Source organism: Sphingomonas sp. DC5200-1 (assembly GCF_049897245.1).
In the GTDB taxonomy this organism is placed as follows: Bacteria; Pseudomonadota; Alphaproteobacteria; order Sphingomonadales; family Sphingomonadaceae; genus Sphingomonas; species Sphingomonas aquatilis.
In genome coordinates this window covers 57672-114011 of sequence record NZ_JAFCVW010000008.1, presented here as the reverse complement: position 1 = coordinate 114011, position 56340 = coordinate 57672, and the positions used below count along the sequence as shown (strand labels likewise).

The window sequence follows — 56340 nt, the reverse complement described above, 5'->3', positions numbered from 1 at the left end:
GTTGCTGTATCGGCATGCGGCGATGATCGACGGCGAGGACGAGGGCACGATGTCGCTGGGTGCGGCCGAGCTGCTGGTCGAATCGGCGATCGAGGAGTGCGAGCGCTTCTACCCGGTGTTCCAGTTCGTCCTGTGGGGCGGCAAGACCCCGCGCGAGGCGCTGGCCGCCGCGCTGATCGAGACGCAGGGCGAGGCCTGAGGCGGTGAAGCTGCTGATGATCGGCGCCGGCAATATGGGCGGCGCGATGCTGCGCCGCTGGCTCGCGGCCGGCATGGACGCGCGCGACGCCACCGTCGTCAGCCCCAGCGGCCGTGCGATGCCCGAGGGCGTCCGCGTCGTGCCCGCGGTGCCGGCGGCGGAGGAGGGGGCGTATGACGTCATCCTGCTGGGGCTGAAGCCGCAACAGCTGCGCAGCCTGTCGGGCGGTGCGATCACGGGCCATGCGCCGCGGCTGCTCGTGTCGATCCTCGCCGGGGTCGAAGAAGCGACGCTCGCGCCGCTGTGCCGCGCCGGGGCGGTGGTGCGCGCGATGCCGAACCTGCCCGTCGCGATCGGCAAGGGCGTGGTGGCGCTCCATTCCTCCACCGCGGACGCCAGCGTGCGCGACGAGGTGACCGCGTGGATGCGGCCGCTGGGCCATGTCGAATGGATCGCGGACGAAGCGCGGTTCGACGACGTGACCGCGCTGGCCGGCTGCGGGCCGGGCTTCGTGTTCCGCTTCGCCGATGCGCTCGCGCAGGCGGGGGCGGCGCTGGGGGTGCCGGCGGATCAGGCTGCGCGGCTGGCGCTCGCGACGCTGGAGGGCGCCGCGGTCATGGCGGCCGACGCCGATGCTCCGCCCGCGACGCTCGCCGATCGCGTGGCGAGTCCCGGCGGATCGACGCGCCAGGGACTGAACGTGCTCGACCGTGCCGACGGGCTGGTCGCGCTGTTGACCGATACGCTGGCCGCCTCGGCGCGCCGGAACCGCGAGATGGCGGCCGAAACGCGCTGAGCCGTCGACGGGCGAGCCCGGGGCGACGGCCTGTGGGTTAGAGCCCCAGCTTCTGTACGTTGGCGCGCTCGGCTTCGGGGATCATGCCCTCCAGCACTGCCCAATAGCCCGACACCGCTTCCTGGCCGGCAGCCTGATAGGCCTGCGCCATCTTGATCCGCACCGCCTCGAACAGGTCGCTTTCGAGCTGCGCGCCCTCCGTGGTCAGCCGCAGCAGCCGCTGGCGGCGGTCGCGTTCGCCGGGCCGGGCGGTGACGAGCTTGCGGTCGCTCAGCTCGTTGAGTACGCGACCCAGCGATTGCTTGGTGATCGCCAGCATCGCCAGCAGCTCGCTGACCGTCAGATCGGGCTTGCGGGCGATGAAATACAAGGCACGGTGGTGCGCGCGGCCCAATCCCTGGGCGGCAAGCCCCTGGTCGATGGAGCGCGTGAGATGGCTATGGCCGAAATACAGCAGTTCCATGCCACGACGGAGTTCGGGTTCACGCAGGAATTGCGCGGATGCGGAGGACACTGGGGCAGCCATATTGACCGGTTTAGCCACCGTCCCTACGCGTCTGCAACCCCTGATGTCTGAGAGAAATCAAATGAATGCGCCTTCGACGGCCGGGTCGGCCGCTTTTCGCTTCGATCCCAGCACCACGCCGGTGGACGCCAACGAGCGCGCGGCGCGGCTGGTCGATCCGGGGTTCGGCCGCGTGTTTACCGACCATATGGCGGTGATCCGCTACACCGAGGGGCAGGGCTGGCACGACGCCGTCATCACCGCGCGCGCGCCGGTGACGGTCGATCCCTCCACCGCGGTGCTGCATTATGCGCAGGAGATTTTCGAAGGGCTGAAGGCCTATCGCCTGGATGACGGCGGCATGGCTCTGTTCCGTCCCGACGCGAACGCGCGCCGCTTCAACAACAGCGCGCGCCGCCTCGCCATGCCCGAACTGCCCGAAGAGCTGTTCCTCGAATCGTGCCGCCAATTGGTCCGTACCGAGCGCGACTGGTTCCCCCAGATCGACGGCGGCGCGCTGTACCTGCGCCCCTTCATGTATGCGAGCGAGGCGTTCCTGGGCGTGAAGCCGTCCGCCGAATATCTCTACATGGTCATCGCATCCTCGGTCGGCGCCTATTGGAAGGGCGGGGCGCGCGCGGTGTCGATCTGGGTCAGCCAGAATTACACGCGCGCCGCGCCCGGCGGCACCGGCGAGGCGAAGTGCGGCGGCAATTACGCCGCCAGCCTCGCCGCGCAGTCGGAAGCGATCGCGCAAGGGTGCGACCAGGTCGTGTTCCTCGACGCGGTCGAGCGCCGCTGGGTCGAGGAACTGGGCGGCATGAACGTCTTCTTCGTGTTCGACGACGGATCGATGGTGACGCCGCCGCTGACCGGCACGATCCTGCCCGGCATCACCCGCGATTCCATCATCCGCATCGCCCGCGACCAGGGTCTGACGGTGCGCGAAGAGCCCTATGGCATCGACCAGTGGCGCGCCGACGCCGCGAGCGGCCGCCTGACCGAAGCCTTTGCCTGCGGCACCGCCGCCGTCGTCACCCCGATCGGCCAGGTGGTGGAGGCGACCGGCCGCTTCACCATCGGTAGCGGCGGCACCGGCCAGCTGACGCAGCGCATGCTCGACGCGCTGTCGGCGATCCAGCGCGGCCGCGCCGCCGACCCGCACGGCTGGCTCGAACGACTGGATTGAGGACGCGCGGCCGGGTTTTCGTGGTTCCCATGCGAAAACCCGGCGCGTTGGGGCTTTTCACACGCCGCCCGCCGGCTATAAGGCGCGCCTCCCGGTGGGGCGTCGCCAAGCGGTAAGGCAACGGTTTTTGGTACCGTCATACGCAGGTTCGAATCCTGCCGCCCCAGCCATCTGCCTGAAATCCCAGCCAATTGGCTGCTAAGTGTTTGAAGACGCTGGCTGACTATCAGGGTCGGCCGTTGGCACCTGCACAATTGTGCATCGGATTGTACCAATGCGCTGGCCGGGAAGGCCGCGGTTTTGGTCTTAAACATGTTTACCGGCGCGGCGCGACAACACCTGCCGAGCGGATGGGCCGGCGAGCACCCCGATCTTGCCGACACGGCCCATCAACTCTGGGCGGACGAGATCAGCGCTTTCCGCGCGGGTTGGAGCAGGATCACGGCGGCGGCCTGAGTGGCATGGGTCGGCATCGGCCGCCCCGTATCCTAGAGGGTCAGCGATCGCCCATCACGTCGGTCCAGCTCAGATCGAACCGCGCCAGATATTTGCGCAGGCGATCGGCGTCGTTGGTCGAGGTGCGCTGACGGCGGGATGCGGCGAACAGGGTGCGGCCGGCTTCGGATAAGGAGCGGCTCTCGCGACAGGTGTCCACCACATGGGCCAACTGGACCCGATCGAACGGGTCCAGCGCGTCCAACTGCTTAGGCGACAGTAGTCCGGCGAGTGTATCAGGTGCGTCCACCCCGCCCGTCCAAAGGCGCTTGAGCCGCGCGATCTCGCCAGTGACGCAGTCGACGTTGATCCGTCCCGATGGACTGAAGGTCGCCATGCGGGTGACGCTGGCGGCGAGGTCGCGGAAGTTGCCCGGCCAGCGCGCCTCGGCACTGGTCGCGAAGCCGAGATAACGGTCGCGCGCTTCCTTGTTGAAGGTGATGCGGTCGCCCTCGCGCTCGGCGTGGCGGTCGAGTTCATAGTCGAGGTTGGGTGCGATATCCTCGCGGCGCTCGGCAAGGCCGGGCAGCGCGAAGGTCCAGAGGTTCAGCCGCGCATACAGGTCTTCGCGGAACGTCCCCGCCGCCACGCAGGCGGCAAGGTCGCGGTTGGTGCCGGCAATCAGTTGGAAGTCGCTTTCGATTTCGCGGTCGGCGCCCACGGGCAGGAAGCGCTTGTCCTCGATCGCGCGCAGGATCATCGCCTGTTCGTCGAGGCCGAGTTCGCCGATCTCGTCGAGAAACAGAACGCCGGTGTCCGCCGTGCGCAGCAGCCCGGCGCGGTCCGCGGCGGCGCCGGTGAAGGCGCCCTTGCGGTGGCCGAACAGGGCCGACATCGCGCTGTCACCCTTCAGCGTCGCGCAGTTCACCTCGACCAGCGGCCCCTTCACCTGTCGCTTGATCCGCTTCAGTTCGTAGATGCGCCGGGCGAGTTGGCTCTTGCCCGCGCCGGTCGGACCCATCAGCAGCAAGGGTGCGCGGCTGCGGACGGCGACCTGCTCGATCTCGTCGATCATCGCGTTGAAGGCGGCGTTGCTTGTGTCGATGCCCGATTTCAGGAAGCTGGTGCTCTCGGCGCTGTCGGCAGCGAAGCGCGTTGCGATGCTGTCGTAGCGCGACAGGTCGAGGTCGATGATGTTCCACGTCCCCGCCGCGCCGCCAGACCCACGGGCAGGCTGTGTCTGAAGCAGGCGACCCGGCAGATAATGTGCCTCGGTCAGCAGGAACAGGCAGATCTGTGCGACGTGCGTGCCGGTCGTGATGTGGACGAGATAGTCTTCCGCATCGGGATCGAACGGATAGGCCCGCGCGAAGTCGAGCAGCTTTCCATAGACCTCCTCGAAGTCCCATGGGTCGGCGAAGTCCATCACCTGCATCTCGACCCGCGTTTCCGGCGACACGGAGGCGATGTCGAGCGCCACGAATGCGGCAAGGCGCGCATGCTGGGTCCCGTGGATCAGGACGAGCCGATCGATCCGCAGGTCTTCGTGCATGGTGAGGCCGACTGTCGGCCGCCATCGGCTCCACCGCCCGGTGTCGAATTTGCCAGCGTCGAGTGTCGAGCCGAGAAAACCGATAGCGACCGTGGGCTTCATGGCGATACAATAGGATAAACTACGATCTATGTCGATCGTAACCGCGTCAGGTGCAGGTCAATCCGCTTAGCATCGGACTTTTGAGAAAAGCACGAGTTGTGAGGTGGATAGGCCAAATCTTCGACGGTCTGGCGGCATTTGGCACGCTCCTCGCAATGCCATGTTCGTCGGATCGCATGGCATTGAACGGTTCGACACGCGGCAGAGGCGGCCGGAATAGGCCGGCCGCCTCACAGGTAAGTCCGAGGAGTTAGACCATGACCGCCACCGCTTACGAATACACCGACGTCCCCGGCGGCGTGCCGATCAAGGCGTGGACGCGGGGCGTTCCCGTCGAGGACGGCGCGCGGGCGCAATTGGCGCGGGCGGCGCAGATGCCGTTCATCTTCAAGCATGTCGCCGCCATGCCCGACGTCCATATCGGCATCGGCGCGACGGTGGGTTCGGTGATCCCAACCAAAGGCGCGGTCATTCCGGCGGCGGTCGGGGTCGATATCGGATGCGGCATGATGGCGGCGCGCACCTCGCTGATGGCGAGCGATCTGCCCGACCATCTGGAGGGTGTCCGCTCGGCGATCGAGCAGGCGGTGCCGCATGGCCGCAGCGTCGGCCGGGGCAAGCGCGACAATGGGAGTTGGGGCTCGCCGCCGCCCGCGATCGTCTCGGCCTGGGCGACGCTCGTCCAGCGCTTCGACCGGATCTGCGAGAAGCACCCGCGGCTCAAGAACACGAACAACCTCGTGCATCTGGGGACGCTGGGCACCGGCAACCACTTTATTGAGCTGTGCCTCGACGAAGAGGCGCGGGTGTGGGTGATGCTGCACTCCGGTTCGCGCGGCGTCGGCAACGCGATCGGCACCTTCTTCATCGAACTGGCCAAGCAGGACATGCGCAAATGGCACCTGAACCTGCCCGATGAGGACCTCGCCTATTTCCCGGAGGGGACCGACCATTTCGACGATTATGTCGAGGCGGTCGGCTGGGCGCAGGATTATGCGGCGCTCAACCGGCGGATGATGATGACCAACGTCATCGCCGCGCTGCGCAAGGTCATCGCCAAGCCGTTCGAGGCGGAGTTGGAGGCGGTCAATTGCCACCACAATTACGTCACGCGCGAAAACCACTTCGGCGAGAACGTGCTGGTGACCCGCAAGGGCGCGGTGCGCGCGGCGAAGGGGGTGATGGGGATCATCCCCGGATCGATGGGCGCCAAGTCGTTCATCGTCCGTGGGCTCGGCAACCCGGATTCGTTCGATAGCTGCAGCCACGGTGCGGGCCGGGTGATGAGCCGAACGGCCGCCAAGAAGCTGGTGACGCTGGACGAGCATATCGCCGATACGGCGGGCGTCGAATGCCGCAAGGACGAGGGCGTGATCGACGAGACGCCCAAGGCTTATAAGCCGATCGAAGCCGTGATGGCCGCCCAGGCCGATCTGGTGGAGATCGTCCACACGTTGAAACAGGTGGTGTGCGTCAAAGGGTGAAGCGGGAGATAGCGACAGGCCGGGCGCCTGTTGCCCCGCTTCACCGGCCGCCAAGGCGGCCGTGAACGACGCACACCATTGGTCAGAGTGAATATCATGATCGAGATTGATGGAGCGGAAGGAGAGGGCGGGGGACAGGTTGTACGCAATGCGTGCGCGCTGTCGCTTGTTACCGGCGAGCCGGTCCGCATCACCAACGTCCGCGCCAAGCGATCGAAGCCGGGACTGATGCGTCAGCATGTCACCGCGATCGAGGCGGCCTGCGCGATCGGCAGCGCGACGTGCGAGGGGCTGGTCGTCGGGGCGTCCGACCTGACCTTCCGTCCCGGCCGGGTAAAGGCTGGCGATTATCGCTTTTCGGTCGGAACGGCGGGATCGACGGGGCTGGTGTTGCAGACGGTGCTAATGCCGCTGCTGCTCGCCGACGCCCCGTCGCGGCTGGTGCTGGAGGGCGGGACCCACAACATGCTGGCCCCGCCGTTCGAGTTCATCGAGCGCTGCTTCCTGCCGATCGTCCGGCGGATGGGCGGGCAGGTCGAGGCGCGGCTGGTCCGGCATGGTTTCTATCCGCGTGGCGGTGGGCGGATCGAGGTGGATATCGCCCCCGGCCCGCTCCGGCCGGTCGAGTGCATGGCGCGGGGCGAGGCGTTCGGCGTGTCGGCCTGCGCCTTGTTCGCCGGGTTGCCCATGTCGATTGCCGAGCGCGAGATCGCCGTTGTCCGCAAGGCGTTCGGCTGGTCGGAGCGCGAATGCTTCATGCGGGAATTGCCGGTCGATCAGGGGCCGGGCAACATCCTGCTACTGGAGGCGAAGTTCGAACATGTCACCGAGATTGTCAGTGGTTTCGCGCAATTGGGCGTGACGGCGGAGCGGGTCGCGAAGACGGCGGTCGGGCGGATGCGCGGCTATCTGGCGTGTGACGCCTTTGCCGGGCCGTATCTCGCCGACCAGTTGCTGTTGCCGATGGCTCTGGGGGGCGGCGGCGTGTTCACGACCGTCAAGCCGAGCGAGCATGCCCGCACGGCAGCGGCGGTGATCGAGCGCTTCACCGGGCGGCGTACCCGGTTCGAGCAGCAGGCGGGAGGGGCGCATGCCGTGACGATCGCCTGACGGATTGCGAGCGTAACGACTTTCTGCTATCAACCCTGCCAGCCCGTACCAACCGGCGGGCCATACGGAGACATGCTGTGTTCGACCTTGCCGCCTATTGCGGTGCACGGGTCGGCGGTCTCCGGCCTTTCGCGTAAACGTCCCACGACGTTGGCGGCGGGCCGGCATCCGCCCCCGCCGCACCTCACCCATTCGACAGGAATGATGTCGACGCGCGCCCTTGCGCCGTCGGCCTGAGAGACGCGTGGATACGATATGGACGAATTGATTATCGTCCGGGGCTTGATGCTCCGGACGGCGGGCGCGCTGCCGGCCACGGCACCGCTCGCCAAAGCGCTGCTGGAATGGGCGGAGCCGCATCGGCCCTGGCTGCTGCCCGACGTAGAAGGCGAATGGAACTGGGAGGGCTTACTCGCCGGTCTGGCTGCTGCGCGTGGGGAACCGGTGCGGGCGGAGGCGCTCGAACTCGCGGGTACGCTGGCGCGGTTGCTGGGATTGTCGCCGCTCGATGCGGCGCTGCTGCGCCTGATGGTCGCATGCGACCGACTGCCGCGCGTCGGTGCCTTGGCGCGATTGCTCAGCCGTCACGGGCATGACCTGCCGCAACTCCTCGGCGAGATGGCCGGGGCGGGTGCGGAGGACGCGGACCGCGCGGCGCGGCGGGGTGCGGTCACGCGGCTGGGCTTGGCCTGCTTCACGGCAACCCGTGAGGGTGAGGCGGATGTCGAGATCCGCTGGACCTTGCAACGTCTGCTCGACCGGGCTCCGGCGAGCGAAGAGGCGATGCTCGATACGCTGGTCGGTCGGCGGCAGGCGGCCACGCTGGGGCTCGACGCCTATGCGCATGTCGAACCGATCGACTTCCTCGTCCGCCTGCTTCGCGGTGCGCTGGGCGAGGCGGCGGCGGGGGTCAACATCCTGATCTACGGCCCGCCCGGCACCGGCAAGACCGAACTCGCGCGTACGCTGGCGGCGGCGGCAGGCGCGGTGTTGCACGGTGTGGGTGAGGCGGACGAAGATGGCGAGGAACCCCGCCGTTGGGACCGCGTCGCGGCGCTGGCCTTGGCACAACGTCTGCTCGGTGGGCGGGGGTCTGCGGTGCTGCTGTTCGACGAAATGGAGGATTTGATCGGCGATGCCAGCCCGTCTGCGGGCGGCGACTGGTTCAGTCGGCGCGAGGGCAGCAAGGTCTTCGTCAACCGACTGCTGGAGGCCAACCCGGTGCCGGTGATCTGGACGACCAACGCGATCGGCAATGTCGATGCGGCGATCCTGCGGCGGATGAGCTTCGTGCTGCGGCTCGACCTGCCGTCGCGTGCGGCGGCAGCGGCGATGCTTGACCGGGTGGCGCGGGAGGAGCGGGTGTCGCCCGGCCCTGCCTTCGCCACGTTGCTCGACGCCGCACCAGAGGCAGCGACGGTTCTGCGGATGGCGGCGCGTGCGGGTAAACTGGCCGGTGAACAAGATGGCGGCACCGTCGCAGCCGAGGCGCTGGTGCGGGCGCTACGCGGTGGTACGCTGCCACCGCCCGGCCCGGCGGCGTTCGACCTCGACCTGTTTGAAACCGATCGGCCGGTCGATCCCCTATTCGCGGCCATGGCGGATGGCGGGGCAAGCGACGTGTCGCTGCTACTGACGGGCCCGCCGGGCACCGGCAAGACCGCCTTCGCGCATCATCTGGCACGGGCGCTCGACCGGCCGCTGCTGGTCAAGCGTGCATCCGACCTGCTGTCCAAATGGGTCGGCGAGACCGAGGCGCAGATCGCCGACGCCTTTGCCGAGGCGCGGCGGCGGGAGGCCGTGCTGTTGTTCGACGAGGCGGACTCGCTGCTGTTCGACCGCAGTACGGCGCGGACCAGCTGGGAGGTGGGGCAGGTCAACGAACTGCTGACGTGGCTCGACCTGCATCCGTTGCCGGTCGTCGCGGCGACGAACCATGAGGCCGGGCTGGACCCGGCGACGCTGCGGCGGTTCGTCTTCAAGCTGCGGCTGAAACCGCTCGGGGCAGAGCGCGCCGCCGCGGCCTTCCAGCGCTTTTTCGGAGAGCCCGCCCCGGCCTGTCTACGCACCGTGGAAGGACTCACACCCGGCGACTTCGCGGTCGTCGCACGGCAATTGCGGTTTTGGCCCGCCGCCGATGCGGCGGACCTCGTAACGCGATTGAGGGCCGAGGTGGTAGCGCGGCCCGGCATGTCGGTCAGGCTGGGCTTTTGACGGGCTTACGCGCGGCCGTCGCTGGCGGCCGCGCGTCGACCCGCGCGGTGCCTTTTCACGCGACGGGTAGGTGGCCATCCTGATCAACCCGCTTCGGCGTCAGGGTTCAGCCGTCCAGGCGATCGGACGCTTGCCTGAAGAAAAGGCCTGTGCGGCATACTGCTCTGTGGGAAAACGGTTCGGCTGCCTTGGGCGAAGGGCTGACCGTTGTCGTTCCGCCTGGGTAGCTCACGCTAGAGTTCAGCCTGTCCGTGTCCCGTCGGTAAGCGGGGTGAGCCGACGTTAGGCCATGCGGCCTGGCATCCGGCCTCAGCCGACTGCGGGCGGGGGAGACGTTCTCTCACACTCGCATCAGGCGGCGCTCCATGGCGTCTTGGTGGGATCGGCGGTGCGCCCGTCCTGTATCGCGCCTGGCGTTCGGGAGAAGCGTGGGGCCGGCGCGGTGTGGGGAATGCCGTGCTGATCGACGAACGTGCCGCGTGCCTGGAGATGGGGGTCGGAGAGTGCCTCTTGCGTGGTGAGGACGGGGTAGACGCAGGCGTCGGTGCCGCGAAACAGCGCCGTCCAGTGCGCGCAGGGCTGGCTGACGAAGGCGGCTTCGAGCAGCCGTGTGGTTTCGGGCCATGCCGCCTCGCGCTGCAGGTCCGACGGGCGGTCGCAGGCGATGCTTAGCGTCGTGAGCAGCTGCGCCCAGAACTGCGGCTCGATCGCGCCGACGGCGATCTGGCGACCGTCGGCGCACATGTAGGTGCGGTAATAGGGGGCGGCGCCGGCGAGGGGGTTTCGGTCGCGGTGCAGCGAGATGCGTCCCGATGGCGTCAGGCCGGTGAACATGGTCATGAGATTGCTGACGCCGTCGACGATCGCGGCGTCGACGACCTGCCCGCGGCCGGAGCGTTCGCGCTCCCACAGGGCGGCCATGATGCCGAACGCGAGGAACATCGAGCCGCCGCCGAAGTCGCCGACGAGGTTGAGCGGCGGGGGCGACCGTTCGCCGGCATGGCCCATCGCGGCGAGCGCGCCGGTCATGGCGATGTAATTGATGTCATGGCCGGCGGTTTGGGCGAGCGGGCCATCCTGTCCCCATCCCGTCATCCGGCCGTAGACGAGCCGGTCGTTGCGCCCGCACAGGACGTCGGGGCCGAGGCCGAGGCGCTCCATGACGCCGGGGCGGAAGCCTTCGATCAGCACATCGGCCGTGTCGCAGAGGGCGATCGCCCGATCGCGCCCTTCGTCGCTGCGGATGTCGAGCGTCATGACCGTGCGGCCGCGATCCATGATCGGGTTGGGCCAGCCGTTGCCGCCGGGGCGATCGATCCGCACGACGTCCGCGCCCTGATCGGACAGCAGCATCGCGCAATGCGGGCCGGGCCCGATGCTGACGAACTCCACCACGCGAAGGCCGACGAGCGGCCCGGATGCTTCGGCCATGGCTAATCCTCCGGAGCGATGCGGACGCGCAGGGCCGCGTCGGCGTCCGTCAGGAGCAGCTGGCAGGAGAGGCGGGAGTCCGCACGGCGATGATCGCTGCTGTCGAGCAGATCGTCCTCATCCGGACTGACCGGTGGCAGGGCGCCGTCACCGTCTTCGACATACACATGGCAGGTGGCGCAGGAACAGCATCCGCCGCACATCGCGAGAAGCTCGTCGATGCCGGCGTCGCGGATCGCCTCCATCACGCTCACGCCCGCCGTGGCGTCGACCTGGCGCATGGTGTCGTCGCGCAGGATGACGGTGATCGCGGTCATGCCGCCATCTCGTGCGGCGCGACGATGCAGTGCGTCAGCCGCGACGTGATGATCCGTTCGGCGTCCCGTACGATGCGCGCGACCAGGTCGCGGCAGGTCGGAATGTCGTGGATGAGGCCCTGGATCTGGCCGGCCCAGATCAGACCGGCGTCGAGGTCGCCGGTCTCGAGCGCGATCCGCCCCTTCGCGCCGGATACCAGCGGGCGGATATCCTCGAACGTCGTTTCGGGACGGTTCGATAGGTCGACGACGCGATCGGAGACGCTGGTCTTGGCGACGCGGCCGGTGTTGTGGAAGCGGCGGAAGATCAGGTTGGTCGCGCGCTCGTCGTTGGCGACGATGAATTGCTTCACCGCGTCGTGGATCGGCGCCTCGACCGTCGCGCAGAAGCGTGTGCCCATGTTGATGCCATCGGCACCGAGCGCGAGCGCGGCGGCGAGGCCACGGCCATCGCCGAAACCGCCGCTCGCCAGCATCGGCACGCGCACCCTGTCGGCGGCGGCGGGGATCAGGACGAGGCCGGGAATGTCGTCCTCCCCGGGATGGCCGGCGCATTCGAAACCGTCGATCGAGATGGCGTCGACGCCCATCCGCTCGGCGGACAGCGCGTGGCGGACGGCGGTGCATTTGTGGATGACGGTGATGCCGTGCGCCTTGAAATGCTCGACATGCTCCTGCGGGCGATGGCCGGCGGTTTCGACGATGGTGACACCCATGTCGATGATCGCGCGGCGATAGTCGGCATAGGGCGGCGGCGATACCGAGGGCAGGATGGTGAGGTTCACCCCGAACGGCTTGTCGGTCATCGTCCGGCAGCGTTCGATCTCGCGGCGCAGATCGTCGGGCGTCGGCTGGGTGAGGGCGGTGAGGATGCCGAGGCCGCCGGCGTTGGACACCGCCGCGGCCAGTTCGGCGCGGCCGACCCACATCATGCCGCCCTGTACGACCGGATGTTCGATACCGAGCAGATCGGTGATGCGCGTGCGCAGCGCCATCAGAGCGCCTCGACGATGGTGACGTTGGCGATGCCGCCGCCTTCGCACATGGTCTGGAGGCCATAGCGCTTGCCGCGCGCGCGCAGGGCGTGGATCAGCGTGGTCATCAGCTTCGTCCCGCTCGCGCCGAGCGGATGGCCGAGCGCGATCGCGCCGCCGTTGACGTTCAGCCTGTCGGGATCGGCGCCGACATGCTTCGCCCAGGCGAGCGGCACCGGCGCGAACGCCTCGTTCACTTCGTACAGATCGATATCGTTGATGGAGAGGCCGGCCTTGCGCAGCGCCTTGTCGGTCGCGAACAGGGGTTCTTCGAGCATGATGACGGGATCGCCCGCGGTGACGGTCAGGTCGACGATGCGGGCGATCGGCGTCAGGCCGTGCGCTTTCAGGGCGCGTTCGTTGACGACCAGCACCGCGCTGGCGCCGTCGCAGATCTGGCTGGCATTCGCGGCCGTGATGACACCGCCGTCGCGCAGCGGCTTCACCGAGGCGATCGCTTCGAGCGTGGCGTCCAGGCGGATGCCCTCGTCGCGCCAATGCGGTTCGTCGTCGACCATGATCGGCACGATCTCCGCATTGAACGCGCCTGCCTGGGTGGCGGCGGCGGCGCGGCGATGGCTTTCCAGTGCGTAGCGGTCGAGCGTCTCGCGATCGAAGCCGTATTTGCGGGCGATCGCTTCCGCGCCGTCGAACTGGCTGAATTCGGCGACGCCGAAGCGCGCGGCGATGCTCTCGCTGACCGGGCCGATCCCAATGCCTTCCTTTTTGTGGAGCGACATGTTGGAGAACATCGGCACGCGGCTCATGCTTTCGGCGCCGGCCGCGATGACGACGTCCTGCGTGCCCGACATGACTGCCTGCGCGGCGAACTGGATCGCCTGTTGCGACGAGCCGCACTGGCGATCGATCGTCACCGCCGGCACGCTGTCGGGCAGTTTCGAGGCAAAGACGGCGTTGCGGCCGAAGGCGAAGGATTGTTCGCCCGCCTGGGTGACGCAGCCCATGATGACGTCCTCGATCGCAGCAGGATCGATGCCGGCGGAATCGACGAGCGCGTCGAGGACGCTGGCCGCGAGGTCGGCCGGGTGGACGGTCGACAACCGGCCGTTGCGACGGCCTCCGGGAAGGCGGACCGCGTTGACGATATAGGCATCGGCCATGATCAGGCTCCTGGGAAAATGGGCTTGCGGCGGGCGAGGAAGGCGGCGACGCCTTCGCGGGATTCGGGATGCGCGCCGGCGGTGGCGATGGTCGCGGCCTCTGCCTCGAGGTGATCGCGCAACGTGGCGGTCGCGCCCTCGAGCAGCAGGTGTCGCGCGGCCCCGATCGCGGCGGTCGGGGCGGCGAACAGCGCCTGCGCGGTGCGGAGCGCCTCGTCCGCCAGATCGGCGTCGTCGACGGTGCGGGTGACAAGGCCGATGCGCTCCGCCTCGTCTGCACCGATGCGCGCGTTTGTCAGGATCATCGCCTGGGCGCGGCGCAGGCCGATGAGGCGGGGCAGCAGCCAGCTCATCCCGCCGTCGGGGCTGAGGCCGATGCCGGTATAGGCTGCGGTGAAATGCGCCGAGCGCGACGCGATCACGACATCCCCCAACAAGGCGAGGCTGAGGCCGGCGCCGGCGGCGGGGCCGTTGACCGCGACGACCAGCGGCTTGGCCATCGTCGCCATCGTCACGACCGCGCCGTGCAGCGTATCGGCCAGGTCGCGCAGGAAGCGCGGCGCATCCTCGCCCGCCGCTGCCATGCCGCCGACATCGCCGCCCGCGCAGAACAGCCGGCCGGCGCCGGTGAGCAGGACGCAGCGGACGGCAGGATCTGCGGCGACGTCGGTCGCGGCACTCGCGAGGTCCGCGGCCAGCGTCGGGTCGATCGCATTGCCGGCGTCGGGCCGGTTCAGCGTCAGATGGGCGATGCGGCCGTCGCGGCGCAGCAGGACGGTGCTCATCGGCAGCTCTCCATGGCCTCGCGGGCCAGACGGGCGAGGCGGGGGAAGGCCGCGGCGCGCTCGCGGGCGTGGGCAGAGGCGGCGGTGCCGCGGATCACCCGGCCCTTGATGCCGTGGAAGATCGCAGCGAGGCGGAAGACGTTGAAGGCGACGTAAAAATCGTAATCGGGAATGGCGGTGCGGCCCGTGCGCGCGCAGTAGGCGGTGATATAATCCCGCTCGCTGGGGATACCGAGCGCGGCGATGTCCGCGCCGGCCAGCCCGGCGACGATGTCGGGCGGCATCCGGTACATCATCGCATGATAGGCGAAATCGGCGAGCGGATGGCCGAGTGTGGAGAGTTCCCAGTCGAGCACCGCGAGGATGCGCGGTTCGGTGGGGTGAAAGATCATGTTGTCGCAGCGGAAATCGCCGTGGACGATCCGCGTCTCGTCGTCCGCGGGGATGTTGTCCGGCAGCCATGCAACCAAGGCGTCCATGTCCGCATCGCGGCCGGCGTCGGCATCGTCCTGATATTGTTTCGACCAGCGGGCGATCTGCCGCGCGAAGTAATTGCCGGGCCGCCCGTAATCACCGAGGCCGACGGCGGCGTAATCGACGCCGTGCAGGGCCGCGAGCGTCGCATTCATCGCGTCGAAATAGGCGGCACGCTCTTGCTGCGGCACATCGGGGAAGGTCGCGTCCCAGACGATCCGCCCCTCGACCAGCCCCATCACGAAGAACGGCGTGCCGATGACGCCGTCGTCGGCGCAGATGCCGTGGACCGGCGCGACCGGCACGTCGGTGTTCGCCAGCGCGGTGAGCACGCGCGCCTCGCGCAACACATCATGCGCGCCCTTCAACAGCGGTCCTGGCGGTTTGCGGCGCAGCACATAAGCGGCACCGGGCGTGGTCAGGCGATAGGTGGGGTTGGACTGCCCGCCCTTGAACTGGTCCACGGTCAGCGGCCCGGAAAAGCCATCGACATGGTCGGCCATCCAGCGGGCGAGCGCGGCTTCGTCGAAGCGGTGCGCGTCCCGTACGGCGGTGGTTCCCGCGTTGGCGGTCTGGCTGAGTGCTTCGGTCATAACGCCGTCCAGACGGACGCGCGCTTGGCGGCGACGGCGTCATGCTCTTCGGCGTTTAACGCAGTGTTCGCTTCGGGGCGGGCGATCGTCAGTCGCCCCGCGCCCGGGAGCCGGATATAGCGGTGCGTCATGCCTGCGCCGCCTTCCAGTCGCGCTTGATCTTCTTGGCGAGGCTCCATTTGTGGACTTCGGTCGGGCCGTCATAGATGCGGAACGCACGGATTTCGCGGAACACCTGTTCGACGATCGTATCGCCGGTGACGCCGGTGCCGCCCATCACCTGCACGCAGCGGTCGGCGACGCGCATCAGCGCTTCGGACACGGCGACCTTGGTCATCGAGCTTTCCGGACCGCCGTTGGCACCGCCGTCCAGCGCGTCGGCGCACCAGTCGATCATCAATTCGGCCTGTTTCAGGTCGATGAGGTTTTCGGCGAGCATGAAGCCGACGCCTTCGTGATCGATCAGCACCTTGCCGAAGGCATGGCGGCGATTGGCGTAGTCGGTCGCGATCTCATGCGCGCGGACGCATGCGCCCAGCCAGCGCATGCAGTGCGACAGCCGGGCAGGGGCGAGGCGGATCTGGGCATATTTGAACCCTTCGCCGCTGTGCCCCAGCATCTGGTCGGCCGGGATGCGCAGATTGTCGATGCGCACCACGGCATGGCCCCCGGGCATCGAGCTGTCGATCGTATCCAGCACGCGTTCGATGGTGATCGCCGGGTCGGGCAGATCGACCAGAAACATGCAGGCGCCCCCGGTCCCGTCGGTGGCGTCCGACTTCGCCATGACGATCCCGACCTTCGCGCCCTCGGCACCGGTGATGAATGCCTTGCGACCGTTGACGACCCAGTGATTGCCGTCGAGCGTCGCCGTGGTCTGCATCATCGATGGATCCGAGCCGGCGCCGCCGTCGGCCGCGGGTTCGGTCATGAAGAACGCCGAGCGCGCGTCGCCGCGCACCAGCGGATCGAGGAAACGGCGCTTCTGATCGTCGCTGCCGACCTTGCCGAGCAGGTACATGTTGCCCTCGTCCGGCGCGGCGGTGTTGACCGCGATCGGGCCGAGCGGGGACAGGCCGGACTGGCGCAGGACATAGGCGGTCTCGCGCTGCGTCAGATGCGTGCCATCGGGCAGGATGTGTGGGGTGAGCACGCCCGCCGCGCGCGCCTTGCCGCGCAATTCGTCGACCAATGCGTCGGTGGGTCCGTGCGCGTCGCGGCGCGGGTCGCTTTCGTAGGGCGCAACGACATCGCGGACAAAGGCCTCCACCGCCGCGCCGATCGTACGCGCCCGCTCGGTGGGCGCGGTCATCGCGGCGCCATCCGGATCGCGCCGTCGAGGCGGATCGTTTCGCCGTTGAGCATCGGGTTGGTCACGATCGATTCGACCAGCTGCGCATATTCGTCGGGTTGGCCGAGGCGGCTGGGGAAGGGCACCTGCGCACCCAGGCTGTCCTGCGCCTCCTGCGGCAGCGTCGCGAGCAGCGGCGTCCAGAAGATGCCGGGCGCGATCGTCATCACGCGGATGCCATAGCGGGCCAGTTCCCGCGCGATCGGCAGCGTCATGCCGACCACACCGCCCTTGGATGCGGCATAGGCAGCCTGCCCGATCTGACCGTCATAGGCGGCGACGGAGGCGGTGTTGATGACGACGCCGCGCTCCTCGCCGATCGGCGCCGCGGTGTGAAGTGCCGCGGCGAATTTCGACAGAACGTTGAATGTGCCGATCAGATTGATCGTCACGATTTTCGAGAAGGACGCGAGCGGCAGCGGGTTGCCGTCGCGGTCGATCACCTTCGCAGGCGGGCCGATGCCGGCGCAATTCACCAGGATGCGCGCCTTGCCGTTGACGCCCTCCGCTTCCGCGATAGCGCCGGCGACCGCCTGTTCGTCGGTGACATCGACGCGCACGAAATGCCCGCCGATCTCCTGCGCCAGCGCCGTGCCGAGATCGGCGTTGAGATCGAAGATCGTGACCTTGGCGCCCTGAGCCGCAAGCCGTTTGGCGGTGCCGCCGCCGAGGCCGGAGGCCCCGCCCGTCACGATCGCCGCAATGCCATCGATGTTCATCCTGTCGTCTCTCCGAATTGGTGGGTGTGGGAGGGCGCCGTCACAGCGCGCGGGCGATCACCATGCGCTGAATGTCCGACGTGCCTTCGTAGATCTGGCAGACGCGGACGTCGCGATAGATGCGGGCGAGGCCGAATTCCTCGAGATAGCCATAGCCGCCGAGCGTCTGGATCGCGCCGGATACGATCCGTTCGGCCGCCTCCGACGCGAACAGCTTCGCCATCGATGCGGCGGTCAGCGCCGGCTCGCCCGCGTCCTTCAGCGCGGCGGCGTGCAGTACGAGCTGTCGCGCCGCCTCCAATTGTGTGGCGAGGTCGGCGAGGCGGAAACCGACCGCCTGATGCTCGATGATCGACTTGCCGAAGCTGCGACGGTCCCGCGCATAAGCGACCGCGATGTCGAGCGCGGCCTGCGCCATGCCGACAGACTGGGCGGCGATGCCGATGCGTCCCGCCTCCAGATTGGCGAGCGCTATGGCATAGCCGCGGCCCTCTTCGCCCAGTAGCGCATCGGCGGGCACGTCGCAGTCGACGAAGCGCAGCGCGCACGTGTCGGAGGCGGCCTGGCCGAGCTTGTGTTCGACCTTGTCGACGACATAGCCGGGCGTGTCGGTGGGGACGAGGAAGGCGGACATCCCCTTGCGCCCCGCCGTAGGATCGGTGACCGCGATCACCATCGCAACCCCGGCGATCCTGCCCGACGTGATGAATTGCTTGGCCCCGTTCAGCCGCCATCCGCCATCGATGCGCGTTGCGGTGGTGCGGATCGCCGCGGCATCCGATCCCGCATCGCTCTCGGTCAAGGCGAAGGCGCCGATCGCGTCGCCGGATACCAGTCGCGGCAGCCAGCGTGCCTGTTGTGCCGCGCTGCCGTCCTTGAGCAGGCCCGAAACCATGATCGAATTCTGGATCGACACGATCGTCGACAGCGCGCCGTCAGCTGCAGCGAGCTCGATCAGGGCGAGCGCGTACGAGACGTAATCGGTGCCGGCCCCGCCGACGTCGGCAGGCGCGGTCATGCCCATCAGGCCAAGGTCGCCAAGCTGCCGGAACAGGTCGGGCGGATAGCCGCCCGCCGCTTCGAAACCGGCGCTTGCCGGGCGAAGACGCTCTTGCGCGAAGGCACGTACCATGTCGCGGATGGCGATCTGGTCGTCGGTCAGGATCACGTCTGCCTCTCCCGTAGCGCCCGGTTGTCGGGTCGCCGTGCCTGCCGGGATAGCGGACGCGAGGCGTTTGGGCTTTGCCCGGCACTCGCGCCGCTTTTCACATTTCTTGCGCTGCGATTGCCGGGCGAGGCTGCGCTGTGGTTCGACCCGGTCATAACGATAAGGGAGAGGTGCGATGCATCCGGCAGATCATGCCGTCCGTCATCCGCAGAAGGCCGCGATCGTGTTGGCGACGTCGGGCGAGCAGATCAGCTTCGCCGCGCTGGATGCGCAGTCCAATGCCAGCGCGTGGCAGTTGCGGGCGTTGGGCCTGACCCGCGGCGATGTCGTCGCGACCGTGTTCGCCAATGCCCCCGAGGTGTTCGTGTTCGGCTGGGCGGCGCAGCGGTCCGGGCTGTACCAGACCGCGATCTCGAACAAGCTGAGCGCGCGCGACATCGCCTATATCCTGCGCGATTGCGGGGCGAAGCTGCTGGTCGTCTCGCCCGCTTATGCCGAGCTGGCACGGGCGGCTCTGGCAGAGGCGCCGGATGTGCCGGCCTATTGCTGGACGGGCGCGTGCGACGGGCTCGCGGACTGGTCCGCGGCGGTGGCGGCGCGGCCGACCACCCCGATCCCGGACGAAAGCGCAGGGACCGACCTGCTCTATTCCTCCGGAACCACTGGTCGACCGAAGGGGGTGAAGGGCGCGCTGCCGATCGGGCCGATCGGCGCGGACACGCCGCTGACGCGGATGGGCAGCGGCCTGTACGGCATGGGTGCGGACAGCATCTATCTGTCGACGTCACCACTCTATCACGCCGCGCCGCTGCGCTGGGCGATGGCGGTGCAGCAGCTGGGCGGGACCGTGATCGTCATGGAGCGGTTCGATGCCGAGGAGGCGCTGCGCCTGATCGAGCGGTATCGGGTGACGCAGGCGACGTTCGTGCCGACGCATTTCGTGCGCATGCTAAAGCTGCCCGAGGCGGTGCGCCGCCGCTATGACTTATCGTCGTTGCGCGCCGTGGTGCATGCGGCGGCGCCGTGCCCCGTGCCGGTCAAGCGCGCGATGATCGAATGGCTGGGGCCGATCGTTCACGAATATTATTCGGGCACCGAAAGCTGCGGGATCACCGCCTTGTCGAGCGAGGAATGGCTGCGCAAGCCGGGGTCGGTCGGGCGTGCCGTGCTGGGGAATATCCATATCGTCGACGATGCGGGCGTTGAGCTGCCGCCGGGGGAAACGGGCAACGTCTTCTTTGGCGACGGACCGCGGTTCGAATATCTCAACGATCCAGTGAAGACGGCGGAGGCGCACAATGCTGCAGGCTGGGCGACGCTGGGCGACATCGGGCATGTCGATGCGGACGGCTATCTGTTCCTGTCCGATCGCAAGAGCTTCATGATCATTTCGGGCGGGGTGAACGTCTATCCGCAGGAAATCGAGAATCTGCTGGTGACGCACCCGGCGGTTGCCGACGTCGCGGTGATCGGCGTGCCATGCGACGAGATGGGGGAGAGCGTGCTCGCGATCGTGCAGCCGGCCGCGACCGTGCGGGCGGACGATGCGCTGGCGGAGGAGCTGCGCGGCTTTGCCCGGCGCGAGCTGGGCGGGGTGAAGACGCCGAAGCGCGTGGTGTTCCAGGCCGAGCTGCCGCGCGAGCCGACGGGCAAGTTGCTGAAGCGCGTGCTGCGCGAACACTATTGCCGCTAACTGCGCAGCGTCGGGCGGTCGTTAGCGTTTTCGACTCCGTCGGGCCATCGGTGTGGCGTCGCCGACAACGCGCCGTCGGCGCTCTGCACCGCCCGGCGCCCGGCATCGACGGCATGGCTGCCGCCGACGATCGCCGCTTCGAATGGCCGGGTCAGGGGATGAGCACGACCTTGATGCACTCGCCACGCGCCTGCGCCGCGATGGCGTCGTTGATCTGGGCAAGCGGGAAGGTCTGGACCAGCCGGTCGAACGGGAAGCGGCCGTCGCGATGGGCCGCGATCAGCTGCGGAATGAAGGTCTGCGGATCGCTGTCGCCCTCCATGATCCCGACGACGCGCTGCCCGAAGGTGATCATCGCCGCGATGTTGATCGCGACGGCGTCCTCCGCCTTCGGGGGAACGCCGACCAGTCCGATCATGCCGCGGGAGGCGAGCGCGCCGAGCGCCGCCTCGATCGCCCCGACCCGGCCGCTGGTGTCGAAGGCGAAGTCGAAGCCATCGGCGATGATGGCGCGCAACGCTTCGGTGACGGGACCGGCATGGGGATCGATGACGTGTGTAGCGCCGAGGTCCAGTGCGATCTGGCGGCGTGCCGCGACGGGTTCGACCAGCGCGATCGTCGTGCAGCCCTGGATTTTCGCGCCCATCACCGCAGCGAGACCGACGGGGCCGCCGCCGACGATCGCGATCGAGCTGCCCGCCGGACAGGCCATCGAGCGCATCACCCCGCCGGCGCCGGTCTGGAACCCGCAGCCAAGGGGCCCAAGGATTTCGAGCGGTGCGTCCGCGTCCTCGACCTTCACGACATTGCCCGCGCGGACGATCGCCTGGGCGGCAAAGCTCGACTGGCCGAAGAAGTGCGAGGCGATCGACTCGCCATTGGCGGAATAGGCCGTCGACCCATCCTCCAGCCGCATGCCGGCATAGTTCAGCGGCGGAAAATCGCGGCAATAGCTGGGCAGATGCTCCTGGCAGCGCGCGCAATGGCCGCAGCTGGAAAAGCCGAGGACGACACGGTCGCCGACCGCCAGCCCCTCGACTCCCTCGCCGACCTCTTCGATCACGCCTGCACCCTCATGGCCAAGCACGGCCGGCAGCGGGTAGGGGGCGAACTGGTCGCGGAAGACGAGATCGGTGTGGCACAGGCCGACCCCGGCGATCTTGACGCGGACCTCGCCGGCGCGCGGTGCTTCGACCGTAACCTCCTCGATCGAGAATGCGCCCCTGGGTGTGCGGGCAACCGCGGCGATGGTCTGCATGAGTGTCCCTACTGGATGGTATGGCGCCAGCCGCTGGGCGTCTGGCCGGCATATTGGCGGAAGGCTCGGGTGAAATGACTCTGGCTGGTGAAGCCCAGCCGGTCAGCGATGGCGGCGATCGACATGTCGGACGCGCCGAGCAATTCCTGTGCGCGATCGAGACGCGCTTTCATCACATATTGATGCGGCGTCGTGCCGGTCGATTTCTTGAACACGCGGCAGAAATGCGACGGCGTCAGGCCCGCGCGCTGCGCCAGCGCCTCCAGCGTATGGTCGCCTTCGGGATGGGCGAGAATGTCGTTCATGATCTGGTGGATGCGATAGGCGGAGAAATCGGTGCTGGGGAAGGCGGCGTCGGCAACCGGCGTGGTGCCGCGCAGCGTGTGCGCGCGCAGCGCGCCGAGCAGCGTATCGATGTAATTCGCGCGTTCCTCGGTCTGCGCGGCGTATAATTCGCCCAGGATCTGCCGCGTCAGCGCGATGCCGAGCGGGTCGGCGAAGGCGAAGCGCATCGCGCGAAACTGATCGACGGCGCTCTGCCGTTGCAACTCGTCGACCGGCACCGAGACGGTGACGACGTCGAGTTCGCCGTCGATCCGCCAGCCCGTGCTGACCCCTGCGGGGACGATCGTCGCGCAGCCGGGGATCGAGCGCGACTTGCTCCACTGATCCACTTCCCACAGGCGGGTGTCGGGCTTGCCGCCGACATGGACGACGAAGACGGGATCGACCAGCGCCGGCAATTCATAGCTGCCGATGAACTGCCGCCAGCGCGCGAATTGCCAAGCGCCGATGTTGACGCTGCGATCGGGCGCGCGGCCCAGGGTTTTGGCGATGATCGTTTCGTTGCTGGGCATGCCCGTCGCGTCCCTCTCCATCACGCAGCCCGCAGAACGACGTCGAGGTTCTTCAGGCCGTTGATGAAGTTCGACCGGAACCGACGCGGCGGCGCTTGCACGTCGAACGATGTAACACGATCGGCGAGCGTGTCGAACGCGATGCGCAGCTGCATTTCGGCGAGGCGCGATCCGACGCAGACGTGCTGGCCGGCCCCGAAGCCGACATGCTGCGCGCCCTTGCGACGAACGTCGAAGCGATCGGCGTCGGGGAAGGCGCTCTCGTCGCGATTGGCGGAGATGTACCACAGCACGACCTTGTCGCCCTTCGCGATGGCCTGACCGCCGACGATGGTGTCCTCCATCGCGGTCCGGCGCATGTGCATGACGGGGCTGGCATAGCGGACCATCTCCGGCGCGGCGGTCTTCAGCACATCGCGGTCGGCGCGGATCGCATCCCACTGGTCCGGGTTGGCCGAAAAGGCGGCGACGCTGTGGCTGAGCGAGTTGCGCGTGGTTTCGTTGCCGCCGACCAGCACCAGGATCAGATTGCCGATGAAATCGCGGAACGGCACCGGCACGCCGTCGATCTCGGCATTGGCGAGCAGCGAGGCGATGTCGCCGGTCGGTTCGGCGCGGCGCGCCTCGAACAGTTCCTGGCCGAAGGCGAAGAATTCGCCCAACGTCGCACCCATCGCTTCCGGGCTCTGGCGAAATTCCGGATCGTCCTCGCCGACGAAGGCGTTGGTCCAGTCGTACAGCTTGGGCCACAGGTCGATCGACACGCCGAGCAGCTCGGCCAGCGTCATCAGCGGCAGCGGTGCGGCGAGGGCCGGGACCAGATTGATCGTCTCGCCGAGCGGGATGTCCGCGACCAGCTGTGCGACCCGCGTCCGGATGCGCGTCTCGATATCGCCGAGCCGGGCGGGGGACAGCGCCGGCATGACGAACTTGCGGTAGCGGGTGTGGATCGGCGGATCGCGCGAGATGAAGGGGATGCCGATCGCCGACTCGCCGGCGCCGGTCAGCCCGACCTCGTTTTCGTTGAAGATGCGATGGCCGCCATTCTCATAGGCCGACGAGAACAGCTGCGGCTGGCGCGACACCTCGACGATATCGGCGTGGCGCATGACCGACCAGAAGCCGGCACCGTCGCTTTCGGGGGTCCAATGCACCGGGTCTTCGCGCCGCAGGTGCGCGAACAGGTCCCATGGCACCCCGGCTTCGTACAGGCCGGGGTCCTTCAGGTCGGCGGCGAGCAGCGTCGCCATCAGAACGCCACCCGGATCGAGCCGCCGTAGGTGCGCGGCGTTGCGGGAACGAGGAAGTTGTAGGGGAAACCCGCCCCGCGCAGATCGAGGCCATAAGCATAGACGCGCGCGTTGAAGAGGTTGTTGGCGAACGCCTTGATCGTGAAGCGACCCGTGGTCAGTGCGGCGGTCAGATTGACCTTGGCATAGCCGCCCTGTTGCAATTCGCTGTTGCGCTGCCCGGTGCCGACCGCATTGATCGCGTTGAACGGCGAGAAATACTGGCGCGAGAAATAGGCGACGCTGGGCGACACGGTGAGGCCGTTGGTGCCGTTCTTGAACACGGTCAGGTCGACGCCACCCTGTGCGGTGAAGCGCGGTGCGAACGGCAGGTCGTTGCCGTTGAGCACCGTGTTCTGGAGCGTCAGCTGCTTGTACGTCGAATGGAGGTAGCCCGCCGCAGCGGTCAGCACGATCGCAGGCGACACGCGCAGCCGCGCCTCGCCCTCCGCGCCATAGACTTCCGCCTTGGGCGCATTGACCAGGAACGACACCGGACCAGGCCGCGTGTCCTGCACCTGCTGGTTGGCATAATCATAGTAGAAGGCGGCGGCGGTCAGCGTCAGCGCATTGTCGAAATAGCGGCCCTTCAGCCCGACCTCATAGGCATTGACGCGTTCGGGCGCGATATAGTTGATGCCCGCCGACGAGGTGTAGCCGCCGCCGTTGAACGCGCCCGAGCGATAGCCACGGTTGTAGCTGGCATAGACCAGGGTGCCGCCGTCGAACGTGTAGCTGAGCGAGACGCGGCCGGTCAGCGCGTTGTTCCGGCCGTCGAGCGCAAAGCGCGCCGCCGGATTGTAGGCGCAGGTGCCGGGCACGCCGGGGCAGGGCACCGTCGTCGCCAACGGCGTCTGGGTGCCGCCGATATTGCCGGCGAACAGATAGGCATAGCCGTCGCGATACTGGCTGCGATCCCAGGTGTAGCGCGCGCCCAGCGTCAGGACGAGGCGGCTGGTGAGGTCGTAATCGCCCTGGGCGAAGACGGCGTAGCTGCGCCGCACCTGGCGGTAATGCTGGAAGAAGCCGCCGTTGACGTTCGGCCCGAGCGCCTGACCGATGTTGAACGTATTGTCGGTGGTGACCTGATCCCAACCGTAGAAGCCGCCGGCGACCAGCTTCAGCTTGTCGGCGCTGTAGTTGACGCGCGCTTCCTCGCTGAACTGCTGGAAGGACGAGCGCCAGTTGATGTCGAGCACGTCGAGCGGCGAGCCGTCCGCCGCCTGTTGCAGGTTCTGCTTGCCGCCATCGCGCGAGGTGATCGAGGTGAAGGTCAGCTTGGGCGAGAATTCGTAGGCGATCGTTGCCGATGCGCCATAGGCTTCGGTGCGGTTCAGCCCCATGCGGTTTTCATTGGTCTGGAAGAAGCCGAGGCCCGTGCGATAGGGCAGCAGGCCGTGGATCGCCGCCTGCGCGCCGCGGTCGCGCCCGCCATAGACCTTCAGCTTGATATCGAGCGGGCCGGCGCCGGGGCGGATGCGCAGGGTCGCGCGGCCTTGCAGCGTGTCCTGCGAATTGCCGTCGCGGCCGCCCGGGAAGACGTTCTGGATCTGGCCATCGCCCTTCGCATAATTGCCGGCGATGCGCAGGCCGAGCTCGTCTTCGACCATCGTCGTCTCGATCGCTGCCTGCGCGGTATAGGTGTTGAAGTTGCCGTAGCCGCCTTCGACATAGCCTTCGTTGCCGCTGAGCGTCGGCCCCTTGGTGATGAAGTTGATCGCGCCGCCGGTGGTGTTGCGGCCGAACAGCGTGCCCTGCGGGCCGCGCAGCACCTCGACGCGTTCGAGATCGAACAGGCCCATGCCGTGCGCGGTGCGGCTGGCAAGGTACACATCGTCGACATACACGCCGATCGGCGAGGCCTGATTCGAGTTATACTCGTTGGCAACACTGATCCCGCGCAGCGAGAAATTGGGCTGGGTCGAGCCATAAGGGCTGCTGACCTGCAGGTTGGGCACCGCGGCGGCGAGGTTCGCCGAATTGGTGATGCCCTTCGTCGTCAGCGTGTTGCCGCCGATTGCCGATATTGCGATCGGCACGGCGAGGACGGATTGTTCGCGGCGCTGCGCGGTGACGACGATGTCGCCGCCCTGGTCCGGGGTGGCGGCGGGCGGCTGCTGATCATCCGCAGCGGGGGCGGCCGGCGGCGTCGCGGCCGCATCCGTGCCGTTCGTGGATTGAGGCTGCGTCTGGGCCTGCGCCATCGCAGGATATGTCAATGCGGCGCCGGCGAGCAGGGCCGTGGCGAACCTGGACATCATGGTCCTCTCCTTGTGATGGGAGGCTCTTGGGTGGCCTCTTCCATGCTGTTGTGTAGCGCAGGCCTTCGTCCGGTGCTTTGCATGGCCTTGTTTCGCTTTTTCACATTTCTTGCGCGCACGGCTGCACGGCTGCGGCGATCTGCTACGTCGATGACACAAGGTGTTGCCCGCTTGCCGCGGAGCCGCCGCACAGGAGAGCGAGATGGATTTCGACGGTCCCTACACCATGACCATCGGCGGCCGGTCGGTGCCCGGCTCAGCCACGTTCGACGTCGTCAATCCGGCCACCGAAGCGGTGATCGCACAGGCCCCGGAGGCATCGCGCGAGGATCTGGATGCGGCGGTCAAGGCGGCGCGCGATGCCTTCCCCGGCTGGGCGGCGACGCCGATCGCGGAACGCCGCCGGCTGATCGACGCGCTGGGCGATGCGATCCTCGCCAATCTCGACGCGTTCAAGCGCCTGCTGACGCTTGAGCAGGGCAAGCCCCACGCCGATGCCCAAGGCGAGGTCGGCGGCGCGGGCATGTGGCTGAAGGGCGCGGCGACGCTCGACCTGCCGGTGACGGTCAACGAGGATACCGCCGAACGCTACAGCGAGACGCGGCACGTGCCGATCGGCGTGGTGGGCGCCATCGCTCCGTGGAATTTCCCGATGATCCTCGCGATGTTCAAGGTCGGGCCGGCGCTGCTCGCGGGCAACACGATGGTGCTGAAACCGTCGCCGTTCACGCCGCTGACCACGCTGAAATTCGGCGAGCTGGCCGCCACGATCCTGCCCGCGGGTGTGCTCAACGTCGTGACCGGCGGCGATCGGCTGGGACCGTGGCTGACCGAGCATCCCGGTATCGACAAGGTGAGCTTCACCGGATCGACCGCGACCGGGCGCCGAGTCATGCAGAGCGCGTCGGCGACGCTGAAGCGCGTGACGCTGGAACTGGGCGGCAACGATCCGGCGATCGTGATGCCCGATGCCGATGTCGCGGCGATCGCGGAAAAGCTGTTCTGGGCGGCCTTCACCAACAACGGCCAGATCTGCATCGCGACGAAGCGGATGTACGTGCATGAGGCCGTGTACGAACCGCTGAAGGCGGCGCTGGTCGCCTATGCCAAGACGGTGAAGGTGGGCGATGGGTCGGAACAGGGCACGCAGATCGGCCCGATCAACAACCGTCTGCAATATGAGCGCGTGCTGAGCCTGATCGCGGATGCGAAGGACAAGGGCTACACGTTCCTGATCGGCGGCGAAGCTTCGGACACGCCGGGGTATTTCATCCCGGTGACGATCATCGACAATCCGCCCGAAGACAGCCGCATCGTGCAGGAGGAGCAGTTCGGCCCGGTGCTGCCCCTGATCCGCTTCGACGATGTCGACGACGTAATCGCCCGCGCCAATGCCAGCGAATATGGTCTAGGCGCCTCGGTCTGGGGCGCGGACGAGGACGCCGCATATGCGGTCGCCGAACGGATCGCGAGCGGCACCGTCTGGGTCAACGAGGTACAGCATCTGACGCCGTTCGCCGCATTCGGCGGCATGAAGCAGTCCGGCCTGGGCGTGGAAGGCGGGCTGGAAGGCCTGGTGGAATATACCAATACGCAGACGATCACGCGGCGGCGGTGATGTGATCGCGCGATCCTGACGGCCACGGCGTTTTGTGGGTGTTGTAGGGGCGTATTCGGATGGTCGCCCGTCGCGAGGCGGTTGTGCTTCCGCGACGTGCGTTCAGCTGTTCCGACGTCGTCAGTTTCTGGATCGTGTGGGCCTAGTTATCAGTCCGACTGCACATGTAACATACGGATAAGGCGGGCAATTTATCACAATAGTACATTGACAGTAATTGCGGTCACGCTCGCCGTATGGAGCGCGTCCGAAATTCTATTCTTGATCGGCGATCATGAATACGTCGGATACGATGCATTTTTGGCGGTAAAGCCAAGATATCTTGCCGCCCTTAGCGACTCCCATTTATCGCCTACCGAAACGGTAGGAAAAAGGGAGTGGCGCGCATGTGGGGACGCAAATTCGTAAAGGTCGGCACGGCAAGCGCTGCCGTGGCATTGCTGGCCGCGACACCGGCCTTGGCGACCGATGGCTATTTCCTCAACGGCGTTGGCGCCAAGGCCAAGGGCATGGGCGGCGTCGCCATCGCCTTGCCGCAGGACGCGCTTTCGATCGTGTCCAATCCGGCGGCGGGGACCTTCATCGGGCATCGCCTGGATGGTGGTGTGGAGATCTTCGTTCCCGATCGCGGCGCAGGCATCAGGGGCAACGCGGCCGGGCCCGACGCGCGGTTCGGCGGCAATGGCAGCAATCCGTTCGTGCTGCCCGAAATCGGCTATGTCCGGCCGCTGTCGGACAGGGTCGCGATCGGCATCGCCATCAGCGGCAACGGCGGGATGAACACGAACTACAGGGACAATCCCTTCGCGCGCTTCGGCGCGACCGGCCGGGCCGGGGTCAATCTGCAGCAGCTGTTCGTGTCGCCGACTTTCTCGGCGCGGATCGCGCCCGGTCACGGCATCGGCATTTCGCCGGTGATCGCGGTGCAGAGCTTTCGCGCGAACGGCCTGCAGCCCTTCGCCGCCGCCTCCGCCGATCCGCAGCATTTCACCGACCGTGGCACCAGCTGGTCCGCAGGCGTCGGCGTGCGCGTCGGCTATCTGGGGCAGCTTGCCGACTGGTTGAGCATCGGCGCCTTCTACCAGTCGAAGATCGCGATCGGACGGTTCAATCGTTATGCCGGGCTGTTCGAGGATCGGGGCAGCTTCGACATCCCGGCGTCCTACGGCGCGGGACTCGCGGTGAAGCTGGTGCCCGCGCTGACGATCGCGGCGGATTACAAGCGGATCGACTATTCTGGGGTGGGCGCGGTGGGCAATCCGCTGGCCCCCCTGTTCCGCGGCGTGCCGTTCGGAGCGGCGGGCGGTCCCGGCTTCGGCTGGCGCGACGTCAACGTCGTCAAGCTCGGCGCCAGCGTCACCGCCAGTCCCCGCTGGCAGCTGCGCGCGGGCTATGGCCATTCGGACAATCCCGTGCCGCCGTCGCAGACGTTCCTCAACATCCTCGCGCCCGGCGTCGTGCAGGACCATGTCACGCTCGGCGCGACCTATACGACGCGCTCGGGCGTCGAGATTACCGGTTTCGCGATGCATGCCCCGAAGCGGCGGGTCGAGGGTCGCGGTTCGATCCCCGCGTCTTTCGGTGGCGGCGAGGCCGATATCCATCTAGGCGAGACGTCGATCGGACTGTCGTTCGGCAAGCGCTTTTGAAGGAGGTGGCATGAGCCTGGCGGACACGCTGGTGCCGTTGGCGGGTGGTGTGGTCATAGGGGCGGCGGCCGGTGGGTTCCGGATCATGACCGGGCGGATCGCGGGTATCAGCGGCATCTATCGACAGGCCATCACCGGCCCCGACCGGTGGTGGCGGCTCGCCTTTCTGGCCGGGCTCGTTATGGCTGGCGTGGGCGCGATGGCGCTGGGTGCGATGCGCGGGGCAGCGGCGATCGACGCGATGGGCCTGCCGCTGCTGATCGGCGGCGGCCTGCTCGTCGGGTTCGGGGCGGGGTTCGGCGGGGGATGTACCAGCGGGCACGGCGTCTGCGGGATCGCCCGCCTGTCGCCGCGGTCGCTGGTGGCGGTGCCGGTGTTCATGCTCAGCGCGGTCCTGACCGTGCTGGTGACGAAATGACCCAGCGTCACGCGCCGGTTCTCACCGCCTTTGCCTGCGGCCTGCTGTTCGGCATCGGCCTAGTGATATCGGGCATGACCGACCCGGCGCGCATCCGTGCGTTTCTGGACGTGACGGGAGCCTGGAACCCCAGCCTCGCCCTCGTCATGATCGGGGCGATCGCGACCGCGGCACCCTTCTTCTCCTATGCGCGCCGGCGCGAGGGTGACGGGGGTGGCGGCCAGGATGGGCGACGGATCGACGCGCAGCTGGTGATCGGGGCGACGGTCTTCGGCATCGGCTGGGGGCTTACCGGGATTTGTCCGGGGCCCGCCTTCGTCAACCTCGTCGCCGCGCCGCAGCCGGTCGTGCTGCTGCTGGCCGCGATGGGTGGCGGGCTCGCGCTGTCGCGCTGGGTCGGTGCGCGGCGATAGGCGACGCCCGGGCTGAGCCTCCGCACCACGGGCGCTGATCCGACGGCCTATACCTGGCGGCGCAATTCACGCTGTTGCACCGCGGCGGAGATGCTCGCCGCAGCAGGCTGTCGTTGCCGGGTCGTTTGGCGTCTTGCCCCATTTTGGGATGGCAGCTGGCAGCGTGATCGGCGCCGCACATTGTTCTCCATTTCGCAATGGGTTAGTACCGGGTCGGACCTGGGGCAAACGAATGCAACGATTCTGGGCCATGATCGATGAGGATCGTCGCCCCCCGCCCGCGGCCCCGCTGTCTGCGTCCTCCATCACCGCCGCCGCTGCCGCCATCGTGGTGACCTGGGCCGCGCGTGTGTTTGCGGGCGTGGAACTGCCCTTCCTGTTCTGCCTGGGGGCCATTCTATATGCGTCGCTGAACGAAGGCCTGGTGTCGGGCCTCGTCGCGACGGGGGTGACGCTCACCGGGACGACGCTGTTCGCTAGTCCATCGAGCCCGCTGGTCACCGGCCGCAACCTCGTCATCGTGACCGCATTTGGGGCGGCCCTGTCGATCACCGGCGAATTGATGCAGCGCGCACAGCGCCGGGAACAGCGGGCCGCGGCCCATGCGCGGCGACGCGAACAGACATTGCAGATCATGTTCGACGATTCGCCCGCGGCGATGCTGGTGGTCGATCCCGCCGATCGGATCGCCGCCGTGAACGACGCGACCGCCGAGCTGTTCGGCATAGACCGCCGCGCGTTCGCCGGGCTGCCGCTCGACCTGTTCGTGCCGCCGTCGTCGCGCAACGCCGCAGCGCCGCATCGGTCGATCACCGCGGACGGACGGACGCTGCACGTGCGGGTTCTGTCGAAGCCCATCCCCCTCGCCGGACGCGCCTACAGCATGCTGTACCTTCGCGATGAAAGCGAGGCGATCAAGGCCGCCGAGCAACTCGCCGAAACGCAGCGCGGGCTCTACCGGATCGCGCGAGCCACATCGCTGGGCCAATTGGGATCGTCGATCGCGCACGAGCTCAACCAGCCTTTGGGCGCGATCGCCAACTATCTGGGCGTCGCGCAAGCGCTGCTCGCCGGCCAGACGCCACAGGTCGCTCCGGCGAACGAGGCGCTCGGCGACGCGCTGCGGCAGGTGTTTCGCACGGCAGCGGTGCTGCGCAAGCTGCGCGAATTCGTCGCCCGGCGGCCGCCGACGTTGCAATGGCTGGACGTTCACGCGCTGATGGAAGACGTCGTCAGGCTGGCGCACCTGGCCGTGAAGGAATCGGGCGCGCAGTTCGAAGCCTGCATCGACCGGGGGCCTGCGGAGATACTGGTCGACGCGGTACAGATCCAGCAGGTCCTGTTGAACCTTTTGGTCAATGCAGCAGAGGCTGTCGAGAATCGTCCGTCGCCCTCCATCGGACTGCGCAGCTGGAGCGAGCATCCGGACACGCTGACCATCGCCGTCGAGGACAGTGGCCCGGGCGTGCCGCTCAAGGAGGATCGCGATCTGTTCGCACCATTCCAGTCAACGAAAGCCGAAGGGGTAGGGATCGGCCTCACCATCTGCCGCAGCATCGTGGAGGCGCATGGGGGCCGCATATGGTGCGACAATGAGTCGACGTTGGGCGGCGCACGATTTCTGCTCTCACTACCACGCCGGGATGCATAGGGGACCCATCATGCAGAACGAGTTGCCGATCTACATCATCGACGATGAGCCAGAGATGTGCCGCTCGTTATCGCTGCTGCTCGCGACATCCGGGGTGCCGGCACGATCGTTCGGCAGCGCCGACCTGTTCCTCGATGCGCTGGATTCCCTGCCGATCGGCGTCATCATCTGCGACGTCATCATGCCCGGGTCGTCCGGCCTCGCGCTGGTGCGTGCGCTGCCGCCGCTCGACCGGCCGGACCCCGTCATCGTCATTGCGGGCCATGCCGACATACCGCTCGCCGTCGATGCGCTGAAGGCCGGGGCGTTCGATTTCATCGAAAAGCCGTTCGAGGCGTCGGTGATCGGCAAGGCGGTGGCGGGCGCCAAATCCCTGCTGCGCGACCGGATGGCTGCCCGGCAACGGCTGGACGCCTTGTCACCGCGCGAACGGCAGGTGCTGCATCTGATCAGCCAGGGTGCGACGAGCAAGGAGGCGGCGCGCGCCCTTGGCATCAGTCCGCGGACGGTCGAAACCTACCGCGTGCATCTGCTTGAAAAGACGGGTGCGGGCAGCACAGCCGAACTGATCCGCCTCGGCGTCGAACTCGATCGGTTGGGCGTGGGATCACTCGCGCCACTCGTCGCGCATCAGCTTGATGCTCAGGCTGTACACTAGCCCGCTCGGCGGCAGGCGCATGATGGCCTCGCACCGGCGGTTGGATGCGATGAGATCGCGCAGGAGGCGCGAGCCGAACCCCGTTTTCGCCGGCATCGTGACGGGAGGACCATCGATTTCCCGCCATGTCAGATGCAAAATGGCATCCCCCGCCTCGCTGCGGACCAGCGCCCAGCGGATATCGACCCGCCCCAACGGGCTGGTCAGGGCACCATGCCGAATGGCGTTCGCACAGAGTTCGTGAAGGACGATCGCGATCAGGTTCGCCCAGCGCGCGGCCAGCGCGACGGACGATCCGGATTGCGCGACGCGGGGGCGCTGCGGATCGTCGAACCGGGCGGTGACTTGCGCCGTAACCTGCTGGATCGAGCAATAATCGCCCGTAACCTCGCATCCGATCCGCGCGACGGCATCCAGGCTGCGCAGGCGGTCGATGAAGGCTGCCACGACGGGATTGGCGCCCAGAGGAGCCAGCGACAGGCGGGCAAGCGCGATGGCCAGCGAGACGAGGTTGCGCGAGCGATGCACGGCCTCGGTCTGGGTGACGATGTCGAACGAACGGTCTTCGTCGGGCGCGATGGAGAGGCTGACGATCCGGCCGTCGTCCGTGGTCGCGGGGATCGTGACAGGCAATCGCGACGCCGCGTCCAGGCCGCCATCGTGCAGCCGACCGGACCGTGTCGCGCCGTCCGCGTGGTCCGTTATCCGGATGGCCGCGGGCAGGTCCTTCCACTGGATCGTCAGATAGACCGGCGATGCTTCGACGGACATGATGCGACGCTCCTCGCATAGGCGGTTCATGAGCGGGACGCGCCAGCGTCCGCCCCCGGGCGCACCCTGCTGCTACAGCGGCCTGTCCAGCAATTCCGAAACAATACGGATCGCATGCCGCGGGGTGATCCGTAATCGCGCGAATGTTCGGGAGGCCCTGGCGGTCGTAGCGATAGCGGCAGGAGGTGCGTCATGCCGGACAGAGTTCTGCATCGGGTGGTGAAAGGGAAAACCGACGATCGGCACGGCCGACTGATGCCCGCCCTCAGGGTGGACGCCCGTGCCGACCGTCGCGGGCGGCCGGGCTCCATCCTGCCGGATCGGTTCCGGGATCGCCGGGCTTGCCCCAAAGCCCCCCGCGTGGTGTCCGGCGTGGCCACGATGGCTGGCCGATCAGGACGACAGCCACTTCCGTCCTGAATCCCGGCGGTCGTCGCTCGCACCTCCCCCAGGTGCGAGCGGCACTGCCGATCGAAACGAAACCGGAAGATCTGCGGTGGTCGTCACGGACGCGGTCGTCGCGCGCGGTGCATTGCCGCGGGATCTGCCTGTCCGTCATCGTGCGGCCCGCCGATCCGCGCGGTGTGTTCCAGGCCGGACGGCGAAGCCCTCGCCGGCCGTTCACCCAACGACAGTTGGTCAACAGGAGCACTTGCCATGAAGAAAGCTATCTACAGTTCGCTGTCGGTTCTTGCATTCGCGATCGCCGTGCCCGCCGCAGCGCAGACATCGGGCACGGTGACCGGCGGTGCCGGCATCGGCATCGGTGTCGGCGGCTTCACCAACGGCGCCATCGATACCTCGGCGGTGAGCGGGACGAACAATCAGGCGCTCAGCGTCGATGTCACCCGCAATATCTCGGCATCGTCGGGCAGCGGCTTCGGCGGCACGATGAACATCAGCAGCGTGCCGGCCGGGTCGAGCTATGCCGTGGTCGGCGGCGTCGGTACGTCCGGATCGTCGATCGCCGCGAACATCGATGCGGCGAACAACGGCACCATTACCACCACCAGCTTCAATGCGGGCCTGTACGGTGGTCTGACCGGCGGTTCGGCGGCGCTCAACATGCAGGTCATGAACTTCGGCCAGAGCACCGCGGACTTCAAACTGGTCAGCTCGTTCGACGCGACCCACTCCGACCAGTTCAACCTCACCTCGACCGACTGGACGATGGCCGGGGCGGCAGGTGCCACTGCCTTCGGTTTCGGCTCGCTCGGCTGGGACGTCGATTGATCGACCAACTCGGGGTGGCGCGGCCGCCACCCCATTTCTTGAAAAGGGAGAGGGAAGATGAAACGTGTCCTGGGTCCAGCCGCCGTTCTCGCGCTCCTGCCACTGAGCGCCACGGCGCAGCAAATGGAGGCGCAATCGAGCAATACGGTCAACGTCATGGCGATCACCGGGCCGCAGACCGACGTTCCCACACGGCAGGAGGTCGTCTACGGCGGGCACACGTGGACGACGCCGAGCGCCCAGGGCAGCTATTTCGGCGGTGCCAATCCGTGCCTGATCGGCAGCGGCGGCGGCGCCGCGGGCGGCCCCATCGCCTTCAACATCAACGTCGGCAAGAGCGACGAGGGGTGCCAGCGCCGGTCCGATGCGGCCGCGTGGCATGCCATGGGCTTCGACAATGTCGCGGTGGCGCGCATGTGTCAGGACATCAAAAGCGCGGATGCCTTCTTCGCGGCCACGGGAGAGGTCTGCCCCGGGGCGATGGCCACGCGCTACAAACTGGCGGACGGCTCGCCGGCGCGCCCCGCGGCGCTCGTCGCGAACAGCCGTGCGATACCCGGCAACCAGTATAGCGGCCCCGTCGACATCACCAGCCCGCAGGTGCAGGCCGCGATCCGCGCCGAGGCCGCGAAGATGCTGCGGTCACAATCGAGCGTGAGCGCTCCGCCTCCGGGGGCATCGCCGTCAATCGGAAGCGAAGTGCCATTGATGAGGAAATAAGAGGGTGGGCGACGTGATCGCACATCGTGGACTCTCATCTGCGCGCGGAAGGGATATCGATTAGGATGCGACGCGAGGGGGCCGCGCAACGTCGCGTCGGTGTTGACCTTCCGCCATTCGCCCGACGTTTCGCCGATGGCACCTGCCGTATGCAGGCAAATGTGGTATAGTCGAATGACGCCATGGGCGACGATGGTCTTACCCACGTCGCCGTAACGACGCCGCCGCCGTCCATCGCCTGACGTTTACGCGTTGCGCCGACGTCGGCGCCATCGCATGCTCCGTCGCAAAGCGCCGGGGAGACGAGACATGCGGAACGGGTGGATGATCGCTGGACTGCTCGCCCTGCCGACGGGCGCGGGCGCGCAGGTATCGCCGACGACCGTGCCGCCCCCCGCCGCGGTCCCGGGGGCGGGCAGCGCGCAGGGCGACGTGTCGGTCACGATCTACAATGGCGACGTCGCGCTGGTGCAGGACGTTCGCCAGCTCACCCTCGCGGCCGGCCGCGTCCGCCAGTCCTTCCCGGACGTCAGCGCCCAGATCCGGCCCGAGACGGTGTCGCTGACGATGCCCGACGCCGGCATCGTCGAACAGAATTTCGACTATGATCTGCTCAGCCCGTCGAGCCTGATGGAAAAGGCGGTGGGCGAGACGATCACGCTCGTCCGCACCAACCCCGCCACCGGTGCCGAAACGCGCGAGCGGGCGCGGGTGCTGGCGGTGAACGGTGGCGTCGTCCTCGACATCGGCGGGCGGATCGAGGTGCTGCGCGACGACGGCCTGCCGGTACGTGCGGTGTTCGACCGTGTGCCGGAATCGCTGCGTGCGCGCCCGACCCTGTCGGTGACGCTGGCCAGCGCGCGATCGGGAACGCGGCCTGCAACGCTGTCCTATCTCACCCGCGGCCTCGGCTGGAGCGCCGATTACGTCGCGCTGTTCGACGACAAGGCCGGCACGGTCGACGTGCAGGGCTGGGTGACGCTACGCAACACGACCGGCACCACCTTCACCAATGCCAAAACCCTGCTCGTCGCGGGCGAGGTGGGTAGCGCGAACGACGAGGACGACGCCCCGGTTCGTCCCCGGCGGCCGGTGCGCACCCAGGCCGGCAGCGAGACGTCGGCGCGCGAGCAGCTTGGCGACTATTACCTCTACCCGCTCGCCGAGCGGACCACGATCGCCGACAAGCAGACCAAGCAGGTCAGCTTCCTCGACGTGAAGGGCGTTGCCGCCAGCTCGGGCTATCGCTTCGACAACGGCTGGCTCGGCACGGCCGACGCCCCGCGCAGCGCGCAGAGCGTCCTCCGCTTCTCCAATCGCGGCGGCACCGGCGGGGTCGGCGACGCGCTGCCGGCCGGCACGGTGCGTGTCTACATCCGCGATGCGCGTGGCCAGCCGCAATTTACCGGCGAGAACCGCATCGAACACACGCCGCAAGGATCGACGATCGCGCTGCCGACCGGCGACGCCTTCGACGTCAAGGTGCAGCCGACCGTGGTCGAACGTACCCGGCTCGGCGGCGACCGGTGGCGGACGCGCATGCGTTACACGCTGACCAATGCGCGGCCGCGCGCCGTGACGGTCGAACTCGTGCAGTCGGGCCTCGACTGGTCCGACACGCGGATCACCGACGAGAGTCGCAAGAGTGAGCGGCCCAATGCCGGCAGCGCGACGTGGCAGGTGCCGGTTCCCGCCAATGGGGAGGCGGTTGTCACCGCGACCTTCGACACGCGCTACTGATGCGCGCGCTGCTGATGGTCTTGCCGGCGCTCATCGCGATCGGCGCCGCGCCTCTGCCTGCAACGCCCGGCGTCGTGACGTCGCCGGCGCCTGCAGCCGTCGCGCTGACCGTCTATCGCGCGCCCTACGGCCAGGGCGTGATGAACCTTAACTATCTGCAAGGCTTCGCGCTGGTCACCGAAACCCGCCGCATCGCCGTGCCGAAGGGCGCATCGACGCTGCGCTTCGAGGGCGTCGCCGAGGGCATCGTGCCGGTGAGTGCGGTGGTCGAGGGATTGCCCGGCGGCGTCATCGAAAAGAACCGCGACGCGCGCCTGCTGTCGCCCGCCTCGCTGGTCGACGGCACGTTGGGCCGCACCGTGACGCTGACCCGCACGGATCGCGCCACCGGCCGCCGGGTTTCCGAACAAGCGACGATCGTCGCCGGTCCTGCGAGAGGCGTCGTGCTGAAGACGCGCGCCGGGATCGAGACGCTGCGCTGTTCGGGCCTGCCCGAGCGCTTGAGCTTCGCCGGCGTGCCCGGCGGACTGTCAGCGAAGCCCGTGCTCAGCGTCGCGACGGTCAGCCCGGTCGCGCGCACGGTCACCGTAAAGCTGAGCTACCTTGCCAGCGGCTTCGACTGGCGTTCGAGCTATGTCGCCACCGTCGCGCCCGGTGGCCGCACGCTCGACCTGTTCGCCTGGCTGACGCTCGCCAACGCCAATCCCGAGCGCTTCCCCGACGTGCAGCTCAGTGCCGTCGCGGGCCGGGTCAACCGCGTCTGGACGCCGGGGCTCGAACGGGCCGTCGCGGCGCTGTCGCTGTCCTGCTATCCGCTCGGCACGACGACGTCCGATCTGCCTGAGGAGACGTTCGAAAAGGCCGACGACATCGTCGTCACCGGTTTTCGAATGGCAGCGCCGCCTCCGCCGCCGCCGCCGCCGGCACCGGAGCCGGCACCCGCACCGCCGGCACCGGAGAACCTCGGCGACCTCAAGCTCTACCGCGTGCCGATGCGCGTCACCGTCGCGCCGCGTGCGCAGAAGCAGGTCGCGCTCTTGTCCCGCGCCGGCGTTCCCTTCGATCGACGGTATCGCGCGCGCCTCTATCCCGGACAGCCCGTCGCGAGCGCGCCGACCCGCATCGTCCTCGCGCTGCGCAACCGCCGTGACGCCGGCCTTGGCCTGCCGCTGCCGGCGGGCAGCACCGCGGTCTATGCCACGCGCAACGGCGAGCGGCTGCTGCTCGGTCAGGGCGCGTTGACGGACCGTGCAGAGGGGGAATCCTTTCGCATCGCTGCGGGCATCAGCCCGCAGGTGACGGTCATGCAGGAGCCTATTTCTGCCGACATCATGCGCGTGGTGCTGACCAATGCCGGTGCCGCGCCTGCGTCGGTCGACGTGCCGATCGGCACCGCCGGCCAGCGGATCGAGGCGATCGACGCGACGCTGCCGATCGTCGACGGCGCCCGCACGTGGTCGGTGGTCGTCCCGCCAGGCCGCACCGCAGAGTTGCACTACCGCTATTGCTGGGACCGCTGCCAGCGCTAGCCGCGGGGCGCGGGTAACGGGGCATCTCGGCCGATGAGGTTCCCGCTGGCGGAGGACGATGCGGCCACGGCGGAGCCGATCGGCGCCAGCCTCGCCTGTGCGCGATAGACGTCGTTGGGGATGTCGTGGAATATCCGTCCGCGCGCCGGTTGCCTTGCGACGGGCTAACCGGGCGTGGGCGCGGCCGTATCCGTCGTGATACTGGTGACCGCCATAGATCGCTCGACGCCGATCACGCGAAGGAAGCGAGCGTCGTGGCTGACCACGAGCAGCGCCCCGTCGAACCGTTGCAGCGCGCGCTCCAGAACCTCGATCGACTCGATGTCGAGATGGTTGGTCGGTTCGTCGAGGATCAGCAGCCAGGGCGGCTGCGGTCCGGAGAGCGCGGCGGCCAATCCCGCGCGGAGCCGCTCGCCACCCGACAGCGTGCCGACGACCCGCTGCGCGTCACGGTTGCGAAAGGCGAAGCGCGCGCAGGCGGCACGGACAGCCTCTTCGTCCAATGTGGGGTGGAGGCGGCGCAGATTGCCGACGATCGTGTCGGCGGCGTCGAGCAGGTCGACATGCTGGTCGAGCATCGCGATCTGATCGGCGCGTCGACGAACCGTACCGCTGGCTGGGGCGAGGTCGCCCTTGGCGAGGCGGAGCAGGGTCGATTTGCCGGCGCCGTTACGGCCGGTCAGCGCGACACGTTCCGGTCCGCGGATCGTCAGCGACCAAGGGCCGAACCGTCGCTCGCCATAAGCGACGGTCGCGTGCTCGATCGAGAGTATCTCGGCCTGAGACGGGAGGCCGGTGGCGGGGAGGTCGATCGTGAGCGGCGTCAGCACCTCGACCCGTGCCTGGGCAGATGCGCGGGCTTGCACGGCTTCCTCGATCTGCCGTTCGGCGAGGCGGCGGCCGTGCCCGCTGCTGTTCTCGGCGCGCTCGGCTTGGCGGCCGAGCAGAATCTTCGGCTCCGACCCCTTGGCGGCGAAGCTGCGCCCGGCCTTGTCGCGCCGGTCCTTGGCCTCACGCGCGGATTGGGCGGCGAGGCGGGTGGTGCGAAGGGCGGCATCGGCGCGGGTCCGTTCAGCGTCCGCGAGCGCGCGTTCGGCGTCGCGCGCCGCGGCGAACGTCGACCAGCCGCCGCCCACGATGCGAATGCCGATTGGGCTCAATTCGACGATCCGGTCCATGGTTTCGAGCAGTGCGCGATCATGGCTCGCGACCAACAGGCCGCCGCGCCAGCCCGCGATCCAGCGTTCGATGGCGGCTCGGCCTTCGGCGTCGAGATTGTTGGTTGGTTCGTCGAGCAGCAACACGTCCGGCTTGGCGATCGCCAGCCGGGCCATGCCGATCCGCGTCCGCTCGCCGCCGGACAGGCTCCCCATCGGGCGCTCCAAGACGAAGCCCTCGAGGCCGACATCGGTGAGCGCGGCGTCGATCGTCGCCGGCAGCGTCCAGTCGGCGGCGTCGAAGTCCGCTGCGGTGCCATCCCCGGCTTCGATCCGTGTCAGGATCGACAGTGGGGCGTGGACGCCGAGCGCTTCGGCGACGCTGTCCCCGTCATGCCAAAGCTGGGCAAGGCGGTCGACCGTGCCCGCGCGGTGGATTGTGCCGGACACGGGAAGCGCTTCGCCTGCAACGATATGCAGCAGCGTTGACTTGCCCGATCCGTTGCGCCCGACCAGGCCGATGCGCTCGGCACCGACCGACAGGGTCAGGTCATCGAAAAGCGGTCGGCCGTCAGGCGTGGCGGCGGAGAGATGAGAGAGGGTGAGGAAGCTCGACATAGACACCGTGGCGGACGGAAAGGGCAGGGCGGGTGGCGCTGATCTTCCGGTCGTTCATGGTCGTGGCTCCTTCGGTCTCGCCACCGATATAGTCGATGGCGACGCCTGCGTCACCTGGGCCGCAACAGCTACAGCGTATATTCCCCGCGCCATGGCAGTCGTGCCCTGACCGGGATTGCATGCTAGAGCCGCCCGCATGTCCAAATCGCACAGCACCGACGGCGTCGTCCTGGTCGATGGCGCCACCTATGAATGGCACCTGCAACGTGAACCGCATCAATCGGACGACGAAGGGTGGAAGGGCATGACGATCGCTCTGCTGCAACGCGATGCCAAGCGCGAAGCCTGGGTGGAATTTCCGCCGCCCAAGCGGCTGTTGAAGGGCTTGCCGCGCGGTCGTCTGCAACTGGATGACGCGACAATCTCGCGATGCGTGCGGGCCGCTCTGTCGGCGGGGTGGGAGCCGATGTCGCGGGGCAAGCCGGTGGTGTTTTCGGTCGACGCTGAAGGCAATTGAGCGGTCGATGCGGGCAGGACACGACTGCGGTCCTGCCTGACGACAACGATCGGTCGTAGCCCGCGACCGGTTTGATCGCCTTTTTATTCGCGCCCGATGGGCTACATCCGCCGCCTTGCGCGGCACCACCTGTCGCGGCGCGTATGGGTTGGATCGTCAGGAACTATAGTCGCCGTGAATTATCGCCATTCCTTCCATGCGGGCAATAGCGCCGACGTGGTCAAGCACAGCCTGCTGATCGCGCTGGTGCAGGCCTTGCAGCAGAAACAGACCCCGCTGACCTTGATCGACACCCATGCCGGCTGCGGGCTGTACGACCTGTTCGGCGAAGATGCCCAGCGCACCGGCGAATCCGCGCACGGCGTGATGCGGGCCTTTGCCGACCAGAACCCATTGCTGGACGACTATCGTGCCGCCGTACAGGCAGTGAACGTCGCGGCCGAGCCAAACCTCTACCCCGGGTCGCCGCGGTTTCTGGCGCAGCTGCTGCGCCCGCAGGACTTTCTGATCCTGAACGAGAAACATCCCGAGGATGTCCGCACGCTACGCCGGGCGATGCGCGATACGCCCGCGGCCGTGCATGAGCGCGACGCCTACGAATTCTGGCTGGCGATGGTCCCGCCCCGCACCGCACGCGGTGTGGTGGTGGTCGACCCGCCCTATGAGCAGACCGACGAACGCGACCGGATCGTCACGACCCTTGCCGCCGCCCACCGCAAATGGGCGCATGGCGTGACCGTGATCTGGTATCCGCTGAAAGACCGCGCCACGCATTCGCGGTGGAAGGAACAGCTGCACAGGCTCGCCATCCCGAAATTCCTGACGGTAGAGCATTGGCTCTACGACGAGGATCAGCCCGGCATCTATAACGGCGCCGGCCTGTTCATCATCAATCCGCCCTACGCCTTCACCCAGGCGCTGCCGCCTCTGCTGGAGGCGCTGCGCGCCGTGCTGGCGCCGGAGGGGCATGACGGCGAGATCTCGGCCAACTGGCTGCGCGGCTGATTACCGCGCCGGCTGCTCGGCGACGGTAGGGCCGCGCTGAACGACCGAGTTTAATGGACGCCGGTTGATCCGCCCGCATGTTTGGTCATGAGAAGCCGACCACCGCATGCGGCACGTACGGCGCCTCCAGCCGGGCGATCTCGTCATCCGACAGCTCCAGGTCGAGCGCCGCGATGGCGTCATCGAGGTGTGCCGGTTTGGAGGCGCCGATAATGGGTGCCGACACCTCGGGCTTGGCGAGCACCCAGGCGAGCGCGACCTGCGCGCGGGGCACGCCGCGCTCGGCGGCGACGGCGGCGACGGCTTCGACCACCTTGCGGTCCGCCTCCTGCGTCGCCGCATACAGCGTGCGGCCGAATTCGTCGGTGTCCGAGCGGGCGGTGGTCTCGTCCCAGTCGCGCGTCAGCCGGCCGCGCGCGAGCGGGCTCCATGGGATCACGCCGATCCCCTCTGCCGCGCACAGCGGCAACATCTCGCGCTCTTCCTCGCGATAGAGCAGATTGACGTAATCCTGCATGGTCGAGAACCGCGTCCAGCCGTTCGCCTCGGCGACGTGGAGCATCGTCGCAAACTGCCAGGCGGCCATCGATGAGGCACCGATGTAGCGCGCCTTGCCCGCCTTCACGACGTCGTGCAGCGCCTCCAGCGTTTCCTCGATCGGCACGTCATGGTCGAAGCGGTGGATCTGGTAGAGGTCGACATAATCGGTGCCGAGCCGGGTGAGGCTGGCATCGATCTCTGTCATGATCGCCTTGCGGCTGAGGCCGGCGCCGTTCGGGCCGGGACGCATGCGGCCATGGACCTTGGTCGCGATCACCACGTCGTCGCGGCGAGTGAAATCCTTCAGCGCGCGGCCTACGATTTCTTCCGATGTGCCGTCCGAATAGACGTTTGCCGTGTCGAAGAAGTTGATCCCGGCCTCAACCGCCTGGCGGAGGAGCGGCCGGCTCGTCTCTTCGTCGAGCGTCCAGGCGTGATTGCCGCGATCGGGAATGCCGTAGGTCATGCAGCCGAGGCACAGGCGCGATACGTCGAGGCCGGTGTTGCCGAGCTTGATATAGTCCATGGGTCGTCTCGCTTGTTCGGTTTGCCGCATCAACGCACGGGCGGCGATTGTGGCGCTGCCGATCGTCGTTGGTGCGGGCGGGTATGCGAGGGTCGTGGCGGCCTGTGGATCAGCGCGCGGTGCTGCTGGAGTAGGGGCGGTCCGCGGGGCGCGTCGCCCATGTGGTGTTCGGCGCCGCCTGCATGACGAAGCGTAATTCGCCGCCCGCCATGATCTCATCGTGGCGTAGATAGGCGCGGGTGACGGGCGCTCCGTTCAGCGTGACCTTGCCGACATAGGGGTGTCGGTCGTCGAGACCGTCCGCGATGACGGTCAGCGTCCGGCCGTTGGGCAGCGTCAGCACCGCCCGGTTCACGAACGGCCTGCCGATGACATATTCGAGACTGCCGGGCGTCACCGGGTAGAAGCCCAAGGCGGTGAAGACCAGCCACGCCGACATCTGGCCCAGATCGTCGTTGCCGGACAGGCCATCGGGCGTCGCGCGATACTGACTGCCGACGATCTGCGTCAGTCGCGCCTGCGTTCGCCAGGGCGCTCCGGCATAATTGTACAGATAGGCGACATGGTGGCTGGGTTCGTTGCCGTGGATATACTGGCCGATCAGCCCGGCGATGTCCTCGGCATGGCTATAGTCGAGCTTGGACGTGTCGAAATCGAACATGGCATCCAGCTTTGCGACGGTCGCCGCTTCGCCGCCGAGCGCGCGGACAAGCGAGGCCTGATCCTGCGGCACGAACCAGCTGTATTGCCAGGCGTTGCCCTCCGTATAATCGGATCCGTAATTGATCGCGGTCGGATCGAACGGCACGCGGAACGTCCCGTCGCTCTTGCGCGCGCGGATGAAGCCAGTCTTCGCATCGAAGCTGTTGCGCCAATTTTCCGAGCGCTTTGCGAAGGTTGCGGCGACGTCGGTGCGCCCCATCGCACGCGCCAGGCGGGCGATGGTCCAGTCGTCATAGGCATATTCAACCGTCTTCGATGCCGCTTCGGGTTCGCGGTCAATCGGCACGTAGCCGCGCGCCATATACTCGCCGAGCCCGGCATAAGGCGCATAGGTGGCACTGGCGACCATCGCCGCCAGCGCGGCATCCGCGTCGAACCCGCGGATGCCCTTCAGATAGGCGTCGGCGATCACCGGAGCGGCGTGATAGCCGATCATCGTCCACGTCTCGCGCCCCTGGAACTGCCAGACGGGCAGGATGCCGTCGGGACTGTGTTCGCGGCTGGCGATGAGCGAGCGGACGATGTCGCGCGTCGTGGCGGCCGGTTGCACCAGCGTCAGCAAGGGATGTTCGGCGCGGAACGTATCCCACAGCGAGAAGGTCGATCGGAACGTATAGCCGTCCGCGCGATGCACCTGATTGTCCGGCCCGCGATAGCGACCGTCGACGTCGCCAGCGACGGACGGGGCGAGGAGGCTGTGATACAGCGCGGTCGCGACCGATCGTTGCATGGGCGCGGGCGCGTCGATACGCAGCACGTCGAGCGCGGCGTGCCATGCCGTCGCGGTCCGGACGGCGATCGCGTCGAAATCGCCGGTTTCGCTCAGCAGGTTGGCGATCGCGCCCGCCTCGTCGACCGAGGAGATGGCGCTGGTGACCTCGATCGGGCGATCGGTGGTGCCGAAATCGAACCGGGCGACGAGCGCCCGCCCGGCGCGTTCGGCCACCGCGTCGCTGCCGCGCCCGGGACCCTGGAAGCCCTTGTACGCGACATCGGTCTCGGTCGACACGAAGGCGTGCCCCGTCAGTGGCACCGAAAAGCGGATGGCGAAGCACAAGTTGCGATCCGGCGCCCAGCCGCGCGTCTGCCGGCAGCCGGTGACGATGCCGTCGGGACGCAGCCGGATCGACGACCACAGGACCTTGCCGGGATAATTGTAGAGCGAGCTGCGCAGGTCGAGCAGCAGATGCATCGGCTGCGCCCCGGCGGTGGGACGATAGCGGGCGACACCGATCCGTGTCCCTGCGGTCAGTTCGGCGCGGACGCCTCGATCCTTCAGGGCGACCGCATAATAGCCCGGCCGCGCGACCTCCGCCGCATGGTCGTAGCGCGATCGATAGCCCGTCCCGGGCTTGCCGTCGTCGCCCGGCTCGAACGGAACGGCGTCGCCTGTCACGGGCATCATCAGCACATCGCCGAGATCCGAATGCCCGGCGCCCGAAAAGTGCGTCAGCGAAAAGCCCTGGATCGTCGGGTCCTCGTACCGATAGCCGGCGGCATGGCTGTAGCAGGCGCGCAGGACGCAGGTGGTGTCCGTGTCGGGCGAGAATTGCACCATGCCGAACGGCGCGACCGCACCGGGAAAGGTATGGCCTTCGCCGCCGGTGCCGATCATCGGATCGACCTGATCGTACGTCGATTGGGCGAGGAGCGGCGTCGCCGCGAACCCGGTCAGCAGCACCAGAAGCGTACGGAAGCGAAGGGTGGTCATCGGACGGTTAGAGCATTCCCCCGGTATCAGGGGAAGGCCATTTGTCGATGATGCCGCGTTGTTTCAAAGGCTTGAGGGGCGATGCGGTGCTGCGATCCTATGCCATGGGGCGCAGGGTGAAGCGCGTGATCTCCGACGGCACGCCCAGCCGCAGCGCGAAACCTGGCCACAGGCCGGTGCCGTTGCTGACGTACAGCGTCATCCCGCCGACCGCGTAACGTCCCGACACGAAGCCGGCATTGCCGCGCGCAACGAGCCGGTCGAGCCCGCGGATCATGCCGCCATGCGTATGCCCGGACAGTTGCAGCGCAACTCCGCGCGCAGCGGCATCGCGCGCCTTGCGGGGCTGATGGTCGAGCAGGATGACCGGCGCGCCTGCGGTGGCGCCCCGCAGCGCGAGGGCGAGATCCGGCCCGGCCTCGCCGACGCTGGGTGCCGACAGGTCGGTGACCCCGGCGACGACCAGCCGCTCCCCGCCGCGTGCGATGACCGTGTGGGCGTTGGTCAGCATGCGGAACCCCAAGCCCGACAGGTGCCGCATCCATGCGCCGTAATCGAAGAAATATTCGTGATTGCCCGGAATGGCATAGACGCCGTCCGGCGCACGCAGCCGCTGGAGCGGCGCCACGTCGTCGCGTCGCATGGCCACCGACCCGTCGATGAAGTCGCCGGTGACGACGATCAGGTCGGCGCCCGACGCATTGGTGCGATCGACGACCGCCTGCGCCCAGCGCGGCGTGAAGAGCCGGCTGATGTGCAGATCGGTCAGCTGGACGACGCGATAGCCGTCGAAGGATGGCGGCAGGTCGCGGATCGCCACCGTCACGTCCTTGATCGGCGGCACGCGCAGCGCATTGGCGACGCCGATGCCGGCGAGCACCGCCGCCAGGCCCGCAACGGCGTAGCGCAGCGCGTCCGGCTCGCGGATCGCCGCCTGCCGCGCGAGCAGCGTCAGCAGTGCGCCGAGGTCGAGGACCAATTGGAAGACGGCGAGCAACACCAGGGCGCCGAATGCCCAGTTGAACAGGATGACGATGGGGCGCGGAAATTCAGGCGCGAAAACCGATCCCGACGACAACCGGCTCCACAGGTGAAATTGCGACGCCGCCAGCATCAGGAGGCTGACGGCTATCTTGGTCCAGAGCGGCAGCGGCAGGGGCCACAACCAGCGCGCGATGACGATCAGCGCCGGTATGGCAAAAACGAGGTTGAAGATGGGAGGCACTCCGGCGTTTGCATGCGATGCCTGCTGTAAACGTGGCACGGGGCCGCTGTGTCCATACCCAAGTCCGCGCGAGACAGCGTGGTTGTGGCTTCTCCCGAAATGGGACGCGATGGCAGAGGGGGCGAACTAGGCTGTATCGCCATTCACCGTCGTGACGGAGCTTTCGACGAGCGGAAAGGCATGCAGAAATTAGAGTTTTGTTCGCGCTGAGGCGCGGAGGACGCAGAGATGTCACGCGCGTGGCAGCGCTTCGCCTTGACCTTGACCGAGATAGACAGGCCGCTCGCGCGGCAAACGCGACACCTCTGCGTCCTCCGCGCCTCCGCGCGAACCGTCTTGTCTTCACCTCTTCGTATCGTGGCGTGAATGAATGCCGATCGGTCCTAAAAGCCCTGTTTGACCGTGACATGCAGGCGGTCGAGCGTTCCCGCCGATCCATTGGCGAGTTCCCGATGCGACAGGCGCGCTTCAACGCCCAGATCGAGGCGCGGCAACGGCGAGACGAACAGGTTGATCGCCGTGTCCCATACCTGCCGCGTCGACAGGGGCGAGGCGGACGCCGGGTTCCAGATGCGCTGGAACGACCCCATCCACGTGCTGCGCAGCGTGCCCGTCCAGACATGGCGGATCGCGGCAAATCCCGCGACCAGCGGCACGGCGACCAGTCGGTCGTCCGCCGCCTGATAGATCGCATCGGCCGCGACGTTCGCGCCGACATAGCGGCCGAGGCCACGGCCGCCGGTCATCATGAAGCGGATATCGTCGCCCTTGCCCGTGGGCAGCGGTGCGATGCCCGCCAGCGAGACGCCATAGCCTTGCGCCGTTGCCGCCGGACGGCCGTTGGCGGGATCGACGCGCATCGATCGGAACAGTCCGGTCAGCGACAGGCTGGCCCCCTTCGACGCCCAGAGCAATTGCCCGGTCACATCGGGGATGCTGTCATCGTCATTGTCCGACAGCGCAGTCGCGCCGGCCATCGCGGACACGGTTTCGGGGTTTTCGATCGAGGCGGACACGGTCCATCCGGTGCCGATCGGACGGCTGTAGCGCAGCAGCATCTGGCGGACGAGCACGGTGCCGTCGGTGACGCCGACGAAATCCGCGGTTTCGGGCAGGGCCGCGACATATTGGAAGTTGCTCCAATCCTGTCCGACCGCAAAGCCGCCATAGCCCGCGACCGCGCGACGCAGGCCGAAGGTATAGGGATTGAGCGCGCGTTCCCCGCCGGCCACCGCGGGCGCGACCTGAAAATCCGCCTCGATCAGCGTGGTCAGTGACTGGGTGCCGACCGGTGTCGCGGTCTGGAAGGCGATGCGCGATTGCTTGGCCGAGGCATCGGTGAGGATACCGGATCGCCGGCCGCCGACGGGGATCGATTGCGGCAGCGACAGTTCGCGCCCGAGTGGGGTGGTCGCGGTATCGCCGTTGCCGTAGCGGCTGACGATGAGGTCGCCCTTGATGAAGCCCGCGATCCGGAAGCTGGTCTCGCCGATGCGGAAGCCATAGCCTGACGGTAGCGACGCCGTGCCGCCTTGCGCGGTGATCGACGGGGTGCCTGCCGGGCGGGGCAGGGGGTCTGGCGCGGCTGCGCGCGCTATCGCGGGGTGCGCAATCGGGGCGGGCGCTGTCTGGGCGGGCGCCGTCTGGGCGGGAGTGGCGGCGACGACCGGCACGGGCTGCGCGGGCGGGTGCGTCGCATCGAGCGCGCCTTGCACCGCGTCGAGCTGTTGCTGCAGCTGTGCCACTTTGGTGCGCAGCGCCTGATAGTCCTCGGCCGACTGCGCGGCGGAGGGTATCGCGGCGATCATGGCCGCACCGCACAGCAATAAGGCGCACGTCGTCCGCTGCCGAAGATGCGGCATTTCTGAAGTCCTTTTATCGAGAGGCCCGGCGCGCGTCGCCGGCCCGGTCGGCGTCAGCGCGCGATGATGGTGGAGTCGATGTCCGCGATCGTCCGGACGCCGGTCAGTGCCATCGCCACCCGCATCTCGCGGTCGAACAGGTCGAGCAGGTTGGCGACCCCCGCCTGGCCATCGGCGGCCAGCGCGTAGATGAAGGCACGTCCGAGCATGGCCGCATCCGCGCCCAGGGCCAGCATCCGCACGACATCCAGCCCCGATCGCACCCCCGAGTCCGCGAGGATCGTCAGCTGCCCCTTCACCGCATCGGCGATGACGGGCAGGGCGCGCGCCGATGACAGCACACCATCGAGCTGTCGCCCGCCATGGTTCGATACGACGATACCCTGCGCGCCGAAACGCACCGCCTCGCGCGCATCCTCGACATCGAGGATGCCCTTGATGACGATCGATCCCTTCCAGACATCGCGAATCCATTGCAGGTCGCGCCAGCCGATCCCTGGATCGAAATTGGCGCCGAGCCAGCCGATATAGTCCTCAAGGCCGGTGGCCGCGCCGCGATAGGCCGAGATATTGCCCAGATCGTGCGGCCGGCCATGGATGCCGACGTCCCAGGCCCAGCGCGGGTGCGTGACCGCCTGCAGCATCCGCCGCCATGCCGCCCCCGGTCCCGACATGCCCGAATGCGCGTCGCGGTAGCGCGCGCCGGGGACGGGCATGTCGACGGTGAAGACCAAAGTCTCCACCCCGGCGGCCTGCGCGCGTTCCAGCGCGTCGCGCATGAAGCCGCGATCCTTTAGCACATAGAGCTGGAACCAGATCGGCGCGGGCGACTGGCGCTGCACTTCGTCGATGGCGCAGACCGATACGGTCGACAAGGTGAAGGGCACCTGCTTGCTCGCCGCCGCGCGGGCCGCCTGCACCTCGCCGCGCCTGGCATACATGCCCGTCAGCCCGACGGGGGCGAGGACGACCGGCATGCCGACCGACCGGCCGAACAGCGTCGTGCCCAGGTCGATGTCGGCGACGTCGCGCAACACCCTCTGGCGCAGCGCGATGTCGGACAGGTCCGACACATTGTGGCGCAGCGTATGTTCGGCATAGGCGCCGCCGTCGATATAGTGGAACAGGAACGGCGGCAGGCGCCGGCGCGCGGCTTCGCGATAGTCGGTGGGGGCGGAGATGATCATCGGGGCGTTCCCAATCTATAACGAGAGTTCGGCGCTGCGCGCGGCGGTGGCGCGCTCGGTGCGGGCCAGGTCGTCCTCGACCTGCCGGACCGTGGTGCGCACGAATTCGAGATGGACATCGGCCGCATCGCGCGCGCCATCCGCGTCGCCCGCCACGATTCGTTCCATGATCGCGCGGTGCTGCGCCGACAGCGCCTCGAACGTCCGCGGCACGGCGTAGATCTTTTCGCGGCTCTGCGAGATGCTGGTGTGCAGCAGACCGAACAGGCTGGACATGACATGCGTCAGCACCGCGTTGCGCGAGGCATGCGCAATGGCGAGGTGGAACGCGGCATCGGCATGCGCCTCCGCCGCGACGTCGCCCGCGCCATGCAGCTTCTCCATCGCGTCGAAGCGGCGGCGGATACGGTCCTTGTCCACCGCGTCGGCGCGCCGGGCGGCATGATAGGCGGCGGTGCCGTCGAGCGACTCCCGGACCTCGAAGATGTCATGGCCGTAGCCCGGATTGGCCTCGACGAGCGGAGCCAGCGGTTCGGCGATCATCTGCTCGGTCCATTGCGCCGACGGCTCGGCCAGGATCGCCCCGGCGCGCGGGCGGATGATGATCCGTCCCTGCGCCGCCAGCCGGTTCATCGCCTCGCGCAGGATGTTGCGCGATACCCCCAGCGTCTCGGCCAGCGATCGTTCGGAGGGCAGGCGCGCGCCGGGCAGCAACTTGCGCTGGGCGATCAGCGCCTCGATCGCGGTTTCCGCGCGGTGGGATACGCTGGCTGGGACGCTCATGGGATCATCCATGGTAGGAGATAGGCCTGGATCGTGGTGATGATCCCGACCAGTGCGCAGAGCGGCAGGCTGTGGCGCACGGTGAAGCGGAACAGGTCGGATTCCTTACCGACCAACCCCACGGCGGCGCAGGCGATGGCGATCGACTGCGGCGAGATCATCTTGCCGGTGACGCCGCCGGTCGTGTTGACCGCGACCAGCAGCACGTCGCTGACCCCGATCTGGTGTGCGGTATTGGCCTGCAACGCCGCGAACAGCGCGTTCGCCGAGGTATCCGATCCGGTCAGGAACACGCCCAGCCAGCCGAGGAACGGCGAGAAGAAGGTGAAGGCCGATCCCGTATGCGCCAGGGCCAGCGCGAGCGTCGCCGACAGCCCCGAATAATTGGCGAGGAAGGCAAAGGCGAGGACCATGCCGATCGAATAGATCGGGATGAGCAGGCTCTTCAACGTGTCGACGAAGGTACGCGCCGCATCCGCCGGCTTCATCCGCAGGAACGCGATGGTGACGATCGCCGCCAGCATGATCGCGGTGCCGGTCGCCGACAGCCAGTCGAACTTGTACACCGCTTCATAGGGCGTGACCTGCGGGACGATCGGCGGCACCTTGGCGACCAGCTTGTCGAGGAACGGCACGTGCAGCTTCAGCACAAGGTGCGCGAGCGGCCCGTTGGTGGCGAACAGTGCCTTGACCGGGGCGATGCTCCACAGCGTGACGAACACGGTCAGGATCAGGAAGGGCGACCAGGCCCAGGCGATCTGTGCGGGCGAATGGCGGACGGTCTGCGCCGTGACCGGCGCGACCGGCACCGCGCCGTCGGCGGCGACCTCCGCCGCGTCGAAGCGGAAGATGCGCTTGGGCTGCCAGAAGCGCAGGAAGATGGGCAGCGTGATCAGGGTCGCAAGCGCGGCGGTGATGTCGGGCAGCTCCGGTCCGATGAACTGCGCGGTCAGAAACTGGACGATGGCGAACGACCCACCGGCGACCAGAATGGCGGGCCAAGTCTCACGCACGCCGCGCGGGCCGTCCATGATCAGGATCAGCCAGAAGGGCACGAGGACCGACAGCAACGGCAACTGCCGCCCCGCCATCTGCCCGATCAGGAACGGGTCGATGCCCGTCACCTGTCCGGCGACGACGATCGGAATGCCCATCGCCCCGAACGCCACGGGGGCGGTGTTGGCGATCAGGCACAGCCCCGCCGCATAGAGCGGCCGAAAGCCCAGCCCGACGAGCAAGGCCGAGGTGATCGCGACCGGCGCGCCGAACCCCGCCGCGCCTTCCAGAAAGGCACCGAACGCAAAGCCGACTAGCAGTAGCTGCAGACGCTGATCCTCGGTGACGTTCAGGATCGACTGCCGGATGATGTCGAACGCGCCGGTCGCCACCGCGATACGGTAGAGAAACACCGCGCCCAGGATGATCCAGGCGATCGGCCACAGCCCGTAGAAAAAGCCGAACACCCCGGCCGCCAGCGCGCTGTGCACCGGCATGCCGTACAGCGCGATGGCGACGGCCAACGTCAGCGCCACTGTGATCGTGCCTGCTACATAGCCTTTCAGGCGGAAGACGGTGAGGGCTAGGAAGAAGAATATGATTGGTACGGCGGCGACCAGGCTAGAAAGCCAGATATTGCCCAACGGATCGTAATTTTGCGCCCAGACGTCCACGGCACCTCTCTCTTCTGGTAGTACCAGATATGCGATGTTGTGGACATTCATCGGCCGAGCTATCGCGCGCGTCAACGCAGCTAGGGGTTTAGCTAGTGCTTTGTGGTCCTACCAGTGTTGCATGCGCCCTACTTTGCCGGTCGTGCAAGGTCCGTACGGGGCAAAGCGGCAAGAGGCGCCGCCGCGCTCATTGGTGGCGCAGTGTCTTTTCGAAGCCTTCGTTCGCCTTGGTCATCTTGGCGACCTTGCGGAGATAGGTTCGGACGTGGCGTTCGAACCGGTCCTCGTCATTGAGGCCGGTCGCGGGATAGTCGTCCTGCGCGATCAATTGCTTGAGGCGGGCGGCAAAGGCGGTTTGGTTGGCCGTGCTGTCGTCATCCTTCAAGGTACGGCACATCCATTCCTCGGCCGCCGCCTTGTCGTAATCGTCGCGCGCGTCATAACCTTGCCGGTCCGCCGCCGCCTGATCCAGCCGCGCGGCGGCGTGGCGACGGTCCAGCCATCGGCGCACCAACGCCGGGTCCCAAGGTTTCAACGAATCCGTCATGATAGTCCCCGATCGGCCCGCGGTGATGGGACCCTGTTCGCCGCTTTCCTTAGGACGCGGCGGATCGCTTCGCTACAGGCGGGGGCAATCGAAGCAATCGGATCGCGCCATGGCCAGACGTTCGAAATATGATCCCTACGATCACCTGCCCGCAGACGACGACACGCCGGCCGCGCCGCCGCCGTGCTGGCTGTGCGGCCGGCCGACGGGCAAGACCATCGTCTGGCATCATCCCGTGCCCAAGAGCCGTGGCGGCCGCGACGTCGTGCCGATGCATCCGATCTGCCAGCAGACGCTGACCGCGAACTTCACCAATTCCGAATTGCAGCGGCACGGCATGAACGTCGCGGGCCTGCTGGATCACCCCAACGTGCGCAAGTTCGTCGATTGGGTGGCGAAGAAGGATCCCGATTTCACGGCGACGATCACGAAGAAGCAGCGCTGATCGCCGTCGCCCCGATCCGGCGGCTGGCTATGCGGGATCGTCGGTCGGCGCCTGGGATCGGCCGAAGAGCTTCCAGCCGAGCAGCGCGGCCGCCAGCAGGCCGACGATCACCCAGGTGAGGTTGCCGAGCAGGCTGGCGATCGTCTGCACCTGATCGCTGAACGCGCGGCCCAGCGACACGTAGATCACCAGCCACAGGACCTCGCCCGCCACGTCGAGCGCGAGGAAGCGCGCCCAGGGATATTCGGTGAGGCCGCTGGTGACGTTGATCCAGGGTCCGAGCGGACCGATCAGCCAGCGGCTGAAGAAGATGCCCCATCCCGCCCATTTGCGCGAATAGGCCTCTGCCTGCTCGACCTTGTCCGCCCCGCCGATGCGCCTGGTCACCGCCGCGAGCAGGGGGCGCCCGCCGTAGCGCCCGAAGGCATAGCCGATCTGGTCGCCGATGACGGCGCCGGCCGCGCCCGCGGCGACGACGGGCCAGAACGACAATTCGCCCTGCGCGACGAACGATCCCATCGCCACCAGCGTCAGCGAGCTGGGGAAGGGCATGCCCGCCGCCGCCAGGATCATCGCGACGAACAATGCGGGCAGACCATAGGTCGTCAGCAGTTCGAGCAATTGGTCGGTCATCGGGCGGGCGACGCCGATCGGGACGACGATCCGGACGACGTTGATCCGGACGGGGCCACGGGCGGCGGTGGCGGGCCGGGGGGCGGATAGGGCGGTCGGACGTGGACGATCGCATAGGTCAATGTCGCTTCGACCTGCGACATCGACCGGCCGCTGTCGCGCGCGATACGGGCGAGCGGCCGGCGATCTGGCGTCGGCGGCAGGTTCAGCGCGGCATGCAGGATGTGCGGCGGGACGTGATAGGAATGCGCGACATAGCCGATCGTCATCCACGGCTCGATCGGTTCGTCGCGGTGCGCGTTCCAATAGAGGGCGTCGCTGACCGTCCGCACCGCGTGATAACCGGTGAACGCCAGGATCGCGACGAACAGCGCGATCAGGGCTTTGCGCCAAGGCTGTGTGCGGGTCATGGCCTCGCGATACGCCGGGCACGGGCTGCGATCAACGTGGCGGCGTCATCCGGGGCGCAGCGGGTACGCTACCCGCTTGTCCCCGAATGACGCCCGGCGGCCGTGTCAGGTGGATCGCAGGCCCAGCCATTGCGACGAGCCCGGGAGCCACCGGCGTGCGATCCCCTCGAACAAGAGAACGAGGATCAGCGTCAGGCCGAACAGCGGCAGGTAGAGCGCGAGGGCGAGGATCGCGACGACCAGGCCGGCGCCGAACCGCGCCCGGCCGACGGGGATGGGCGCGCCGAGCAGGCCGATCGGCCGCCGCCGCCACCACATGACCGCGCCCGACACCGACAAGAGGACGAGCATCAGCGCGGTGGCGGTGCCGAGCAGCTGGTTGGCGAGGCCGAACAACGCGCCCTCATGCGCGGCGATGCCATAGCCGATCACGCGATCGATCCAGTGGCGTTGCGCGAAATCGGTCCGGCTGACGATCCGGCCGCTGGCGCCGTCGATCTTCAGCGTGCTGCGCAAGGGACGGTCTGCCGTGTCGGAGGCGACCGACCAAGGGGCGCCGGCCTGCGCGGGGGGCGTGATGAGCACCGGTCCGGCGAGCCCCAGCGGACGCGTGGTGGCGATGACGCGGGCCAGATCGCCCGGGGACGGTGGCGGCGCCGGCATCGTCATGCCGCCATGCCCGGCATGCTCGCCCGATGCGGCATCGGCCTTGGGAGCCTTGCCGCCGATCGTCCAGTCCACCGGGCCCCGCGACGTGCCGGTGACCTGGCGGACCTGGGTGAGGTAGGTTCCCCACCCCTTGGCCCAGGGCAGGCCGGTGAGGATGAGCCCCAGCGCGAACACCGTGACCCAGATGCCCGCCGTCGCATGGAGGTCGCGCCAGAACAGGCGTCCCCGTGCGCGTAGCCGCGGGTAGAGGATGCCGGCGAGGCCGCGCCGCCCGCGCGGCCACCACAGGTAGAGGCCGGTCAGCAGCATCACGATCGCCCAGCAGGCGGCGATCTCAACGAGGTAGCTGCCGGCCGCCCCGGCGAGCAATTCGCCGTGCAGGCGGAAGACGACGCGCATGGGGCGCTGCTCTTCGGTCACGACGCCCAGCACGGCGAGCGAGTGGGGATCGACGTAGACGCGCCGGTCCGCGCCGTCGCGGGTGACGAGCACGCGGACCGCGGCGTCGGGCCGTTCGGGCATCACATATTTGCGCAAGGTGGCGCCGGGCACGGCGTGCAATGCGGCGGCGACCTGTGCGTCGGGCGAGGCCGGCGCGCCCGCGACGGGCAGGCGATCATAGGGGCGGTCGAGCCAGGAGTCGATCTGCGGCCGCCACAGGTAGATCGTGCCGGTGAGTGCCAGCCAGATCACGAACGGGATGCAGAACAGCCCCGCGTAGAAATGCCAGCGCCATACCGACGAATAGAAGCCGCCTGCCTGTGCGGTGCGGCCCTGCGTGTCGCGTGCCATCAGAACCGTCCCTTGATGCCGGCGTAGATCGTGCGGGGCTGGCCCGCATAGACCGAGCCGGTGACGCCGCGCAGCACCGTCGGCGGATTGAGCGTGCCGTTCGCGGCCAGGCTGTTGGCGATGATCGAGGCGGAGCCGACATAGGTGGTGTCGGTCAGATTCTCGAGCGAGGCGTAGAAGGACAGGCGCGACCACCAGCCGGCGCCGGCGGGGGGATCGTAATGCAGGTTCAGGTTGACCAACGCATAGCCCGGCACGCGCAGCGAATTGGCATTGTCGATCCAGTAGCGCGAACGCCAAGTCACCTCGGCGAACCCGCCCAGTCCGGCAAGCGGACCGGCAGGGCGGTCATAGCCGGCACGAAGGTTGGCGAAGGTGGGGATTACCCCCGGAATGCGGTTGCCGTCGCGGTCGAACACGGCCGACACCGCGCCCGACGTCAGCCGCTCGAGATATTGGGTGTAGCGCTGGTCGTTGTAGCTGTAATTGCCGCGGACATAGCCGCCCTCGACCAGATCGGGGCGCCATTCCACCGCCAGTTCGACGCCGCGGTGGATCGACCGCGGAACGTTGGTGGTGAACGACAACAGGTTGACGCCGGCCGACTGGCTGACCTGTTCGTTGCGGAACCATTCGTAATAGCCGGTCAGTTCGGCGGTGAGCGTGCGGCCGAGGCGCAATTCGGCGCCGAGGTCGACGCCCGTGTTCTTCTGGGTCTTCAGCGCGACATTGTCGCCCGGCACGCCGGCAGGCGTCACGAACAGCTGGCCGGCTTGCGGGATGCCATAAGCGGTTCCCACGCGCGCGTGCAGGCGCAGCGCCGGATCCGCCTGCCAGACGAGCGAGGCTTCGGGGGCGACATTGCCGAACCGGCGCAGCGCGGGCACGACCGTCATCGTCGGGTTGGCGCCGACCGGATAGGTGTAGGCGGTCTGGCGCATGTCGATGATCGAGCGTTCCGCGCCGATGCCCGCCACGAAGGT

The 56340-nt window shown here is 67.8% G+C and carries 50 protein-coding genes and 1 tRNA gene (2 of these 51 running past the window's edge); 21 read left to right on the top strand and 30 right to left on the bottom strand.

Annotation, left to right across the window (positions count from 1 at the left end):
* Together ACP7A3_RS16560 and ACP7A3_RS16555 are read left to right on the top strand one after the other, a co-directional pair.
* Window positions 1-199, top strand: partial view of a YbjN domain-containing protein gene (locus tag ACP7A3_RS16560; RefSeq protein WP_017977954.1) — the 3' end only. The gene continues 305 nt to the left of window position 1, outside the view; the window shows 199 of its 504 coding nt (coding positions 306-504); its start codon lies off the left edge, out of view; its stop codon occupies window positions 197-199.
* A 4-nt stretch (window positions 200-203) separates the two neighbouring features.
* A complete protein-coding gene (locus ACP7A3_RS16555; RefSeq protein WP_426256663.1) occupies window positions 204-995 on the top strand; it encodes a pyrroline-5-carboxylate reductase family protein in 792 nt (263 codons plus the stop codon).
* A 37-nt stretch (window positions 996-1032) separates the two neighbouring features.
* Here ACP7A3_RS16555 and ACP7A3_RS16550 read toward each other — a convergent pair whose 3' ends face one another.
* Complete coding sequence (locus tag ACP7A3_RS16550) at window positions 1033-1521, bottom strand: MarR family transcriptional regulator (protein ID WP_426256662.1); 489 nt, start codon at window positions 1519-1521, stop codon at window positions 1033-1035.
* Between the two features lie 61 nt (window positions 1522-1582).
* Here ACP7A3_RS16550 and ACP7A3_RS16545 point away from each other — a divergent pair, with 61 nt between their 5' ends.
* Together ACP7A3_RS16545 and ACP7A3_RS16540 are read left to right on the top strand one after the other, a co-directional pair.
* Window positions 1583-2689 carry a branched-chain amino acid aminotransferase gene (locus tag ACP7A3_RS16545; protein WP_147034926.1) on the top strand — a complete coding sequence of 369 codons (1107 nt, stop codon included), beginning with the start codon at window positions 1583-1585 and terminating at the stop codon, window positions 2687-2689.
* A 95-nt stretch (window positions 2690-2784) separates the two neighbouring features.
* Window positions 2785-2859: transfer RNA gene (locus tag ACP7A3_RS16540), tRNA-Gln, on the top strand.
* 326 nt (window positions 2860-3185) lie between these two features.
* On the opposite strand, the gene rtcR is transcribed toward ACP7A3_RS16540, so the two are convergent.
* Entirely contained in the window at window positions 3186-4778 is a 1593-nt protein-coding gene (rtcR, locus tag ACP7A3_RS16535) for an RNA repair transcriptional activator RtcR (RefSeq protein ID WP_426256661.1), read from the bottom strand.
* Window positions 4779-5035: 257 nt separating this feature from the next.
* Here rtcR and ACP7A3_RS16530 point away from each other — a divergent pair, with 257 nt between their 5' ends.
* The 3 genes from ACP7A3_RS16530 to ACP7A3_RS16520 all read left to right on the top strand — a co-directional run bounded on the left by ACP7A3_RS16530 (window position 5036) and on the right by ACP7A3_RS16520 (window position 9586).
* Window positions 5036-6262, top strand: coding sequence for an RtcB family protein (locus ACP7A3_RS16530; RefSeq protein ID WP_426256660.1), 1227 nt, complete (start codon window positions 5036-5038; stop codon window positions 6260-6262).
* Window positions 6263-6358: 96 nt separating this feature from the next.
* Window positions 6359-7372 (top strand): RNA 3'-terminal phosphate cyclase, encoded by a 1014-nt coding sequence (gene rtcA / locus ACP7A3_RS16525; RefSeq protein ID WP_308814329.1) that lies wholly within the window; start codon window positions 6359-6361, stop codon window positions 7370-7372.
* Window positions 7373-7627: 255 nt separating this feature from the next.
* Window positions 7628-9586: an AAA family ATPase gene (locus ACP7A3_RS16520; RefSeq protein ID WP_426256659.1), complete on the top strand. Its 1959-nt coding sequence runs from the start codon at window positions 7628-7630 to the stop codon at window positions 9584-9586.
* 351 nt (window positions 9587-9937) lie between these two features.
* Here the strand turns inward: ACP7A3_RS16520 and ACP7A3_RS16515 are convergent, their stop codons facing one another.
* From ACP7A3_RS16515 to ACP7A3_RS16470, 10 genes are read right to left on the bottom strand one after another with little or no spacing between them, the layout of a single operon-like run.
* Complete coding sequence (locus ACP7A3_RS16515) at window positions 9938-11017, bottom strand: CaiB/BaiF CoA transferase family protein (RefSeq protein ID WP_426256658.1); 1080 nt, start codon at window positions 11015-11017, stop codon at window positions 9938-9940.
* A 2-nt stretch (window positions 11018-11019) separates the two neighbouring features.
* On the bottom strand, window positions 11020-11334 hold the full coding sequence (locus ACP7A3_RS16510; protein WP_017977987.1) for a 2Fe-2S iron-sulfur cluster-binding protein: 315 nt from the start codon (window positions 11332-11334) through the stop codon (window positions 11020-11022).
* Window positions 11331-12329: an NAD(P)H-dependent flavin oxidoreductase gene (locus tag ACP7A3_RS16505; protein WP_017977988.1), complete on the bottom strand. Its 999-nt coding sequence runs from the start codon at window positions 12327-12329 to the stop codon at window positions 11331-11333. The genes ACP7A3_RS16510 and ACP7A3_RS16505 overlap by 4 nt, the downstream gene beginning before the upstream one ends.
* Entirely contained in the window at window positions 12329-13489 is a 1161-nt protein-coding gene (locus ACP7A3_RS16500) for an acetyl-CoA C-acetyltransferase (protein WP_017977989.1), read from the bottom strand. Before ACP7A3_RS16500 ends, ACP7A3_RS16505 begins: the two co-directional genes overlap by 1 nt.
* Window positions 13490-13491: 2 nt before the next feature.
* Window positions 13492-14274 carry an enoyl-CoA hydratase/isomerase family protein gene (locus tag ACP7A3_RS16495; RefSeq protein WP_426256657.1) on the bottom strand — a complete coding sequence of 261 codons (783 nt, stop codon included), beginning with the start codon at window positions 14272-14274 and terminating at the stop codon, window positions 13492-13494.
* Window positions 14271-15341: a phosphotransferase gene (locus ACP7A3_RS16490; protein WP_426256656.1), complete on the bottom strand. Its 1071-nt coding sequence runs from the start codon at window positions 15339-15341 to the stop codon at window positions 14271-14273. The genes ACP7A3_RS16495 and ACP7A3_RS16490 overlap by 4 nt, the downstream gene beginning before the upstream one ends.
* Complete coding sequence (locus ACP7A3_RS16485) at window positions 15338-15472, bottom strand: hypothetical protein (protein ID WP_426256655.1); 135 nt, start codon at window positions 15470-15472, stop codon at window positions 15338-15340. Before ACP7A3_RS16485 ends, ACP7A3_RS16490 begins: the two co-directional genes overlap by 4 nt.
* Window positions 15469-16653 (bottom strand): acyl-CoA dehydrogenase family protein, encoded by a 1185-nt coding sequence (locus ACP7A3_RS16480; protein WP_426256654.1) that lies wholly within the window; start codon window positions 16651-16653, stop codon window positions 15469-15471. The genes ACP7A3_RS16485 and ACP7A3_RS16480 overlap by 4 nt, the downstream gene beginning before the upstream one ends.
* Window positions 16650-17411 carry an SDR family NAD(P)-dependent oxidoreductase gene (locus ACP7A3_RS16475; protein ID WP_426256653.1) on the bottom strand — a complete coding sequence of 254 codons (762 nt, stop codon included), beginning with the start codon at window positions 17409-17411 and terminating at the stop codon, window positions 16650-16652. Before ACP7A3_RS16475 ends, ACP7A3_RS16480 begins: the two co-directional genes overlap by 4 nt.
* A gap of 40 nt (window positions 17412-17451) precedes the next feature.
* A complete protein-coding gene (locus ACP7A3_RS16470) occupies window positions 17452-18576 on the bottom strand; it encodes an acyl-CoA dehydrogenase family protein (protein ID WP_426256679.1) in 1125 nt (374 codons plus the stop codon).
* A 178-nt stretch (window positions 18577-18754) separates the two neighbouring features.
* Between ACP7A3_RS16470 and ACP7A3_RS16465 the strand changes: the two genes are divergently transcribed.
* Window positions 18755-20272, top strand: coding sequence for an acyl-CoA synthetase (locus ACP7A3_RS16465; RefSeq protein ID WP_426256652.1), 1518 nt, complete (start codon window positions 18755-18757; stop codon window positions 20270-20272).
* 151 nt (window positions 20273-20423) lie between these two features.
* Here the strand turns inward: ACP7A3_RS16465 and ACP7A3_RS16460 are convergent, their stop codons facing one another.
* The 4 genes from ACP7A3_RS16460 to ACP7A3_RS16445 are packed head-to-tail and all read right to left on the bottom strand — an operon-like array spanning window position 20424 to window position 25937.
* Entirely contained in the window at window positions 20424-21530 is a 1107-nt protein-coding gene (locus ACP7A3_RS16460) for an NAD(P)-dependent alcohol dehydrogenase (RefSeq protein WP_426256651.1), read from the bottom strand.
* An 8-nt stretch (window positions 21531-21538) separates the two neighbouring features.
* On the bottom strand, window positions 21539-22387 hold the full coding sequence (locus ACP7A3_RS16455; RefSeq protein ID WP_426256650.1) for a helix-turn-helix domain-containing protein: 849 nt from the start codon (window positions 22385-22387) through the stop codon (window positions 21539-21541).
* Window positions 22388-22407: 20 nt separating this feature from the next.
* Entirely contained in the window at window positions 22408-23637 is a 1230-nt protein-coding gene (locus ACP7A3_RS16450; protein WP_147034913.1) for a cytochrome P450, read from the bottom strand.
* Window positions 23637-25937, bottom strand: a complete 2301-nt coding sequence (locus ACP7A3_RS16445) for a TonB-dependent receptor (protein WP_426256649.1) — start codon at window positions 25935-25937, stop codon at window positions 23637-23639. The genes ACP7A3_RS16450 and ACP7A3_RS16445 overlap by 1 nt, the downstream gene beginning before the upstream one ends.
* 202 nt (window positions 25938-26139) lie before the next feature.
* Between ACP7A3_RS16445 and ACP7A3_RS16440 the strand changes: the two genes are divergently transcribed.
* From ACP7A3_RS16440 to ACP7A3_RS16415, 6 genes are all read left to right on the top strand, one after another.
* The gene (locus tag ACP7A3_RS16440; protein WP_426256648.1) at window positions 26140-27555 is read left to right on the top strand and encodes an aldehyde dehydrogenase family protein; all 1416 of its coding nucleotides are present in this window, start codon (window positions 26140-26142) and stop codon (window positions 27553-27555) included.
* A 386-nt stretch (window positions 27556-27941) separates the two neighbouring features.
* On the top strand, window positions 27942-29204 hold the full coding sequence (locus tag ACP7A3_RS16435) for an OmpP1/FadL family transporter (protein WP_426256647.1): 1263 nt from the start codon (window positions 27942-27944) through the stop codon (window positions 29202-29204).
* Between the two features lie 10 nt (window positions 29205-29214).
* On the top strand, window positions 29215-29622 hold the full coding sequence (locus ACP7A3_RS16430) for a YeeE/YedE family protein (protein ID WP_426256646.1): 408 nt from the start codon (window positions 29215-29217) through the stop codon (window positions 29620-29622).
* The gene (locus ACP7A3_RS16425; RefSeq protein ID WP_426256645.1) at window positions 29619-30035 is read left to right on the top strand and encodes a DUF6691 family protein; all 417 of its coding nucleotides are present in this window, start codon (window positions 29619-29621) and stop codon (window positions 30033-30035) included. Before ACP7A3_RS16430 ends, ACP7A3_RS16425 begins: the two co-directional genes overlap by 4 nt.
* 232 nt (window positions 30036-30267) lie before the next feature.
* Window positions 30268-31686 carry a sensor histidine kinase gene (locus tag ACP7A3_RS16420; protein ID WP_426257159.1) on the top strand — a complete coding sequence of 473 codons (1419 nt, stop codon included), beginning with the start codon at window positions 30268-30270 and terminating at the stop codon, window positions 31684-31686.
* Window positions 31687-31696: 10 nt separating this feature from the next.
* The gene (locus tag ACP7A3_RS16415) at window positions 31697-32344 is read left to right on the top strand and encodes a response regulator transcription factor (protein ID WP_017978006.1); all 648 of its coding nucleotides are present in this window, start codon (window positions 31697-31699) and stop codon (window positions 32342-32344) included.
* Here ACP7A3_RS16415 and ACP7A3_RS16410 read toward each other — a convergent pair.
* Entirely contained in the window at window positions 32294-33115 is an 822-nt protein-coding gene (locus ACP7A3_RS16410; RefSeq protein ID WP_426256643.1) for a hypothetical protein, read from the bottom strand. The two genes, ACP7A3_RS16415 and ACP7A3_RS16410, sit on opposite strands and share 51 nt — an antisense overlap.
* Window positions 33116-33772: 657 nt before the next feature.
* Here ACP7A3_RS16410 and ACP7A3_RS16405 point away from each other — a divergent pair.
* The 4 genes from ACP7A3_RS16405 (at window position 33773) to ACP7A3_RS16390 (ending at window position 38337) form a co-directional block, all read left to right on the top strand.
* Window positions 33773-34348 (top strand): hypothetical protein, encoded by a 576-nt coding sequence (locus tag ACP7A3_RS16405; protein WP_063688080.1) that lies wholly within the window; start codon window positions 33773-33775, stop codon window positions 34346-34348.
* A gap of 57 nt (window positions 34349-34405) precedes the next feature.
* Complete coding sequence (locus ACP7A3_RS16400) at window positions 34406-35068, top strand: hypothetical protein (protein WP_426256642.1); 663 nt, start codon at window positions 34406-34408, stop codon at window positions 35066-35068.
* A 309-nt stretch (window positions 35069-35377) separates the two neighbouring features.
* Window positions 35378-36808, top strand: coding sequence for a DUF4139 domain-containing protein (locus tag ACP7A3_RS16395; protein WP_426256641.1), 1431 nt, complete (start codon window positions 35378-35380; stop codon window positions 36806-36808).
* Entirely contained in the window at window positions 36808-38337 is a 1530-nt protein-coding gene (locus tag ACP7A3_RS16390) for a DUF4139 domain-containing protein (RefSeq protein WP_426256640.1), read from the top strand. The genes ACP7A3_RS16395 and ACP7A3_RS16390 overlap by 1 nt, the downstream gene beginning before the upstream one ends.
* A 164-nt stretch (window positions 38338-38501) precedes the next feature.
* Here ACP7A3_RS16390 and ACP7A3_RS16385 read toward each other — a convergent pair whose 3' ends face one another.
* A complete protein-coding gene (locus ACP7A3_RS16385; RefSeq protein WP_426256639.1) occupies window positions 38502-40112 on the bottom strand; it encodes an ABC-F family ATP-binding cassette domain-containing protein in 1611 nt (536 codons plus the stop codon).
* A gap of 196 nt (window positions 40113-40308) precedes the next feature.
* Between ACP7A3_RS16385 and ACP7A3_RS16380 the strand changes: the two genes are divergently transcribed.
* Window positions 40309-40629, top strand: coding sequence for a hypothetical protein (locus tag ACP7A3_RS16380; protein ID WP_426256638.1), 321 nt, complete (start codon window positions 40309-40311; stop codon window positions 40627-40629).
* Between the two features lie 174 nt (window positions 40630-40803).
* Entirely contained in the window at window positions 40804-41634 is an 831-nt protein-coding gene (locus ACP7A3_RS16375) for a 23S rRNA (adenine(2030)-N(6))-methyltransferase RlmJ (protein ID WP_426256637.1), read from the top strand.
* Between the two features lie 85 nt (window positions 41635-41719).
* Here the strand turns inward: ACP7A3_RS16375 and ACP7A3_RS16370 are convergent, their stop codons facing one another.
* From ACP7A3_RS16370 to ACP7A3_RS16335, 8 genes are all read right to left on the bottom strand, one after another.
* Window positions 41720-42700 carry an aldo/keto reductase gene (locus tag ACP7A3_RS16370; RefSeq protein WP_426256636.1) on the bottom strand — a complete coding sequence of 327 codons (981 nt, stop codon included), beginning with the start codon at window positions 42698-42700 and terminating at the stop codon, window positions 41720-41722.
* A 109-nt stretch (window positions 42701-42809) separates the two neighbouring features.
* The gene (locus tag ACP7A3_RS16365; RefSeq protein ID WP_426256635.1) at window positions 42810-45134 is read right to left on the bottom strand and encodes a GH92 family glycosyl hydrolase; all 2325 of its coding nucleotides are present in this window, start codon (window positions 45132-45134) and stop codon (window positions 42810-42812) included.
* Window positions 45135-45231: 97 nt separating this feature from the next.
* Window positions 45232-46359, bottom strand: a complete 1128-nt coding sequence (locus ACP7A3_RS16360; RefSeq protein ID WP_426256634.1) for a metallophosphoesterase — start codon at window positions 46357-46359, stop codon at window positions 45232-45234.
* 383 nt (window positions 46360-46742) lie between these two features.
* Complete coding sequence (locus ACP7A3_RS16355) at window positions 46743-48221, bottom strand: porin (RefSeq protein WP_426256633.1); 1479 nt, start codon at window positions 48219-48221, stop codon at window positions 46743-46745.
* Window positions 48222-48274: 53 nt separating this feature from the next.
* Window positions 48275-49408 carry an FMN-dependent L-lactate dehydrogenase LldD gene (gene lldD, locus ACP7A3_RS16350; RefSeq protein WP_426256632.1) on the bottom strand — a complete coding sequence of 378 codons (1134 nt, stop codon included), beginning with the start codon at window positions 49406-49408 and terminating at the stop codon, window positions 48275-48277.
* A gap of 15 nt (window positions 49409-49423) precedes the next feature.
* Window positions 49424-50191 carry an FCD domain-containing protein gene (locus ACP7A3_RS16345; protein ID WP_043059136.1) on the bottom strand — a complete coding sequence of 256 codons (768 nt, stop codon included), beginning with the start codon at window positions 50189-50191 and terminating at the stop codon, window positions 49424-49426.
* Window positions 50188-51861: an L-lactate permease gene (gene lldP, locus ACP7A3_RS16340; protein WP_426256631.1), complete on the bottom strand. Its 1674-nt coding sequence runs from the start codon at window positions 51859-51861 to the stop codon at window positions 50188-50190. Before lldP ends, ACP7A3_RS16345 begins: the two co-directional genes overlap by 4 nt.
* Before the next feature lie 187 nt (window positions 51862-52048).
* Window positions 52049-52408: a hypothetical protein gene (locus ACP7A3_RS16335; protein WP_426256630.1), complete on the bottom strand. Its 360-nt coding sequence runs from the start codon at window positions 52406-52408 to the stop codon at window positions 52049-52051.
* Between the two features lie 109 nt (window positions 52409-52517).
* On the opposite strand from ACP7A3_RS16335, the gene ACP7A3_RS16330 reads away from it, so the two are divergent.
* A complete protein-coding gene (locus ACP7A3_RS16330) occupies window positions 52518-52853 on the top strand; it encodes a hypothetical protein (protein WP_017978023.1) in 336 nt (111 codons plus the stop codon).
* 27 nt (window positions 52854-52880) lie between these two features.
* On the opposite strand, the gene ACP7A3_RS16325 is transcribed toward ACP7A3_RS16330, so the two are convergent.
* The 4 genes from ACP7A3_RS16325 to ACP7A3_RS16310 form a co-directional block, all read right to left on the bottom strand.
* Window positions 52881-53486 carry a DedA family protein gene (locus tag ACP7A3_RS16325; protein ID WP_426256629.1) on the bottom strand — a complete coding sequence of 202 codons (606 nt, stop codon included), beginning with the start codon at window positions 53484-53486 and terminating at the stop codon, window positions 52881-52883.
* Complete coding sequence (locus ACP7A3_RS16320; RefSeq protein WP_426256628.1) at window positions 53483-53896, bottom strand: hypothetical protein; 414 nt, start codon at window positions 53894-53896, stop codon at window positions 53483-53485. The genes ACP7A3_RS16325 and ACP7A3_RS16320 overlap by 4 nt, the downstream gene beginning before the upstream one ends.
* Window positions 53897-54001: 105 nt before the next feature.
* Entirely contained in the window at window positions 54002-55357 is a 1356-nt protein-coding gene (locus ACP7A3_RS16315) for a PepSY-associated TM helix domain-containing protein (protein WP_426256627.1), read from the bottom strand.
* Window positions 55357-56340 carry the 3' end of a TonB-dependent receptor family protein gene (locus ACP7A3_RS16310; RefSeq protein WP_426256626.1) on the bottom strand. 1377 nt of this gene lie beyond the right edge of the window, so the window shows 984 of its 2361 coding nt (coding positions 1378-2361); its start codon lies off the right edge, out of view — the gene reads right to left on this strand; the stop codon is at window positions 55357-55359. Before ACP7A3_RS16310 ends, ACP7A3_RS16315 begins: the two co-directional genes overlap by 1 nt.

What these genes read in the sequence shown, in the direction of transcription:
- ACP7A3_RS16460 (WP_426256651.1), bottom strand. Translation starts at nt 21,530, where the DNA reads ATGCAGACCATCGCCGCGGTTGCCCGCACACCCAGGGGCGCATTCTCG.
- ACP7A3_RS16435 (WP_426256647.1), top strand. Translation starts at nt 27,942, where the DNA reads ATGTGGGGACGCAAATTCGTAAAGGTCGGCACGGCAAGCGCTGCCGTG.
- ACP7A3_RS16405 (WP_063688080.1), top strand. Translation starts at nt 33,773, where the DNA reads ATGAAGAAAGCTATCTACAGTTCGCTGTCGGTTCTTGCATTCGCGATC.
- ACP7A3_RS16480 (WP_426256654.1), bottom strand. Translation starts at nt 16,653, where the DNA reads ATGACCGCGCCCACCGAGCGGGCGCGTACGATCGGCGCGGCGGTGGAG.
- ACP7A3_RS16335 (WP_426256630.1), bottom strand. Translation starts at nt 52,408, where the DNA reads ATGACGGATTCGTTGAAACCTTGGGACCCGGCGTTGGTGCGCCGATGG.
- ACP7A3_RS16495 (WP_426256657.1), bottom strand. Translation starts at nt 14,274, where the DNA reads ATGAGCACCGTCCTGCTGCGCCGCGACGGCCGCATCGCCCATCTGACG.
- ACP7A3_RS16465 (WP_426256652.1), top strand. Translation starts at nt 18,755, where the DNA reads ATGCATCCGGCAGATCATGCCGTCCGTCATCCGCAGAAGGCCGCGATC.
- ACP7A3_RS16330 (WP_017978023.1), top strand. Translation starts at nt 52,518, where the DNA reads ATGGCCAGACGTTCGAAATATGATCCCTACGATCACCTGCCCGCAGAC.
- ACP7A3_RS16325 (WP_426256629.1), bottom strand. Translation starts at nt 53,486, where the DNA reads ATGACCGACCAATTGCTCGAACTGCTGACGACCTATGGTCTGCCCGCA.
- ACP7A3_RS16420 (WP_426257159.1), top strand. Translation starts at nt 30,268, where the DNA reads ATGCAACGATTCTGGGCCATGATCGATGAGGATCGTCGCCCCCCGCCC.
- lldD (WP_426256632.1), bottom strand. Translation starts at nt 49,408, where the DNA reads ATGATCATCTCCGCCCCCACCGACTATCGCGAAGCCGCGCGCCGGCGC.
- ACP7A3_RS16380 (WP_426256638.1), top strand. Translation starts at nt 40,309, where the DNA reads ATGTCCAAATCGCACAGCACCGACGGCGTCGTCCTGGTCGATGGCGCC.
- ACP7A3_RS16520 (WP_426256659.1), top strand. Translation starts at nt 7,628, where the DNA reads ATGGACGAATTGATTATCGTCCGGGGCTTGATGCTCCGGACGGCGGGC.
- ACP7A3_RS16365 (WP_426256635.1), bottom strand. Translation starts at nt 45,134, where the DNA reads ATGACCACCCTTCGCTTCCGTACGCTTCTGGTGCTGCTGACCGGGTTC.
- ACP7A3_RS16430 (WP_426256646.1), top strand. Translation starts at nt 29,215, where the DNA reads ATGAGCCTGGCGGACACGCTGGTGCCGTTGGCGGGTGGTGTGGTCATA.
- ACP7A3_RS16425 (WP_426256645.1), top strand. Translation starts at nt 29,619, where the DNA reads ATGACCCAGCGTCACGCGCCGGTTCTCACCGCCTTTGCCTGCGGCCTG.
- ACP7A3_RS16395 (WP_426256641.1), top strand. Translation starts at nt 35,378, where the DNA reads ATGCGGAACGGGTGGATGATCGCTGGACTGCTCGCCCTGCCGACGGGC.
- ACP7A3_RS16515 (WP_426256658.1), bottom strand. Translation starts at nt 11,017, where the DNA reads ATGGCCGAAGCATCCGGGCCGCTCGTCGGCCTTCGCGTGGTGGAGTTC.
- ACP7A3_RS16490 (WP_426256656.1), bottom strand. Translation starts at nt 15,341, where the DNA reads ATGACCGAAGCACTCAGCCAGACCGCCAACGCGGGAACCACCGCCGTA.
- ACP7A3_RS16390 (WP_426256640.1), top strand. Translation starts at nt 36,808, where the DNA reads ATGCGCGCGCTGCTGATGGTCTTGCCGGCGCTCATCGCGATCGGCGCC.
- ACP7A3_RS16440 (WP_426256648.1), top strand. Translation starts at nt 26,140, where the DNA reads ATGGATTTCGACGGTCCCTACACCATGACCATCGGCGGCCGGTCGGTG.
- rtcA (WP_308814329.1), top strand. Translation starts at nt 6,359, where the DNA reads ATGATCGAGATTGATGGAGCGGAAGGAGAGGGCGGGGGACAGGTTGTA.
- ACP7A3_RS16400 (WP_426256642.1), top strand. Translation starts at nt 34,406, where the DNA reads ATGAAACGTGTCCTGGGTCCAGCCGCCGTTCTCGCGCTCCTGCCACTG.
- ACP7A3_RS16500 (WP_017977989.1), bottom strand. Translation starts at nt 13,489, where the DNA reads ATGGCCGATGCCTATATCGTCAACGCGGTCCGCCTTCCCGGAGGCCGT.
- ACP7A3_RS16415 (WP_017978006.1), top strand. Translation starts at nt 31,697, where the DNA reads ATGCAGAACGAGTTGCCGATCTACATCATCGACGATGAGCCAGAGATG.
- ACP7A3_RS16545 (WP_147034926.1), top strand. Translation starts at nt 1,583, where the DNA reads ATGAATGCGCCTTCGACGGCCGGGTCGGCCGCTTTTCGCTTCGATCCC.
- ACP7A3_RS16475 (WP_426256653.1), bottom strand. Translation starts at nt 17,411, where the DNA reads ATGAACATCGATGGCATTGCGGCGATCGTGACGGGCGGGGCCTCCGGC.
- ACP7A3_RS16455 (WP_426256650.1), bottom strand. Translation starts at nt 22,387, where the DNA reads ATGCCCAGCAACGAAACGATCATCGCCAAAACCCTGGGCCGCGCGCCC.
- ACP7A3_RS16315 (WP_426256627.1), bottom strand. Translation starts at nt 55,357, where the DNA reads ATGGCACGCGACACGCAGGGCCGCACCGCACAGGCAGGCGGCTTCTAT.
- ACP7A3_RS16355 (WP_426256633.1), bottom strand. Translation starts at nt 48,221, where the DNA reads ATGCCGCATCTTCGGCAGCGGACGACGTGCGCCTTATTGCTGTGCGGT.
- ACP7A3_RS16450 (WP_147034913.1), bottom strand. Translation starts at nt 23,637, where the DNA reads ATGGCGACGCTGCTCGCCGCCGACCTGAAGGACCCCGGCCTGTACGAA.
- ACP7A3_RS16550 (WP_426256662.1), bottom strand. Translation starts at nt 1,521, where the DNA reads ATGGCTGCCCCAGTGTCCTCCGCATCCGCGCAATTCCTGCGTGAACCC.
- ACP7A3_RS16320 (WP_426256628.1), bottom strand. Translation starts at nt 53,896, where the DNA reads ATGACCCGCACACAGCCTTGGCGCAAAGCCCTGATCGCGCTGTTCGTC.
- ACP7A3_RS16485 (WP_426256655.1), bottom strand. Translation starts at nt 15,472, where the DNA reads ATGACGCACCGCTATATCCGGCTCCCGGGCGCGGGGCGACTGACGATC.
- ACP7A3_RS16445 (WP_426256649.1), bottom strand. Translation starts at nt 25,937, where the DNA reads ATGATGTCCAGGTTCGCCACGGCCCTGCTCGCCGGCGCCGCATTGACA.
- ACP7A3_RS16530 (WP_426256660.1), top strand. Translation starts at nt 5,036, where the DNA reads ATGACCGCCACCGCTTACGAATACACCGACGTCCCCGGCGGCGTGCCG.
- ACP7A3_RS16410 (WP_426256643.1), bottom strand. Translation starts at nt 33,115, where the DNA reads ATGTCCGTCGAAGCATCGCCGGTCTATCTGACGATCCAGTGGAAGGAC.
- ACP7A3_RS16385 (WP_426256639.1), bottom strand. Translation starts at nt 40,112, where the DNA reads ATGTCGAGCTTCCTCACCCTCTCTCATCTCTCCGCCGCCACGCCTGAC.
- ACP7A3_RS16370 (WP_426256636.1), bottom strand. Translation starts at nt 42,700, where the DNA reads ATGGACTATATCAAGCTCGGCAACACCGGCCTCGACGTATCGCGCCTG.
- ACP7A3_RS16505 (WP_017977988.1), bottom strand. Translation starts at nt 12,329, where the DNA reads ATGGCGCTGCGCACGCGCATCACCGATCTGCTCGGTATCGAACATCCG.
- ACP7A3_RS16345 (WP_043059136.1), bottom strand. Translation starts at nt 50,191, where the DNA reads ATGAGCGTCCCAGCCAGCGTATCCCACCGCGCGGAAACCGCGATCGAG.
- rtcR (WP_426256661.1), bottom strand. Translation starts at nt 4,778, where the DNA reads ATGAAGCCCACGGTCGCTATCGGTTTTCTCGGCTCGACACTCGACGCT.
- ACP7A3_RS16510 (WP_017977987.1), bottom strand. Translation starts at nt 11,334, where the DNA reads ATGACCGCGATCACCGTCATCCTGCGCGACGACACCATGCGCCAGGTC.